This is a genomic window from Virgibacillus proomii (assembly GCF_018916875.1).
Classification (GTDB): domain Bacteria; phylum Bacillota; class Bacilli; order Bacillales; family Amphibacillaceae; genus Virgibacillus; species Virgibacillus proomii_B.
Genome location: NZ_JAHLNO010000019.1, coordinates 461,371 through 519,041, shown reverse-complemented (window position 1 = coordinate 519,041; position 57,671 = coordinate 461,371). Strand labels below are relative to the sequence as shown.

41 protein-coding genes, 1 tRNA gene and 6 pseudogenes (1 of these 48 running past the window's edge) are annotated in these 57,671 nt (G+C 36.2%); 14 read left to right on the top strand and 34 right to left on the bottom strand.

Annotated elements, in window-relative coordinates:
* Positions 1-540, bottom strand: the 5' portion of a protein-coding gene (purU, locus tag KQI21_RS09725; protein WP_216483986.1) for a formyltetrahydrofolate deformylase. It extends 360 nt beyond the left edge of the window; the window shows 540 of its 900 coding nt (coding positions 1-540); the start codon lies at positions 538-540; its stop codon lies beyond the left edge, outside the window.
* Between the two features lie 650 nt (positions 541-1,190).
* Between purU and KQI21_RS09720 the strand changes: the two genes are divergently transcribed.
* Positions 1,191-1,280, top strand: a tRNA-Ser gene (locus KQI21_RS09720).
* 329 nt (positions 1,281-1,609) lie between these two features.
* On the opposite strand, the gene mgtE is transcribed toward KQI21_RS09720, so the two are convergent.
* The 8 genes from mgtE to KQI21_RS09680 all read right to left on the bottom strand — a co-directional run bounded on the left by mgtE (position 1,610) and on the right by KQI21_RS09680 (position 10,484).
* Entirely contained in the window at positions 1,610-2,968 is a 1,359-nt protein-coding gene (gene mgtE / locus KQI21_RS09715) for a magnesium transporter (protein ID WP_216483985.1), read from the bottom strand.
* Positions 2,969-3,784: 816 nt separating this feature from the next.
* Entirely contained in the window at positions 3,785-4,495 is a 711-nt protein-coding gene (locus KQI21_RS09710; RefSeq protein WP_216483984.1) for a gamma-glutamyl-gamma-aminobutyrate hydrolase family protein, read from the bottom strand.
* 262 nt (positions 4,496-4,757) lie between these two features.
* On the bottom strand, positions 4,758-5,093 hold the full coding sequence (locus KQI21_RS09705; protein ID WP_216483983.1) for a hypothetical protein: 336 nt from the start codon (positions 5,091-5,093) through the stop codon (positions 4,758-4,760).
* Between the two features lie 348 nt (positions 5,094-5,441).
* Positions 5,442-6,209 carry a phosphonate ABC transporter, permease protein PhnE gene (gene phnE, locus KQI21_RS09700; protein ID WP_216483982.1) on the bottom strand — a complete coding sequence of 256 codons (768 nt, stop codon included), beginning with the start codon at positions 6,207-6,209 and terminating at the stop codon, positions 5,442-5,444.
* Entirely contained in the window at positions 6,206-7,006 is an 801-nt protein-coding gene (phnE, locus tag KQI21_RS09695; RefSeq protein WP_216483981.1) for a phosphonate ABC transporter, permease protein PhnE, read from the bottom strand. The genes phnE (KQI21_RS09700) and phnE (KQI21_RS09695) overlap by 4 nt, the downstream gene beginning before the upstream one ends.
* Complete coding sequence (gene phnC / locus KQI21_RS09690; RefSeq protein WP_216483980.1) at positions 7,003-7,773, bottom strand: phosphonate ABC transporter ATP-binding protein; 771 nt, start codon at positions 7,771-7,773, stop codon at positions 7,003-7,005. Before phnC ends, phnE (KQI21_RS09695) begins: the two co-directional genes overlap by 4 nt.
* A gap of 188 nt (positions 7,774-7,961) precedes the next feature.
* Complete coding sequence (gene phnD, locus KQI21_RS09685; protein WP_373687658.1) at positions 7,962-8,897, bottom strand: phosphate/phosphite/phosphonate ABC transporter substrate-binding protein; 936 nt, start codon at positions 8,895-8,897, stop codon at positions 7,962-7,964.
* Between the two features lie 54 nt (positions 8,898-8,951).
* Positions 8,952-10,484 carry a motility-associated ABC transporter substrate-binding family protein gene (locus KQI21_RS09680; protein WP_216483978.1) on the bottom strand — a complete coding sequence of 511 codons (1,533 nt, stop codon included), beginning with the start codon at positions 10,482-10,484 and terminating at the stop codon, positions 8,952-8,954.
* Positions 10,485-10,807: 323 nt separating this feature from the next.
* Between KQI21_RS09680 and KQI21_RS09675 the strand changes: the two genes are divergently transcribed.
* From KQI21_RS09675 to KQI21_RS16425, 3 genes are all read left to right on the top strand, one after another.
* Positions 10,808-11,341 (top strand): hypothetical protein, encoded by a 534-nt coding sequence (locus KQI21_RS09675; RefSeq protein WP_216483977.1) that lies wholly within the window; start codon positions 10,808-10,810, stop codon positions 11,339-11,341.
* A gap of 320 nt (positions 11,342-11,661) precedes the next feature.
* Positions 11,662-13,719, top strand: coding sequence for a thioredoxin domain-containing protein (locus KQI21_RS09670; protein WP_216483976.1), 2,058 nt, complete (start codon positions 11,662-11,664; stop codon positions 13,717-13,719).
* A 789-nt stretch (positions 13,720-14,508) separates the two neighbouring features.
* A complete protein-coding gene (locus KQI21_RS16425; RefSeq protein ID WP_301281744.1) occupies positions 14,509-14,643 on the top strand; it encodes a hypothetical protein in 135 nt (44 codons plus the stop codon).
* 282 nt (positions 14,644-14,925) lie between these two features.
* Here KQI21_RS16425 and KQI21_RS09665 read toward each other — a convergent pair.
* From KQI21_RS09665 to KQI21_RS09650, 4 genes and pseudogenes are all read right to left on the bottom strand, one after another.
* A pseudogene (locus KQI21_RS09665) lies at positions 14,926-16,586 on the bottom strand (acyl-CoA dehydrogenase family protein).
* Positions 16,587-17,114: 528 nt separating this feature from the next.
* Positions 17,115-17,519: a MerR family transcriptional regulator gene (locus KQI21_RS09660; RefSeq protein WP_216483975.1), complete on the bottom strand. Its 405-nt coding sequence runs from the start codon at positions 17,517-17,519 to the stop codon at positions 17,115-17,117.
* Positions 17,520-18,266: 747 nt separating this feature from the next.
* Entirely contained in the window at positions 18,267-18,791 is a 525-nt protein-coding gene (locus KQI21_RS09655) for a hypothetical protein (protein WP_216483974.1), read from the bottom strand.
* Positions 18,792-19,146: 355 nt separating this feature from the next.
* Positions 19,147-19,350 carry a hypothetical protein gene (locus KQI21_RS09650; protein ID WP_216483973.1) on the bottom strand — a complete coding sequence of 68 codons (204 nt, stop codon included), beginning with the start codon at positions 19,348-19,350 and terminating at the stop codon, positions 19,147-19,149.
* A 945-nt stretch (positions 19,351-20,295) separates the two neighbouring features.
* On the opposite strand from KQI21_RS09650, the gene KQI21_RS09645 reads away from it, so the two are divergent.
* Positions 20,296-20,925, top strand: coding sequence for a class I SAM-dependent methyltransferase (locus KQI21_RS09645; protein ID WP_216483972.1), 630 nt, complete (start codon positions 20,296-20,298; stop codon positions 20,923-20,925).
* Positions 20,926-21,037: 112 nt separating this feature from the next.
* On the opposite strand, the pseudogene KQI21_RS16145 reads toward KQI21_RS09645, so the two are convergent.
* From KQI21_RS16145 to ytvI, 4 genes and pseudogenes are all read right to left on the bottom strand, one after another.
* A pseudogene (locus KQI21_RS16145) lies at positions 21,038-21,139 on the bottom strand (GNAT family N-acetyltransferase); the annotation flags it as partial.
* Between the two features lie 989 nt (positions 21,140-22,128).
* Positions 22,129-22,359, bottom strand: coding sequence for a type I CRISPR-associated protein Cas7 (locus KQI21_RS09640; RefSeq protein ID WP_216483971.1), 231 nt, complete (start codon positions 22,357-22,359; stop codon positions 22,129-22,131).
* A 26-nt stretch (positions 22,360-22,385) separates the two neighbouring features.
* Positions 22,386-22,619, bottom strand: a complete 234-nt coding sequence (locus KQI21_RS09635; protein WP_216483970.1) for a type I CRISPR-associated protein Cas7 — start codon at positions 22,617-22,619, stop codon at positions 22,386-22,388.
* A gap of 152 nt (positions 22,620-22,771) precedes the next feature.
* Positions 22,772-23,890: a sporulation integral membrane protein YtvI gene (ytvI, locus tag KQI21_RS09630; protein WP_216483969.1), complete on the bottom strand. Its 1,119-nt coding sequence runs from the start codon at positions 23,888-23,890 to the stop codon at positions 22,772-22,774.
* Between the two features lie 1,197 nt (positions 23,891-25,087).
* Between ytvI and KQI21_RS09625 the strand changes: the two are divergent.
* Positions 25,088-25,538 (top strand): annotated as a pseudogene (locus KQI21_RS09625) (DDE-type integrase/transposase/recombinase); the annotation flags it as partial.
* 461 nt (positions 25,539-25,999) lie between these two features.
* On the opposite strand, the gene KQI21_RS09620 reads toward KQI21_RS09625, so the two are convergent.
* From KQI21_RS09620 to KQI21_RS09570, 11 genes and pseudogenes are all read right to left on the bottom strand, one after another.
* Complete coding sequence (locus KQI21_RS09620) at positions 26,000-26,251, bottom strand: hypothetical protein (RefSeq protein WP_216483967.1); 252 nt, start codon at positions 26,249-26,251, stop codon at positions 26,000-26,002.
* Between the two features lie 1,058 nt (positions 26,252-27,309).
* On the bottom strand, positions 27,310-27,645 hold the full coding sequence (locus tag KQI21_RS16815; protein ID WP_216484300.1) for a YxiJ family protein: 336 nt from the start codon (positions 27,643-27,645) through the stop codon (positions 27,310-27,312).
* A 601-nt stretch (positions 27,646-28,246) separates the two neighbouring features.
* Complete coding sequence (locus KQI21_RS09610) at positions 28,247-28,813, bottom strand: hypothetical protein (RefSeq protein WP_216483966.1); 567 nt, start codon at positions 28,811-28,813, stop codon at positions 28,247-28,249.
* Between the two features lie 25 nt (positions 28,814-28,838).
* Positions 28,839-29,541 (bottom strand): annotated as a pseudogene (locus KQI21_RS09605) (RHS repeat domain-containing protein); the annotation flags it as partial.
* Positions 29,542-29,693: 152 nt separating this feature from the next.
* Positions 29,694-30,036 (bottom strand): annotated as a pseudogene (locus KQI21_RS16810) (YxiJ family protein).
* Positions 30,037-30,357: 321 nt separating this feature from the next.
* On the bottom strand, positions 30,358-30,768 hold the full coding sequence (locus KQI21_RS17065; RefSeq protein ID WP_444972192.1) for a WapI family immunity protein: 411 nt from the start codon (positions 30,766-30,768) through the stop codon (positions 30,358-30,360).
* A 248-nt stretch (positions 30,769-31,016) separates the two neighbouring features.
* Positions 31,017-31,415: a hypothetical protein gene (locus KQI21_RS09590; RefSeq protein ID WP_216483963.1), complete on the bottom strand. Its 399-nt coding sequence runs from the start codon at positions 31,413-31,415 to the stop codon at positions 31,017-31,019.
* A gap of 14 nt (positions 31,416-31,429) precedes the next feature.
* On the bottom strand, positions 31,430-31,825 hold the full coding sequence (locus KQI21_RS09585) for a hypothetical protein (protein WP_216483962.1): 396 nt from the start codon (positions 31,823-31,825) through the stop codon (positions 31,430-31,432).
* Positions 31,826-31,839: 14 nt separating this feature from the next.
* Positions 31,840-38,475: a DNRLRE domain-containing protein gene (locus tag KQI21_RS09580; protein ID WP_216483961.1), complete on the bottom strand. Its 6,636-nt coding sequence runs from the start codon at positions 38,473-38,475 to the stop codon at positions 31,840-31,842.
* 661 nt (positions 38,476-39,136) lie between these two features.
* Positions 39,137-39,376: a ferredoxin family protein gene (locus KQI21_RS09575; protein ID WP_077301735.1), complete on the bottom strand. Its 240-nt coding sequence runs from the start codon at positions 39,374-39,376 to the stop codon at positions 39,137-39,139.
* A gap of 261 nt (positions 39,377-39,637) precedes the next feature.
* Positions 39,638-40,858, bottom strand: a complete 1,221-nt coding sequence (locus KQI21_RS09570) for a M20 metallopeptidase family protein (RefSeq protein ID WP_253291378.1) — start codon at positions 40,856-40,858, stop codon at positions 39,638-39,640.
* A gap of 702 nt (positions 40,859-41,560) precedes the next feature.
* Here KQI21_RS09570 and KQI21_RS16805 point away from each other — a divergent pair.
* A complete protein-coding gene (locus tag KQI21_RS16805; protein WP_373687644.1) occupies positions 41,561-41,707 on the top strand; it encodes a hypothetical protein in 147 nt (48 codons plus the stop codon).
* 107 nt (positions 41,708-41,814) lie between these two features.
* Here the strand turns inward: KQI21_RS16805 and KQI21_RS09560 are convergent, their stop codons facing one another.
* Complete coding sequence (locus KQI21_RS09560; RefSeq protein WP_216483960.1) at positions 41,815-43,989, bottom strand: DNA topoisomerase III; 2,175 nt, start codon at positions 43,987-43,989, stop codon at positions 41,815-41,817.
* 790 nt (positions 43,990-44,779) lie between these two features.
* Between KQI21_RS09560 and ytaF the strand changes: the two genes are divergently transcribed.
* Positions 44,780-45,397, top strand: a complete 618-nt coding sequence (gene ytaF / locus KQI21_RS09555) for a sporulation membrane protein YtaF (protein WP_216483959.1) — start codon at positions 44,780-44,782, stop codon at positions 45,395-45,397.
* Positions 45,398-45,767: 370 nt separating this feature from the next.
* On the opposite strand, the gene KQI21_RS09550 is transcribed toward ytaF, so the two are convergent.
* A complete protein-coding gene (locus KQI21_RS09550) occupies positions 45,768-46,559 on the bottom strand; it encodes an SDR family oxidoreductase (RefSeq protein ID WP_216483958.1) in 792 nt (263 codons plus the stop codon).
* Between the two features lie 836 nt (positions 46,560-47,395).
* Here KQI21_RS09550 and KQI21_RS09545 point away from each other — a divergent pair.
* Complete coding sequence (locus KQI21_RS09545; RefSeq protein ID WP_216483957.1) at positions 47,396-48,250, top strand: CvfB family protein; 855 nt, start codon at positions 47,396-47,398, stop codon at positions 48,248-48,250.
* A 189-nt stretch (positions 48,251-48,439) separates the two neighbouring features.
* Entirely contained in the window at positions 48,440-48,922 is a 483-nt protein-coding gene (locus tag KQI21_RS09540; RefSeq protein WP_216483956.1) for a hypothetical protein, read from the top strand.
* Positions 48,923-49,222: 300 nt separating this feature from the next.
* On the opposite strand, the gene KQI21_RS09535 is transcribed toward KQI21_RS09540, so the two are convergent.
* A complete protein-coding gene (locus KQI21_RS09535; protein ID WP_216483955.1) occupies positions 49,223-49,507 on the bottom strand; it encodes a hypothetical protein in 285 nt (94 codons plus the stop codon).
* 673 nt (positions 49,508-50,180) lie between these two features.
* Between KQI21_RS09535 and KQI21_RS09530 the strand changes: the two genes are divergently transcribed.
* On the top strand, positions 50,181-51,875 hold the full coding sequence (locus KQI21_RS09530; RefSeq protein WP_373687642.1) for a M3 family oligoendopeptidase: 1,695 nt from the start codon (positions 50,181-50,183) through the stop codon (positions 51,873-51,875).
* 2,685 nt (positions 51,876-54,560) lie between these two features.
* Here KQI21_RS09530 and KQI21_RS09525 read toward each other — a convergent pair.
* The 3 genes and pseudogenes from KQI21_RS09525 to KQI21_RS16795 form a co-directional block, all read right to left on the bottom strand.
* The gene (locus KQI21_RS09525; RefSeq protein ID WP_253291377.1) at positions 54,561-54,854 is read right to left on the bottom strand and encodes a DL-endopeptidase inhibitor IseA family protein; all 294 of its coding nucleotides are present in this window, start codon (positions 54,852-54,854) and stop codon (positions 54,561-54,563) included.
* Entirely contained in the window at positions 54,836-55,330 is a 495-nt protein-coding gene (locus KQI21_RS09520) for a hypothetical protein (RefSeq protein ID WP_216484328.1), read from the bottom strand. Before KQI21_RS09520 ends, KQI21_RS09525 begins: the two co-directional genes overlap by 19 nt.
* Before the next feature lie 22 nt (positions 55,331-55,352).
* Positions 55,353-55,406, bottom strand: a pseudogene (locus KQI21_RS16795) (hypothetical protein); the annotation flags it as partial.
* 338 nt (positions 55,407-55,744) lie between these two features.
* Between KQI21_RS16795 and KQI21_RS09510 the strand changes: the two are divergent.
* The 3 genes from KQI21_RS09510 to KQI21_RS09500 all read left to right on the top strand — a co-directional run bounded on the left by KQI21_RS09510 (position 55,745) and on the right by KQI21_RS09500 (position 57,639).
* Positions 55,745-56,044 carry a DUF2089 family protein gene (locus tag KQI21_RS09510; RefSeq protein ID WP_216483952.1) on the top strand — a complete coding sequence of 100 codons (300 nt, stop codon included), beginning with the start codon at positions 55,745-55,747 and terminating at the stop codon, positions 56,042-56,044.
* Positions 56,044-56,331 (top strand): hypothetical protein, encoded by a 288-nt coding sequence (locus KQI21_RS09505; protein ID WP_216483951.1) that lies wholly within the window; start codon positions 56,044-56,046, stop codon positions 56,329-56,331. The genes KQI21_RS09510 and KQI21_RS09505 overlap by 1 nt, the downstream gene beginning before the upstream one ends.
* 120 nt (positions 56,332-56,451) lie before the next feature.
* Positions 56,452-57,639, top strand: coding sequence for a DUF418 domain-containing protein (locus tag KQI21_RS09500; protein ID WP_216483950.1), 1,188 nt, complete (start codon positions 56,452-56,454; stop codon positions 57,637-57,639).
* Positions 57,640-57,671 lie beyond the last annotated feature (32 nt).

The window sequence follows — 57,671 nt, the reverse complement described above, 5'->3', positions numbered from 1 at the left end:
TACATTGTGCTCTTTTAATAATTGTATTTGTTTTTCTTCCACCTGTTGGCGAATATCTTTATTAGCAGGAATGTAATAGAACGGAATACCCAATGCCTCCACTGTCTCTCTTGACGTTTCATGATTACTAATGACTAGGGCGATATTAGCCATTAAATCACCACTTTGATACTCCCATACTAACTCTAGAAGACAATGCGGTTCTTTTGATACGAAGATGGCAATATTTTTAAGCTGACTAACATACAATAATTGCCAATCCATAGAAAATTTTTCCGCTATTGGTTGAAATTCTTGTTCCAGTATTTCTGACTTTTCCTTTAAATTTGGACATACAAATTCAATCCGCATAAAAAATTGCCCACCATTAGGGTCAATTGTATGCTGATCAGAAGCGATAATATTTGCTTCATGCTTAAATAAGAAATCAGACACTGCAGCAACGATACCCGGTTGATCTGGACACTTTATTAAAAAACGTGCTTTATTCTCATTTTCTGTTTGAAACTGTTGTATATTTTCTTTCATGTACTGATTCATTTTCGATACCTCAATCATTTTTTTATGTATATTACTTTATTCTATTCTCTAAATTCGGTCAAGGTCTCTTCTGGAAAATAACCTGCATACCATTTTGATATGATCCACATATTGCAATCTAATCATCACATGTCACAAAAAGTGCTGAAATTAAAAACACAATGAAGTTTCTCCATAACTAGATAAAGCGAAACTCTCACTAAATAAAGTGAAACTTCATTCAGTAGGAGTTTTCTTCCATCTCCTACTGAATGTTAGTACCATAAGGGTATGACCTAAAGGCTCTTGAACGAATCGGGCATTTAGGTGCCGTCTTCTCCCACTTAGAACCTTTTGTACCAACTCAGGCTCTTGAAGTGGGAGTCTTACGGCACCTTACATGCGGGATAAATTTTCTTTCCTTATAGACTATTAGTTAAACAAATCGTTTTAATGGATAGTTTTTCTCTCCTTTCCTTTTAGTTTCACACGAATCTTAAGGAAAAGTGTTATTTTTATTTATTGAAAAAAATGCAAATAAATTCTTTTGCCATAAATAAACAAATTGTTTCGAAATATGATAAAGAACCTTAGAAAATTTAAGCTGGATGACTTGTCAAAAAGCTATATTTCATTTACAATATTTTAATGTAGGTTTACTATTTTTATAGGGAGAAGTACCCAAGCCCGGCTGAAGGGGACGCACTCGAAATGCGTTAGGACGTGCAAGCGTCGCGTGGGTTCAAATCCCACCTTCTCCGTTTGAAGCTTCACTGATTTATTATTCACTGGTATAAAATCTTGAGAAGTCTATAATGTTATATATTATTAACAACGTTACCATTAGAAAAACTTGGCTTGTCGCCAAGTCTTTAGCGAAAGCTGTAGTTTTTCTTATACTATAAACCCTAAAATTTTATACTTTCCTATAGTACAAAAAAGAGAAGATTTATTTCTTCTCTTTTTTGTATATGGAAAGATTATTTATTTTAACTGCTATCCACTAATTTATATAGCTGGCTTCCGCAAAGTAGCTATAAAAACCTAAGTAAGTCGAAACTCTCGAATAAATTTTTATTGGGCTTCTTAGCTACATTAATTCTGAAATAAACAAAGTAGCAATTCCAAAGTAAATAAGTAGAGACAAAATATCATTAATTGTTGTAATCAAAGGGCCTGAGGCGATTGCAGGATCAAATTTAAATTTATATAAAATTAAAGGAATAATTGTTCCTGCTAAAGTACCGATAATTAAAGTTATTAATAAAGAACTTCCTACCACTATTCCCAGTGTAAGACTACCTTGCCAGACCAGTGCGATAATGGAAATCAATGTACCACAAATAACACCAATAATAATACCTACCCAAAATTCACGAAGGATGAGTTTTATTACTTGTTTAAAATTTAAGTCCTGAGACACTAGACCCCTGACAACAACAGCAAGAGATTGGGTTCCTGTATTACCAGTCATCCCTGCAATCATGGGCATAAAAAAAGCTAAAGGAACAACTTTTTCCAAGGTTGCGGAGAATCCATCTATAATACTTCCCGAAACAAGACCAATAAATAATAATAAAATAAGCCAAGGCAAGCGTCGTAATGTAGCAGCCAGAGGTTTTGTATTAAAATCAATTGACTTCCCAGAAGCAGATAATTTTCCAATATCTTCATTCGCTTCTTGAATGAAGACATCAATAATATCGTCAACTGTAATGACACCAACTAGAATATCCTCTTCTTCAACAACAGGAATTGATATAAAATCATAACGGCTAATTAATTTAGCCACTTCTTCTTGATCTGTATGTACATTTACTTTGATTACTCTGCTGTACATAATATCTTCAATTTTATCTTGTAAATCCGCTAGTAGTAAGTCCTTGTAGGAGACAACCCCCACCAATTTCTTCTGATCATCAATAACATAAAGATAATTGAGATATTCTGCCAATTCAGCGAAATGTTTTAATTTATCCACTGCTTCTCTGACTGAAAAATGCTTAGGTATCCATACATACCGATTGTTCATGATTCTTCCAGCAGTTTCAGATGAATAGTTCATTAAGTTTTGAACAATTTCAGATTCTTCTTGTTTCATTTCAGATATCAATTCTTCCATTTTATCTGCATCTAAATCAGATAAAAGGTCGGCTAAATCATCATTTTCCATTAAGTCGAGAACCTTGGTTGATTTTTCAATGCCAAGTTTTTGCAAAACATCTAATTGGTAGTCCTTATCTAATTCTCCAATTAATTCTGTTAGCTGCTCAATTGTCATGTATAAAAGAAACTTATTTCGGTGTTTACTTGGTAAATGTTTATATTGCTCTGCCATATCATATGGCTGTAACTCATTTATAATATCCTGAAAAGACTTTTTCTTACCTTCTTTTAAATTTTGAATAATAGCAAGTATTACTTCATCTTCCGTCATAGAAAGCGTCATTGAAATCTCACCTTTCAAAAAGCAAATGAAACCAAATTTACTCTTGTAAATTATTATGTACATATTAAAAAATGATATTATAATTACAATTACCTTTATATATAAATGAAGGAAGGAAAACTAGTGATATTAATTGATATTAACACATTTAATCTATACTGAAAAATAATTTAATAATAGATAAAGAAAGCTGTAACTTTAAATACATTTTAAATTAAGAAAAGACTAATCTCATAAAGGCTATTTTAAATTTTCGTGACAACCCTTTTTGCCTCCACTCAGGTGTTATATTTATCTTTTTCAGAGAAGAAATTTTTAGTCTAGCAGGGCTAACACTGCTAAACTAAAAATGGCATATGACAAATAAACCTAAAGATTTTGCTTTCTTTTCAAGGTTAATCATATAGCATTTATTAAAGTTACCCATGTTAACTAGGTGGCACTTGTTTCATAGATAAAGTTGTCTGATGAACTAAATGCCATCGCATGAATTATATACTTCTTTTCGTGAGTTTTAGAAGTTATTCATTGCCCCTTATCGATTCCATTTTATTATTCATGATCGCAGGCCTTGTATATTAAACTGATTTACATAGGAATATGAAGTCAGTTGGTTTTTTGACACTTAATTAAGCCTTGAGCAACTTCACCTCTTTTACTATTAGAAAAACTTGGCTTGTCGCCAAGTCTTTAGCGAAAGCTGTAGTTTTTCTTATACTATAAACCATAAAATTTTATACTCTCCTATAGTATAAGAAGATACACACACAATATCTTTAATTCTTACTACTTATTGTTAATAGTTACCTAATATTATTAATACTTACACGATTGCACAAAAGCAGCATATATTTTTTTGGATATTGACTCCCCCTTTCTTGCCATATTTTCGGGATGCCATTGTACCCCCAAAACAAATGGGTCATTTTTTCCTTCTATTGCTTCCACAACGCCATCACTAGCCGTTCCACAAATCCAAATACCTTTTCCCGGCTTCCGATTAGCCTGATGATGCCTACTATTAACTTTTATTTTAGATCTTCCAGTAATCTCCCGTAATAAAGTACCGTCAGACACGTATACAAAATGAGATGCATGACTTTGTGGCGCATATTGCTTATGTTGCAATAAATCTCCTTCTTTTTGTGCATAAATATCTTGGTACATATCACCGCCTAACGCTACATTTAAAATTTGGCAACCTCTGCATACCCCAAAGATCGGTTTATTTAAATTTAATATTTTCCTTATAATTTGAACCTCATACTGATCGCGAATCGGATTAATTTCACCTAATTTTGGATGAGGTTCTTCATTAAAAAATGTTGGGTCAATGCTGTTACCTCCCGTTAAATATAATCCATCAATCATCTGGACAATACGATTTAATTGAAGTTCGGATACTACAAATGGTAACACGATCGGTACTCCACCAGCTTCTTTAATTGCCGCTATATGATCTGCACTAACAAAGTGTAGGTTGCTTTCATTTTCAATAGAAGGGGTAACGCCAATAACTGGATTCACTTTATACACGCTCCTTGTATATAGAATTTTTGGTCTATTTAATCTTTATAAAGTATACCTTCTTATAATCCACAAATTGGTACGATCCTAAAACTGGTGTGGATGTTGTAGTCTCCTCTTTCTTTTAAAATATCAGACATTTTAACAGTAATTTTCTGTTTTAAACTTCTCCATTTTTTGCAACATATAAAGTAAGATAAAGAGAAACTTCATTCAGTAGGGCTTTTTCTTCAGCACCTACTGATAAGAAGTAGAACAAAGACTAAAATCGTAACACCCTTGAAAAACCGCGATGCTTATTCAAGAAGCTTTCTCTGTCCTTGAAAAAAAAATACACTTTTTCTGCGTGCGATGTATCGCTGCCGAATCTTTCCTTGTCCTTGAAAAGGAAAGCACTTTTCTGCGTGCGATGCTTATTCAAGAAGCTTTCCTTGTCCTTGAAAAAGAAAACCACTTTTTCTGCGTGCGAAGTATTGCTGTCGTAGCAACTCTGTCCTTGAAAAAAAAAATCACTTTTTCTGCGTGCGAAGTATTGCTGTCGTAGCAACTCTGTCCTTGAAAAAGAAAACCACTTTTTCTGCGTGGGATGCTTATTCAAGAAGCTTTCTCTGTCCTGTCGCCCCAAACAAATCGGGAATTTTAGGTGCCTTTATTCTCCACTTAGACTTCTTTTTCTCTACAATTCTTGAAGCGAATTCTTATGACACTTTAGATACGAATAATAGTAGTATTTCAAGCTAATAAATAAGTTAACTTTTTGTTATATGTTATTCAAACTTCAAGCAAATAGTCCCATTCCATCCGCTTCATAAATTTAAATCTTGTATAAGCGACATATATAACTTTAACAATTCCCGATTAAGCTACAATTTTACACAACTACAAATAAACAGACTTCATCAAATAATTAAAGATAAAGTCTGTTTATATTCATTCCTAACTTTAATTAAATTAACTTAGCTCTTAACTTACCAGAAATAATATCAATTAACGTAACCATAACAATAATCCCTAACAAGATAATTCCAACCCGTTCCCAATCTCTTACACTCAAGGCAAAAATAAGCGGTGTACCTATACCGCCAGCACCGATAACACCCAGAACTGCTGCAGCTCGCACATTGACTTCAAATCGATACAGGATAAATGAAAAAAAGTTTGGCAGCACTTGAGGGACAATCGCAAAAATAAATGTTTTAACCGGATTTGCTCCGGAAGCGATTAAAGCTTCCTTTGCACTCAAATCAACATTATCGACACTTTCCGAAATTAGTTTTCCCAACATACCTACAGCACCAATTCCCAGTGCCAATACACCTGCAAACGCCCCCGGGCCAACTGCTTTAATGAACAATAAAGCTAATACAATGTCAGGAAACACGCGAATAAAACTTAAGATAAACTTACTTGTTCCAACTGCTAAATGAGACTTGACAATGTTTTTTGAAGCTAAAAAGGCAAATGGAATGCAAAGAATTCCTGCAATAAACGTACTTAGTAAAGCAATTGCTAATGTATCAAACAAACCTTGAAGCAAATCCTCACCACCAGGATCATAAACATAGCTCCAATCCGGTTGAAACAGCCCTGAAAAAATAGCAGATACAACTTCAACTGAGGTTTCCTTCCACTCTATTTTCGGTAACCCGGTAAACGCCCATATGTAAATAGCTGAAGTAACAATTAGAATCGTAATAAGACGTATTCGCTTCATGCCAATTTCTCCCTTATTCTCGTAGAAAGATAATCGATAATTAACACAACTGCTAACGTATACATAATAATCGAAGCAGTTTTTCCATAGTCAAGAAAGCCAAGCGTTTGTTCATAATACAATCCAATACCTCCTGCCCCAACTAAGCCCAATACCGCTGCTGCTCGAATGTTTATTTCAAATGTGTATAAAAAGAAAGACATAAACGATGCCATGACTTGTGGAACTACTCCGTAAAAAATCCATTTGATCTTGTTAGCACCAACAGCAGTCATCGCTTCGAGCGGACCTGGATCAATCGCTTCAACGGCTTCGTAAAAAAGCTTAGCAATAATTCCAATGGAAAATAGCATTAAAGCAAAGATTCCTGGAATAGAGCCGATTCCAAAAACAGCTACGAATAGGGCAGCCAATAATAACTCAGGTATGGTGCGAATTAAATTCAAAACAAATCTGGCTGGAACAGTAATCCATGCGGACTGAAAAACATTACGTGCTGCTATAATCGATAGTGGAAATGCTATCAATCCTCCAAGCGTTGTGCCAATGACAGCCATCCGGATTGTTTCTAAAATCGGCGTAGTAATCACCGATAAATAGTCCCAATTTGGCGGTACTAATTGAACGATTAAATCCCACATATTTGGAAATCCCCTTACTAATTCCGTAAATGAAAACTCGATTTGCCAACCGCTCCAAAAAATTGCTGTAGTTACAAGTAAAGTAGTCAAAATTGGCTTTAGCTTTCTAGGAGGAACAGACATCTCAGCCGACTGTTTTAATTGTGCTTCTTTCATTTTGCTACCCCTATCTGATTCATTGTTTGATTATTTTTTCCATAGATGTTTGCAAAAACTTCTCTAGTCGCCTCTTTCGCCGTACCATCAAACACTACTTCCCCGTTTTTTAAACCGATGATCCTACTGGCATACGCTCGAGCAAGATCCACAGAATGTAAATTCACAACCATGGTTATGTTTAATTCTTGATTTATTCTATATAAATCATCCATTACTTGCTTTGTTGTAATAGGGTCTAATGAAGCTACTGGTTCATCCGCTAAAATTACTTTCGCTTCCTGTGCCAGTGCCCGAGCAATGGATACCCGCTGCTGTTGTCCTCCAGATAACTGATCAGCTCGAATATATGCTTTTTCCAATATATTCACTCGTTCTAGCGCATCAATAGCGATTTGCTTATCCTGTTTAGAAAATAAGCCAAACATCATCTTTAGTGTGGAATGATATCCTACACGACCAGACAGGACATTTCTCATGACGGATGAACGTCGTACGAGATTAAAGTTTTGAAAGATCATACCAATATCCCGACGAATGCGGTATAATTCACGCCCTTTGGCTTTTGTTATCGAATTTCCATTAATTAAAATTTCTCCTTCACTTATGTCATGAAGGCGATTGATCGAACGAAGCAAGGTAGATTTTCCCGCTCCTGATAACCCTACAATAACAATAAATTCACCTGCTTCCATTTGTAAATGAATGTTATTTAATCCACGAGTCCCATTTGAATAAACTTTAGAAACATGTTTTAACTCTATCAAGATTTCTCCCTACTTTCTTATTGGAGTAAAAGAAGGCTGCTCGCATTTTGCGACAGCCTGTCTTTTTATTTAATTAATTGGCAATGAATAGTGATTGGCATAAAGCTTCATAAGCCAGTCTTCTGCCAATCATCCATTACGATCTGAATAGTATATGGCTTACCTGCTTATGATCTATTATTCTATAATTATTGTTCGACTTCTTTACTTACTTTTTCTTCATATTCTCTAACCATATCGAAATTACTATCTTTTGATTCTACGTACCCTTCGTGGGAATAAATCTCCTGAATAATTTCACGAGTCTCTTCATCTTTTCCAATTGCAATAAATGCGTCTGTTATTGCCTTTTTCATTTTCTCGTCAATTCCCGGTCGGACAGCGATCGTATCATTTGGAATTGGTTGTGTAAACTCAATAATTCGTGTTTTTTCAAATATATCTTCATAATCTTTAGCTACAACATTACGAGCATCTTGGAAAGTAACAGCCGCATCCACATCCCCATTTAATAGAGAAATAATCGCTTGGTCATGCCCTTTTAATGTTACTGCTTCGACATCCTTTAATGGGTGGATACCTGCTTCTAGCAAAGTAGCTGCCGGCCAAACGAAACCTGCAGATGACGTTACGTTTTGATAGCCAATTTTCTTTCCTTTTAAATCTGCAACTGATTCAATACCAGAACCTTTATTAACAATAAAAATGGACTTATATGAATCAACCAATTCCTCTGTCGGTGAACCATCATCGTTTACACCGTAGCGCTGTGCTTGCAATAATACTTCTGCCGCCCCTTTTTCTTTAGCCAACACATAGGCAGTCGGCGGTAAAAATCCGACATCTATTTGTTCAGAAGCCATTGCTTCAATAATCGTGTTGTAGTCAGTCGATACACTTACCTCGACAGGGATGTCTAATTCATCGCTGAGCAGTTTTTCTAAAGGCTTTGCTTTTGCTTCTAATGTGTCTGCATTTTGCGAAGGCACAAATTGAACAGATAGCTTGTCTAATTTTTCTTTGCCCTTTTCTGCTTTTGCATTTTCCCCTTTATTTCCACAGGCAGAAAGAAGAACAATGAATAATAAAGCCAGCCCTAAAAATTTAATTTTTTTCAAATTAATTCCTCCCGATTAACTTAAAATGCTTCTTGTAGTTATGACAAGAACAATTCAAACTTATTTAACTAAAACCGTAGTTGTATACAATTTACTGCTGTTTTTTCTTAAGCGAAGGTTCACTTTCCCTTGAACTCCTTTTTTTACTTGGATGGTTAATTTTTTGGAAGCTATACCACCCTCGTTTGCAGTCAATGAAAACTCTTCGCTATAGCCATATGATGAAGGCCAATCGCCATTTTTATTTTTTATTTTCGCTACTTGCATTCCGCCGTCAAGATACATCCCTACATTATATCCTGATACTGTTTGTCCTGGAGATAATCCCGAAATGATTAATTCTACTTTAGATGGTTCTGCATTAGAGATAGGTTCTTCCATTTTGAATTGGTAAGAAGGGTCTTTAACAGGATCTGATCTTGATCCATAAGCTCCAGGTGCAAAGGTTAAAGGATCAAACCAATCATATCCGGCAAGTGGCTCTTTCCAAGGTTCTTTTTTTGGCTCAGTAGAATTTATAGGCAACTCTTTTTCAAGCATTGGTGAAACATCATCTAATGGAATTGCCGTATCTGAAAATTGAGCATAGTCTTCATCCTTAGCTAACCAATCAACCATATTTAATAACAACTCTGCGTTATCTGCTTCCTGAAAACCATCATACGTTCTTTTTGGCTTCCCTGTCTCTTCATTACGATATTTTGGTGTTGCGTCTTCAACAGGCGAGGAGTCGCCAATGAAAGCAGCTTTTCCACGCTTTAATTTGGATATAGCAACATATGGACCCTCTTCTTTTCCACCACCGTGATAAATTCCTTCATCTACTGCTGGTCCCCATTTATCACTTTCATCTAAGTTATCTGGTAAATAAACAATTCCCTTCGCAGTATCAGGATTTGTAATTGCCAGTGTAGACCCGGCATGCATAGTAACTTTGCTTATACCTTTAGTAATATTAAAAGAATCCTTAGGAGCTACAACTTGATCAGCTATGATTGTTCCAGGAGCATTATAGCGAAACCGTATCCCAAAATGATTAGATAGCCAGTCAGAGCTTTCTACATTTTGCATTGCTTTAGATTCTCTTTCCTCTTTATCCATTCCTTTTAAAGGATTGTCAAATGCTCCTCGTCGAAAGCCGTTCATAATCTCCGAAGAGTCCCAGCGATTTTTATTACGATCTGCATTATAATGATCTGAAATAAAAAAAACACTTCCCCCATTTTCCACATATTCCACTATTGCTGCTTGTTCCTCTTTCTTAAAAGGTATATTTGCTTCTGGTATTATAAAAACGTCATAAAATGCTAGATCCCCCACATTAATTGGGTCTTTTTGCCGTAGTTCTTTTACTTCATATCCATTGTTAGCGATACCTTCTGCAAAATCTGAAAAAGCTCCATCAATAACCCAATCAGCTTGTCCAGCTGTTTGTCCGTGCGTATTATCAAATAAAACACGTTTGCCATTTGGAAGATCCGGACTAATTTCTGGAGCTGTATCCTCTACTCCCTCTGCTTGAAGACTAATTGGAAAAGCTAATAAAGCTAAGCAAATCGCTAAAAAGAACGCCATAAACTTTTCTCTTACCATGAACTACCTACTCTCCCTCCTTCTTATGCTTATTCTCTATTGTATAAAATGTTTGTTTTGCTAGTATTAACCAAGTGTAAATTTTCTGTAAGTTTATATAAAACATAGAAATTTAAATACATATTTGGTATTTATTCTTTTGAAACAATTAATCTATTAACACATGTTACTATTGGGATCGACTAATATAAGTAAGTTTATGTTTATATATAAAATAGTAAACCTACATGTAATTTGCCCCGTTTTTTTAGAAAAGTTCAAATACAAGCTGAAACTTTTTAAGACTTTATCCGTAGTTACTGATAACAAAGGAGGATTAGGTCATGCGCATATATCACTTAAAAGATGTACTTTATTTTTCCAGAAAAAAATCGCTCCCAATAACTATAGATGGGAATGACATTGGTTATGTACGAAAAACCACTTCAGATAATCTTGAAAAAAGTAGTACCTTCTCATATACAAGCATCGATGAACAGGATGATTTTATCTTAGGAATTAAGAACAATGGCTGGAAACGATTCGTATTAGCTGAATATCAGCTGGTTACCGAATCCAACCGATATGAATTTAAAGATAAAGCAGGAAATAATTTATTTTATTTTTGTGTAGTTGGTAATATGGAAGGTCATGATATTCTAATTGAAGAAAACTGGTCGGGAGATTTAGAGGTGAAATTAAATAAGGTTAAAGTAGCGAAGATTAAAGTGGGAGAATTCAGCCTAAAAACGACATTTCAATTTGATGACACAATAGAAGAAAACAGCCCATTATTTGCACTCACGATTTTGATGTATTTTATGTTTCAAATCTATGAGGACGAAGCGGAAGTGATAGAAAACCTTTTGGATGTGTAAAAAAGTGTACAGATCTTTTTTATGTTTAAAAGTCAGATGAAATGGAGGTTATCACTAGCCTATCTTTTTCCTTCAAGCTTTGAACTTAAAAAATACATACTATATTTCTATTTCACTTTTTTTAATTGCTAAAAACTCAAGATTACTCCTAATTTGTACAAAAAATGGCAAACTTAATCAGTTGACTTTACCATCAAATATTTTGATAAGGTTAAAATACCTTCATTAAATAATGTATTTAAAGGGTATAGTAAATAGTGATTTAAACTTTTTATACGATGTATCAAAAAATTTAGCTATTAAAGGGGTAATTATATAAAATGAATTTAGATAAACAACCTAATCGGTTAATCCATGAGAAAAGCCCTTACTTGCTTCAACATGCATATAATCCAGTAAATTGGTATTCGTGGTCAGAAGAAGCATTCGTTAAAGCAAAACAACAAAATAAACCAATTTTCCTTTCAATTGGTTATAGTACTTGTCATTGGTGTCATGTCATGGCAAGGGAGTCCTTTGAAGATAGAGAGGTTGCTTCCATCCTGAATGATAACTTTATTTCCATTAAAGTCGATCGTGAAGAAAGACCGGATATCGATTCTATCTATATGAAAGTATGTCAAATGATGGCAGGACACGGAGGATGGCCACTTTCTATCTTTATGACACCAGATAAGGTACCATTTTATGCAGGAACATACTTTCCAAAACAACAAAAATACGGTATGCCAAGCTTCGTTGATTTACTTCAGGGGCTTTCTAAAAAGTTCCAACAAGATCCACAGCATATTTTAGAAGTTACAAAAAGTGTGGAAAATGCATTAGATCGAACGCTTACAATAAAAAGTAATCAGCGCCTAACTGAAAAACATGTAGAAGAAGCTTACAATCAATTAGGTAAAAGCTTTGACTTTGAATACGGCGGTTTTGACAAAGCTCCGAAGTTTCCCATGCCGCATAACTTGATGTTTCTTATGCGGCAATTTTATTTTTCGAAAAATACCGCACCTTTAAAAATGGCGGAGCATACGCTGCATTCCATGGCTGCTGGCGGTATTTACGACCAGATTGGCTTTGGCTTTTCCCGTTACAGTACAGATGAAATTTGGCTTGTTCCACACTTTGAAAAAATGCTCTACGATAACGCACTGCTATTAATTGCCTATACAGAAGCATTTCAAATCACACACCGTCCATTTTACCGGAAAATTAGTGAAGAAATGATTGAATTTATCTCTAGGGAAATGACTTCTGCTGATGGTGCATTTTATTCGGCTATTGATGCTGATTCGGAAGGGGTTGAAGGAAAGTACTATGTTTGGGATTACGAAGAAATCATCACTATCTTAGGCGATGAACTTGGAAACTTATATGCAACATTTTACGATATTACTCCGGAGGGAAACTTCTCAGGATCAAATATTCCTAACCGGATTGAGAGCAATAAAGTTTCCATGACTGAACAAAGCGAAACGTTTGAGAAAACGATAGAAGATAAACTTGAATCAGCCCGAAAGAAATTGCTCCAAGAACGTGAAAAGCGAGTTTACCCACATGTAGACGATAAAGTTCTAACAAGCTGGAATGGACTGATGATCGCTGGATTAGCCAAAGCAGGAAAAGTGTTTCAAAATAAAACGTATATTACCATGGCACAACAAGCAATGCAGTTTATCGAGAACCATTTAGTACAGAACGGTCGATTAATGGCGAGATATCGTGATAACGAAACAAAATACTTAAGTTATTTAGACGATTACGCGTTTCTATTATGGGGATATAGCGAATTATATGATGCAACCTTTCATCTAACTTATTTGCAAAAAGCAAAACAACTACTGGATCAAATGCTGGAATTGTTTTGGGATCATGAACATGGAGGGTTTTATTTCTCCGGAAAAGATAGTGAAGCGCTGATCGCCAAAGACAAAGAAGTATATGATGGCGCTCTTCCCTCGGGAAATAGTGTTGCGGCAGTAATGTTTGTCCGCATGGGGTATCTAACTGGAGAAACACGTTATCTGGATTATGCAGAAGAAATGTTTTACAGCTTTTATGACGACTTAAAAGTTCAGGCTTCAGCAAGCCCGTTTTTCATGCAAAGTCTACAGCTAATGGAATTTCCCTCAAAAGAAGTCGTTGTCATTGGTTCAAACGCTGATCCAAAAAAGCAAGCTTTTTTACAACAGCTTCAAGAAATGTTTTTGCCAAATGTAACGATATTATCGCTTGAAGATAGTGATCAAGTTAATGACATTGCTCCATTTGCAAGTGCCTATCGAGCTATTAATGGAGAAACAACCATTTATGTTTGTGAAAACTTCTCTTGTAAGCAACCAACTACAAATATTGCAGAAGCGCTTAGCTATATAGAGTAAAACTTCTTCAGTGGGGATTTTCATCATCCCTACTGACAAGAAGTAGAATTAAAGCTATAATTCCTTGAAAAAACGGATGTATTGCTATTGTCCAATTGCAACGCCTTTGTGATTGACGTCCGAAAACGTTACTGAAGCTTTCCTTGTCCTTGAAAATCGCGATGTATCACCGCCGAAGCTTTCCTTGTCCTTGAAAATCGCGATGTATCGCTGCCGAAGCTTTCCTTGTCCTTGAAAATCGCGATGTATCGCTGCCGAAGCTTTCCTTGTCCTTGAAAAAAGGACACTTTTTCTATGTGGAACGTCTATTTAAGAAGTCTTTCTTGTGGCCTATTCAAGAAATCTTACTGATCCTGCCCACCGAACGCATCGGATTTTTGGTGTATTATCTCCCGCTTAGACTTCTTCTTACTCTAAGTAAGAGCATGCGGACATCATAGATGTGGTAACTATTTTAATACATTGGCTGCTTTTGATCATCTGTTTCATGTTATAATAAAGTTATTCTGTAGGGGACTTTCTTTCACTCCCTACAGATAAAAGCGTTCAGGATGCCAATGAATGTAAACAGTATTTTCCATCCATTTTTCTATGTTAAGATGTTTTACGGTCAATATCATGGAAAAAATGGAGCTATCTTGTGATACTGATTCAAGTGATATTCTATCTGTTGATTTGAATTCCTCAGGCTGTTTGATACAACAGCTTCTTAGTATAAGCACAAGATATGAAGTTTTTTCCAGCACCTTATAGTCGATAATCGGATTCTTGTTAAAAGGAGTAATTGAAATGAAAGTAAAAATGAATGTCCAAACTGCCTATCATGGTGACCTACTGCGTGCCGGAAAAGTATATGAAGTGGACGAAGAAACAGCAAAACGTTGGATTGCAAGTAAGCTAGCTGAAAAAGTAGAAGAAGAATAAAAAATTTTATAAAGTGAAACTTCATTTCTTGGAGCTTTTACCAAGAAATGTTAGTACCACAAGGGTATGACCTAAAGGCCCTTGAACGAATCGGGCATTTAGGTGCCGTTTTCTTCAATTTTAACTTCCCCGAATTCTCGTAAGTTGTAATTTTACGGTACCTTACATGCGGGATAACGTGAAGCTGCCATCTATGGGGCTTTATATCCCCCATAGACGGTTATGTTTTATTTAATTATAGCAGCTTGATAAAATCATCCGAAAATACTGGTAAATTTTATTCTAATATTCTACGATCTTGGAAAAGTGCTTTAATGGAGCTGGCTGATCATTTATCCCCTTATCATTCCAGCTATGATGGAAAAATACTTCAGCGACAGCAACCTGTCTTTCTTCATGTGTAACCGTTTCCTCAACTGCTATGACACTTGTCAAAATCCGCGTCATTTTATCACTGAGACGTTTACTATAATATGTTTGTAAATCTGGGTTTAACACTTTCCATTGATTAATTTCCGTTTTTAATTGATCTATTCCTTGCTTGACGAAATGAATTATTTTTTCATCTAATGGTGACTCTTTTTTTGCTGTTTGCAGGCGTTTTGTCATGTCATTTATAAATAATTCTTCTGCTTGATACTTACTGATCAGCCGAATGACTTCTAGTCCAAGTATGTTTGCTGTCCCCTCCCAAACGGTTAAAACTTGAGCATCCCTCAGCAGACGCGGGGTAACAAAATCTTCAATATATCCATTTCCGCCATGCATTTCAATTGCATCATGTGCAAAATGGATCGCTTGTTCGGCTGTTTCCTTCTTCATGATGGCGACATAAAGACGAAATAAAATTTGTTCTTTGAACGAAGCTCGTTGTTTACCTCCCATTACCTTATCCATTAATTTAATAACCATAAACATGGTGCTTAAGCCAATCTCTTGTATTGCTCCCATCGTACTGAGTGTTTCACGAACCATTGGGAAATCAGTAAGCTGCTTGCCAAAAGCCTTTCTATTATTTGCATATGCTTTTGCCTCCGTATAGGCACGACGCATAATTCCCATAGAGGCAACAGCGTTTGCAACACGCGATAGATTTAACGCTTCTATCATATAGGAAAATCCTTGATGCAATTCACCAACTAAATAACCTTTTGCCTGAAAAATTCAACCTCTACTGATGGCACAGCACGTACCCCTAATTTATCTTTTAAACGACGTATACGCAGCTTACCGTTTACTCTGTTTTCCTCCCAGGGGACAGCAAATAAGCTGAGCCCCTTTGTTCCAGGAGCTCCTCCTGCTGTCCTTGCCAACACCATAGCTACGCCACAAGTACCAGCATTACTAGCAAAATACTTTTCTCCCGTTAATTGATAATAGCTGCCCGCGAGTTCTGCTTTTACCTCATTCGCACCAACATCAGATCCCCCTTGCCGTTCCGTTAAAAATGTCGCTCCTTCATATAATTCGTCTTCTCCCGTTGCGAGTACATGTGGAAGGAATCGCTGTTTAATTGCTTCCGTTGCATATCGATCAAGTAAATAAGCAGTTGCCTTCGTTAAGGTTACTGGACAATAAAAACCAGCTTCAGCCTGTGATAGCAGATAACCTTGCGTAAAAGCATATACATAATTTCCTTTATGTCCTAATTCCGGTATATCCTTATGAATATAGCCGACAATTCCTGTATCATATGTTTCCTGAACTGTTTTTTGATACCCCTCATTTACCCATACTTTAGATATCTCATTTCCAAATTTATCATACTTAATAAGTCGAGGTTCTCCGTCTCTATCCGTATGAACTGCTCGTTCACTAATTGCACCGGCACAATGTGCTCCAAAATCATCCAATTGCTTATTCGCCCACGTAAAAAAATCTGGTGGCAAATAACGTTTGACTAATCGTTGCAGTTGTTGATCTTCTAAATAAAAATTATTCACGTATTAACCTTTCCTCTCTCTGATTATTTGCGTAGTTGATTTTTTAATAGTTTTCCAGCTGCATTTATAGGAAGCGCTTCCATTACTTTGTACAGTTTAGAAATTTTATAACTTGCTAAGTAGTTCTTCAAAGGAATACCGACCTTCTACAGGTTTACCAATTTTAATACAAATTAATAAACCCCTATTTTACAGCTTCCTTACCTGAGGAAAAACAAGCTCATGTGTGCTAAAAGCTTTTGCATCACAATGCTTTACAATTATAGGAAGCTTATTGTTAAACCATCTTTGCATTAATCGCAACAATGATTCCTCCTAAACATTGATCAGCAAATAACGTGATGAGAAACTCTTTGATATTTGACATGTGTTAAAACAACTTCATCCTCCAACTAATTCCTAATGCCGATAAACTACTTGTTAATCGGTGAACTTCTGTATCCCATTCCAAATAGGTTAATCTTTTTTGTGCAGTGATAATAGCTTCAGATTTGAAGCTTCCTTGCCTGATGAGCAAGTAAATTTGAACTATTTAATACCATTTCCCTCTAGTTCTGCTAGCTTTTTTTGAAAAGTAATGATATATTTTTCCATTTCCGCACGAACTTCTTCTAATTCGTTTATTCTTTCTGCTACTTCTTCAACCTTTCTATATCCATATTCGATCGTTCTTTTCAACTGTTGCTTGCCAGTTGGGTCTTCATCAAACAGACGAATCATTTCCCTAATTTCTTCTAATGAAAAGCCAAATTTTTTACCGCGAAAGATAAGCTGCAGTTGTGCTATTTCTTTTTTAGTAAAAACCCGTTGCCCGCCATTTGTTCTCCTAGGCTGTAAGATGCCAATTTCCTCATAATAACGAATCGTTCTTGTAGTGACTCCAAAACGTTCTGCTATTTCTTGAATCGCAAATGTAATCTCTGTTTTTCTCATGGCATCCTCCTGATTAAATTTTCTGGCAATTATAGTTTACCATTTACGTTAACGTAAAGTTCAATCTTTTTATCCCGCATATAACTGGCAGTAAGACCTGCCCTTCCATGCTGCGAGGTGAAACCTAGGAGGATAGGCGTACGATCAACTGTAAGTCAAACGCCCGATTCTGTTCATTCTGTAATTTACATAAGATTCTGGACATTTTTTGATTTTTTTGTTTAATATCATTTTTAGAAATTTAATATACCCTTTATAGAATTTATATGTCCTTTAAATTCCATACGCAAGCGGACCATATCTGCCATCCGATTCTACAAAATTTACCGGTTACGTATGCCCTGTTACGTTAATATATCGTCATCATCAACGGGATCCAGATCTAATAATAAGAAAACACCATGTTGGTGATAGTATCTTGCCATTAAATAATAAAGACCGGTTTTCCTCATCCTATTGATAGCCTAATAACGGAATAAATTTTCCATCACCATCCAATTCTAACGGATACCCAAGCTGTTATATTCTTAGTTAGCAACGATATTTCCTAGTATCACATCGCCACGCAAGTTGTAATGATAACAATAGGTATCCGATACTTCATTCCCGTTGTGCTTGTTCACCAAACTAATTAAATACGAATTCTCCATCGGAAAACATATGGGGATTATTTGACGCTTAGCTAAGAGAAAGGGTATTTATTTGAGCTATAACTTACCTGATTTATCTTTAGATAAACACTATTACTCACATATAGTTTGATCTTAGTATCTTTATATTTTCGTCTTTTTTACCTTTTACTTTTTTATCTTGTATAAGCTCTATAATGTCTTCATTCAAAGAAACCCAATCATAAAAATCATTAGTAATTAGCCTGCTAAATAAAGCGCTAATATCCCAAGACCTTTCAGCCCATATCCCCCAATTTGCAGATGAAGAAAACCAGATTACTTTTTCGGATTCTACGATAATTCCTTTTTCATCAAGTATATTTATATAATCATTTGCATTCATTGAGATGGGAATAGAAAATATTTTACACTTTCTTTTAGTTTTCCATAACCTTTTTTTAAATTGGGATATATCGGCTATTCGTATATTAGTATCTCCGTTCATCTTTGCCAAATACTGTAACTGCGGCCAAACCTCTTCATCCAGCATAAGATAGAAGTCATTAAATAAAATTTGACCTCTCTTTCTAAAAACCTTCATTGGGAAGCTTTTTTGTATATAAAACAACTCTTCAGCTTTTTCATTAATATCTCTTTCCATTATCCATGTCCTCTCATTTATTTTAATCTTATTTTCAGCGTTGATTTACCTTTTCCTTTTGGGAAGTATTCGGCAGTGGCTCCTCTTGACTTAGAGTATAAAATGTATATCTTTTCCTCATCACAGTGATACTGCATAGCGGGATGGGTTCTCTAATCCTATTCCGGTTCGCTTGGACTCTCCAGGATTACTCCATTATCATATTCGTAGCATCAGGAAGCGAAATCAATATTCTTATTCAATAATAATTAAACCTGTTCCGTCATAATCAAAGGTTATATATGATTTAGCGAGTTTAGTATTCACTATAGATTGTTGTGTTTTCGAGTTAAAGAAACATTCATCTAGTATTGGCTCAATTACCAGAAACAAATAATTGTTTATTTCTGCGGAAAGAAATAAAAACTTCGATTAAGCTCTCATTATGAAGCAAGCTATTTTTTTCAAAGTATGATTCTACATAGTATTCTTTTTTATTTATCTTTTTAACAGTTGATATTCTAACATTTCCTAATTCCTCCAAATCTTCTTTTTCACTTTTACTTAAAATTATTCCCATACAAATTTGCTTACACTCTATCATCACTAAAAAGTTACGGAAGTCATCTTTATTTTCGATATCACCATAAAATATTTGTTGAAAATGAACCAGAGAAAAATTATCCAGCCTGTCTATGTTAGTACTTCTTCACTACTTAACTTATCCATTTTAAGCATATTAACTACTCCTATTGTTTTCTATAAAATCATAACAGATAAAAAGAAAGCAAGATCTTCTAGATTAATAAATTTAGGAACTCTCTTTTTACGAAAATAGCAACCATTGATCAATCAACATTGGGGATAGATAAAAAAACTATTCCCTATTTACCAAAACTAAAAAATGAAACAGTGAGCAGAGAAAGTCAAGTACTGTTTCAATTTATAAGTTTTTAGTTAGAGCCAGTTCACTTTCGTTAAAAATTGCACTTTACCACTGTTTCAGAGATATTTTATGTAAAGGGAATAGCCCATATAAAAATTAGTTCAATTGTTTATGTATTACTAGGATGTATATTTTCGTTGGATTTACAAACCGAAATACGTATCATTCTACTGTTTAAAACAGTCCGCATCGCTCTATTCCCTCTCAACTTTCTTCATATTGACAAGCATGTTACATTACATTTTTTCACAAGGTTTTTTAATAACAATAGCTGCCATCATAAATTGAAACATCAATCAGTGGGGTTTTCTTCATCTCCCACTGATTGTTAGTTGAATGAATCGGGCTTTTACTGGCTGTTAATCCCCCACTTATAATTCTTGGCTTCTCCTCGAAATCTTGAAGTGGGGGTCTTAAAGCCAATTAACCTGCGATAATGGTTAATTTAATGCAATGCATAAAAGCTTCTATGGAAGGCACACCGTCCTCGTATATAAGATATCCCTATGCTAAAATTATTATATGAATCCGATTATAATTGAAAGATTTCAAATTCGTTCATACAACAAGAGGTGAAGCATGAACAATCGTTGGAATGAAATTATTTATAAACTTTGGTCACCTATTTACGATAAGTTCTTTAATACAGGAAAATTTCTTGCAGCCCGTAAGAGAATATTTCACGAAGAACCATTTTCCCATCATCAACAAATACTATTTATCGGGGTCGGAACTGGCGCAGATTTAGAGCTAGTCCAACATCAAGAATTAACAATTACCGCAATTGATTATTCAACCGAAATGCTTAACAAGGCGAAAGATAAATTCAAAGATTCTTCCATCCATTTTTTAAAGATGGATGCTCAGCATATGCAATTTCAAGACAATCAATTTGATGTAGTTGTAGGAAGTCTTATTTTATCAGTTGTCCCTGATGCCGATAAATGTTTGAAAGAAATGGTTCGAGTGGTCAAACCAGAGGGTAAAATTATTATTTTCGATAAATTTACACCTAAAGGCAAAGAGCTTTCTACATTTAAAAAAATCATCAGACCGTTCATTCAGTTATTAGGTACTGATATTGGTATTAACTTTGAAAAATTACAAGATACAAACAAAGAAACGCTACTTGTAAAAGAAGATACATCTATTATGTTGAATGGGATGTATCGGAAAATCGTGATTCAAAAACGAACCCTGAAAGCGTGATGTAATCGTTTTTCTTAAAAGTCATCCATTCCCCGCCATTCGCTAATCGTATGGCGGGGAACGGTTTCGCTTGCTTTCTTCATTATAGTCTCAAAGATGCCAGTTGTTCGCCTCAAGAAGCGAATTCAGTCTCTTTAAATCCAGCCTTTTGATAAACAAATTTCGCTACAAGATTTTCAGGATGATAACCAATCATCACGTATGAAATGTTTGCTTGTTCTATCGCAACTCTTCACTGCACAGCTTCTTCCCAATTACTTTTGTCAATAGGTTTTAATGTTAAATGATGCAAGTCTATACCACCTCTGTTTAAAATTCAAGGGGAACCACGCAGTTGATCGGCTAGTTAAACGCTATCCCCTCATCTATCCGCTCATATAATTTTACATCCTTTCTCATGAACAACACCTCCTTAAAAGTTGCCTGCTTACCTCTTGTGTAAAGCAAACAATGCCCAAGTAATTAACATCCGCACTGTAAACATAAGAACATAGAACTTGATCTTTGGCATTTGTTTCATACAAGACATTCAGGCTATCCCCGTCATAGATATCGTGCCTTTCACTTTCTTTTAGATTCTTCTGCCGTCGTCATCATATTTGTATTCTGAAAAAGGGTTACTTTCTCCTCTTTTCGTGACATCTACAAGCTGATCGGCTACATTCCACTGATACGTATACGTCCATCTTCTATTCGGTTCCCATTTTGATCATATTTGAGGGTTTCTTTTCCGTAGGCTGTTAGCGATTCTGTATATTGTAAGTAGATGTAACAGCTTCCGATTAATTTCTTCATCTGGTCATACGCAAATGTCTCTTTCTTTCCGTTATAGGAAAAAACCTCGTTACGCACCCTATGTAGGATGCGACTGTGAAAACATACCTTTCTCACCCTAATTTATGGATATTACTACAAATTTAACGGTCAAATATATTTATAAATACCATATTGGCATAATTATTCATATTTTCAGGTAATTACAGCTAAAAATATTGCGCGAACTCTCCAGGATTTTCATATCCGCTTCAGACTCGCGCAATTTTAAGCTTCTTTAGAAAGCAACATTATTCCAATTAAGCACAGTATATAATTAAATTTTAACAAAGGTTATAAAATGATAGATTAGGTGGTTAACACACTTTCTAAACATAGCCATCCCCAAAAAAGTAAATTTTATCCTTTTCAGTTAATGATTTTCCATCTTTACAACCCAACAACCTGATGTAACTTTATTCCTTCTATTTTTACATCCTCTATATTTACGTTGTAATCAGCTGCACTTCTCGGGACTTCAACATCTTCTTTTCTTTCAATCTGAATAGCTTTAAATAGCATATGAGAAGGAGCATTACCAAACTCACTTTCATGTTCAAACACATATAAACCTCGAGTAGCCATCTGCCCTCTTGACGCCGAACGATCTAAATCCCACATGTTAACAAGAGCTTCCTAAAATAATTCTAAATCTTTTCTGTCACACCTGTTTGTTTACCAAATGCATGAATATAATAACCTTGTGCCACATATAATCCATATGGAACATACGCTTTTCTACCAATTTGTCCATGTCTTGCCTCTACCTCATCTTCCTTTGCACTTTTTTGTGCATCGTCTGCATTTGTTAGAGCGACACGGGTAATAGTCATGTCATAAGGTGTAATCGGATCAATTGAACGAGCTAACGTAAGCTGCAAAGCACCTCTCACTTGACCTGCATTATACTTCTTACCTGACAACTGAAACGGAATGATACAGGTGTAAGAGATTCGAATGCCTGTATCATTCCCATGGTACTAATACCGCATCAAAGTCAAATAATCTAAATTTATATATACTACTATATCTTTCAGTTTGAGGCAATTTTTCCTGTCATAATATAGCTCCATAAATCATGGAAGACACCCACTTTCTGAAGTGTTGTCAGGACAACAAGGGATAGAATACCGATAAAGATTCCGACAACTCCGAATAACTTTAAACCCGCAAACAAAAATATCAGCAGCAGCAGCGGATTCAACCCGATACTAGAGCTGTATACCTTCGGTTCTAATGCATGCCGAGTGACAAGTATAATTGGCCACAGTATCAATAATCCAGTGCCTAATAAGTTATTCCCTTCGAAAAAAGCATATACTACCCAAGGAACGATAATCGCTGGTATGCCAACAACCGGAATAAGATCAACAATTCCCCCAATAATCGCAATTGTAAAGGCGTAAGGAGCACCAATAATAAGCAAGCCAATAAAAAATACAAACGCAGTAATACTCGATAAAATGAGATGCCCTTTTAAATAGCCAAAGACAGCATGCTGCAAATCACGGGCAACGGTACAGATTGAACTGCGAATCCGATTTGGTATAACAGATTTTAGTTTAGCCGCAATTGTGTTCCATTGTTTGCTAATAAAAAATGCAGCAACCGTAATGATAATGCTATTCAATGCAAGTTTAGGAAAAAACAGAAAGAAAGATTTTAAAAATGTAAACAAATAGGCGACAATGGTTGGCCCAGCACTTCCGATAGTACTAGTAATTTGGGATAAGGAAGACTCAACATCTAACGAGTCAAGTACCGTACTGATCTCCAAAAACAATTGTTGAAAAGAATCAGAGAGAAAATAATCGTTTAGCCAATTCATCCATACCGCCATTTTTTCTTGCAGTAGTTCTATAATATGGGAAGATTCAGAAATGATCTTTGTCGCAAAGACAAAAATGATCAAAGAGATAATTATTACAATGAAAAGCAGGGCTATCAAAACTGCTAATCCGCGTGGTAATCGGCCTTTCTTCTCAAGAAATCGAACCAATGGATTCATGATATATGCCAGCAGCCACGCTATAAGAAATGGATATATAATCGAAAATCCATAATAAAATAATGCGAAAATTGTTGCAATGATGAAGGCGATCCATAAAGCTCGAAAAATGCGATGAACTAGGATAGCGTTAAATATGCGCATGGCGTTCTTCCTTTCAAGGGTTACTTTTCTTGTAAACCGACTGTTCGATTTCATTGTAGTTAAACGTAAGCCAATGCCTACTTGTCCATTTACTATTCTTTTTTATCGTTCACTGCCTGTTTTAAGATATCTTTTAGCCCCATTTAGCAGGTATCCTTATTTTACGGCAATTCGGATAATGTTCATATGGCTTAAAATATCAGGGTACATGCTAAAACAAGTCAACACCTTCCATTTTATCATAAATTTAACAGAACTGAACATTGGCAAAGTAGGGGAACTTCTTCCGAGGCTACCCCCTTAGTGTGGAATGTTATCGAAAATCCTTTGATATCACAGTCATAGATGTAATTGTATCCTTCTCGATGTTCCATGTGATAATTTGTAAAGCACGTTTCGCCTCTCGATTTGGTCGATACCCACAAGACCAATGGAAGATATGGTCTTCGAATTTTGGCTCGAATACATTTACAACTGCTTGTTAGACGATATAGTCTTCCATATTAGGGATGCCTAACGGACGTTTCTTTCCGTTTTTTTCTTCGGAATGTATACTCTTCGAACAGGTGATGGTTTGTATTCTTTCTTTCGTAGTTTCTCTAAAAGGGCATCAAGGTTTTCTTTCTCTTTACACTCATAACTTTTGATGGTTACTTCGTCAATTCCCCCCGTCCCCACCTTTAGGCTTTAACTTTTAGCTCACGATTCTTTCCGTTTACGAGTTAAACAAGATTTGTCCATAAATACTATGCCATTTCATTTTCAACTCTTTATTCAAGCCTATTCCACACTTTTCACTGTGTACTTCCAGTTCGTTTTTACCAAAGTAACGTTTTATGTTTCCATTACACATCTTTACAGATGCAGATCCACAGGGTCGTTCCACTTCCGTTCAGAATCTGTTTGGTGGACAGGTTACACTCGACTAGACAAAAAAATTAAGATGAAGTAGACTAGACGGAACACAATAATATTCCAACGATGTAAAAGGAAATTAACCATACAAAGTGCCTTTACGCGGAGAGGGGGCATGATACCCTTTTTTTTTAAGAGCCAAGTGTTTTAGTACGTGGCTTCTTGGCGTATCACTCATGCCCACAGAGGCTCTGGGTCAAGGCCGGTGCAAGCAGTCATTTCAACCGTCTACGTTTACTTACTTATAAAAAAGGAGTGTAACCCATTATGACAAGAGCTAGAAGAACCTTCTCAACGGAATTCAAGTCACAAATGGTACAACCACTTCACGTTCTCGTAAGTGATTTGACGTATGTACGTGTAGCTGAAAAGTGGAACTATATCTGCTTATTTGTTGACCTTTTTAATCGTGAAATGATGGGATACAGTGCAGGAGCAAACAAAGATCATCAGTTAGTCATGAGAGCTTTAGCCAGTTTCCAGCAAACCTGCAAGAAGTCTCTATTTTTCACACAGATCGTGGCAAAGAGAATTCGATAACCAGATAATTGATGAAGCATTAGCAGCATTTCAAATCGAACGTTCTCTTAGCACAAAAGGATGTCCTTACGATAACGCTGTAGCGGAATCGACATTTAAATCATTCAAAACGGGAGTTTGTGAGTGATAAAAACTTCGATAGTTTAAACAATTAAAACTGAAGTTAGCTGATTATGTGCATATTTACAGATGGTCGTCAACCTATCCCGCGCCTCTGTAGTTCACTATTCGTTTGGATCTGCTTATCCGCCTACAGTCCTCTAGGGTTCCTGCATCTCCTTTAGACAACACCTCACAATGATGCCCTAGATTTGGCTTCTTGGGTTGTACCAGCACTCCCTCCTTCGAGACATGAATCTTCTGGGATTCGGGAGTCGTTTTTACATACGTAACGTACTCCAACCTTTAACAATTCATTTGTATAGCAAAGTTATACAAGGTGCGATTGCCCGTCCACATAAAAAGGGGTAGCAATGGCCACCCCTTTTTATTTAATTATGTAGCCACTAAAAGTTGTTACTTTCTCTTTCCAAAAACGCTCAGTCGTCTGGTCAACTTCCCGATCATAAACTTCATAGCTTTATCAGCAAGGAGAAAACTAAGGATGAGAAGATCATTGAAAAACGACTCTAATAAGGTGCTTTTGAATTTTTATTAATCTTCCTCAAATACCTCAGGTTCAGAAGTGATTGTAATTGTTCTTGTATCGATTTTTACTTTGAAGGCTACTTCCCAAGTAACATGTTTGAAGTCCACTTCAGTGTTATCAATAGTAAAATTTAGAACCATGGAGTTATCTGAGTCAACTACAACATAACTATTTTCATTTGAGTATACCTTATAATCAGGATGTGCTATAAGTGTCCAATTTGTTGCTAATTTATGTTCTATTGTTTCTATAATCATCACCCCATTTTATATCATACCAAGGACTTTGCATCTATTCAATTTAAATTCGTTCTATATAAATTTTTTATTAGCATTATAAAACTTTACCTCTCTTATGACTTCATGTAAGGGGGCCTAAATGTTGAAAATAAATTAATTCATAAGGAGCCTCCCTGATTACTTTCTTTACAAATAATAGCTTTTGTATTTACATCTTTAACAGTTAAATAAATATTAGCATGCTGCATCTCATGTTCACATGTTACTTCTGTTACTAACTTTCTGTCTGAACTCATCTTTTTTGTATGAACAAAATGGTTAACAAAATTCTGTTTATAAACATATTTTAAAGCTTTTCAATTGGGGTGATGTCCCACCTTTTTCTTCTGCTAGCCTTTCTGTAGCTTTCATCAAGACACGAAGAATTATTTCTTTTTTTCGTTTCACTTTCTATTTCAAAATATGTTTTGGGATTAAAAATCACTGGAACTTGAATAAACCTTCCATCTGAATGAATTTGAAAATCAGAAAAATCTTTTTTATTCGTTCTTCCTTCTGCAATTAGACGTGATCCCAGATTGTTTTTAAAGGCTTTAAAACCTCGTTCAAATAAATTTAAAACACATCTGGACTCGTTAAAAACCGTGAAAGTGTCAACATCTTTGTCTAAACATTCAATATAAAACTCCTTTAAAACAGGCAGTATTTCCTCCTTCAACTAAAATTATTAGGATTTCTTATCATTTTCTGGGTCTAGGTCTGAAATGTCGGCTTAAAGTATGTCCTTTTATTGACCTTTGCTCTTTCCTACTGAAGAGCACGAGAACAGCCCCGGATATTTTTTTAACAACTTTAGCCCTATATCTAGTTGAATTACCATTCCATTTCCTTACTTGAGAATGCTCTCTTTGAAGATCCATTTTTATTTAACTTTCCACCACTAATTCCAACCTTAACAATATTGTTTTTATTATAAGTGTCGACAATGATATAACCATACCAAATATAACTCTGGATAAAAGAAACCTGTAAATCTTAATCATTATAACTAAAAATTTGCAGATGATTTTACAGGATTATAGTTGTATTAATATTTGACGTGCTAACTCATGCCTTTCCAATTCTCTTTTAAAATCATTATATTTATTAATTTCTTTTTTCAAAAAAGAATAAAAAGGATGACTCTCAAAAAAATCCTTATTCAATAATCTTTTTTGGTATTTTGGTATTTTTTTACCTTCAATCGCGTAACTAACACTTCCTGCTATAATTAAACAAAAACCATTAAAATCCTCGATTAGTGATGTATCACTAGGAAGATTACTTAGTTCTTTTGCATACGTATCCTCAATTAAGTTTAAATCTTCATAAGGAAAGCCATTTTGTAGATCTAATTTTTTTAGACACTTTATTAAGTCTTGTTTCTTTTCAAAGAGGGCATATTGATTTAACTAATCCTTCCGCAAAAAATATTGCATAATTTAACACACATTGTGTACTCCTTGTAGATTTTCTTTCAACTCTTTTCCTCTCCAAACTGGTGTCATTAAATTCTCCCTTTGAGCAGGTACAGAAAGAGTGTTGCAGAAAATAGTCCACAACACTCTTTGAAATATACTTTTTAAATAATTCACTATCAGCCTAAGTAGCTAAAATTTTATATCTCTTGTTTAAGGAAGGTACGAACTACTTTGCACGTTACTTAAGTTCTCTTTTAAATCATTATAGAACTGTTGAAGGGAATTTCTAGTAGTCTGAACACTAAAATTATATGTTTCATTTTGTTTAAAATAATGTAACATTTTTTCTTTGTATAATTTTAAGAGTAAAAAGTTGTTCTACCGTTTCTAATATGAAATTTTTTGTTCTATTACTTAATAACAAGTCTAATTTATAAATAATATTTTGTTTGTAGTAACTGGTAATGTGGGACTTTTTCATTTTTTATTTTTGTTAATTAGCCGAATCTTGTTTCTTAATTTCCTTTTACCGCTTTAGACTTTCAATACAAACTCAGTCGTTTATTTTATAGTTATATAGTAACTTTAAAGTTTTTTCCTCTACTGTATCACAGTTCAACTTATTAACATCGTCTAAAAAGAAACTGGATTCTCCATCACATAATCCTTCAGAAGAAATTCGTGAAATTACTACTTCTTCAGTAGTTATATCTTTAACAAAACCAACAATGTCGTCTCCTTCATCCATGCATATAGAAACAATCAAATCTTTATTCTTTGCAGAAATGAACGTTTCCTTGAATAAATTTAAATCTTTCTTCGTTTGTTCTTCAAAAAGACTTTCATGTTTTTGTTGTTGAAGTGTATATAATAAAACTATTCTTTTTTCATACTCTCCATTAAAGTCAATTCTAAAAATATCGTCCAGTCTTCTAACTATATAACCATCACTTAATCCTTCCGGTGTTATATGTTTCATAATAAATTGCTCAGTGGATAAAGTATCTACGTATCCCACCGAACATTTTTCAGGCTCGTATTGATTTGAATAAATAGAAACTACTAAACCTCTTTCAATTGAACGTTTTAAAATTGAAATAAAATGTGCTGCTTGATTCATATAAACACTCCTTTCTTTTTCTTTGTTATTTTCTTTTTCTCTTATTAGGATTGCTTTTCCATTTTTTATTGTACTTTTTCTTTTCATTTGCTCTACCAGGTCTAGGCTTTGTATGTTTATTCCAATTGCTTTTCCGCTTATTTTTGGTATGTTCTTTAAAAAATCTATATGTTCTTTTGGCTCTCTTAAATGCTTTATAAGCTTTATATCCTCTATAAGCCGCAAAACCTGCATTAACAGCGACCCACGCCCATTCACCATCCGGATCTACCATCATTACCGGATTGTTATTCGCATACGTATACCCGTTTTGCGTTAGCATATCATCGTCATCACCAGGATCAGGGGTCTAGTGATAAGAAAACACCATGGGTTGGGTGGTAATATCTTGCCATTAAATAGTAAAGGCCTGTTTCTTCATCATAGTGATAGCCTGCATAGCGGAATACATTTTCCAGTGCAATCCGGTTTGCTTTGACTCCTGTGGGTTACCCCAGCTGTCATATTCGTAGCTTTCGACAACATTTCCTGATTGGTCGGTTAAAGCAATCACATCACCACGCGGATTGTAATGATAATAATAGGTATCCGATACTTCATTTCCGTTATGCTTGTTCAGTGCCAGTAATTAAACCGCCCGCACTGTAAACGTAAGAGCGCTGTACTTGATCTTTGGCATTTGTTTCATACAAGACATTCAGGCTGTCCCCCTCATAGATATAGTTGGTATAATTTTAGACAAATGATACATAACCAATAATAATTCCAAATGAATTATATAAAATATCTGTAATAGATATATACACCAAATATAACTCTGGAAAGAAACCTGCAAATCTTAATCAATTATAACTAAAAATTTGCAGGTGATTTTACAGTATTATAGTTGTATTAATATTTGACGTGCTAACTCATGCATTTCCAATTCTCTTTTTAAATCATTATATTTGTTTATTTCTTTTTTCAGAAAAGAATAATAGGGGTAACTCTCAAAAAAATCCTTATTCAATAATCTTTTATGGTATTTTTTTACCTTCAATCGCGTAACTGACACTTCCTGCTATAATTAAACAAAAGTCATTAAAGTCCTCGATTAGTGATGGATCACTAGGAAAATTACTTAGTTCTTTTGCATACGTATCCTCAATTAAGTTTAAATCTTCATAAGGAAAGCCATTTTGGAGATCTAACTTTTTTAGACACTTTATTAAGTCTTGTTTCATAATATCACCTTTAATTTTACTTATTTCCACTTGTTATTCCAATAAGTAACAATTTGTCCTCTTCGAGTATAGTAACCACCTTTTTCCATTTCTTTTATATTTAGATAGTTTCTAAATTACTTACTTTTCAAAAAGGGCATATTGTTTTAACTAATCCTTCCGCAAAAAATAACTCTTTTCCTCCCCAAACTGGTGTCATTAAATTCCCCCTTTGAGCAGGTACAGAAAGAGTGTTGCAGAAAATAGTCCACAACACTCTTTGAAATATACTTTTAAATAATTCACTATCAGCCTAAGTAGCTAGAATTTTATACCTCTTTTTTAAGGAAGGTACGGGCTACTTTGCACGTTACTTAAGTTCTCTTTTAAATCATTATAGAACTGTTGAAGGGAATTTCTAGTAGTCTGAACACTAATATTATATATTTCATTTTGTTTAAAAATAATGTTAAATTTATAACTATCATTTTTTCCTTGTATAATTTTAAGAGTAAAAAGTTGTTCTACCGTTTCTAATATGAATTTTTTTGTTCTATTACTTAATAACAAGTCTAATTTATAAATAATTTCATCGTATTCGGACTTAAGAAGCAACGGCGAATACAAATTGATAATTGGTTTATTGTTTATCGTTATTCGAAATATAGTAAATATAAAGGGGTCTTCTATATCCTCCTCATATTTTCTAGGAAACAATTCAAATTCTGTTGATTTATCCTTGATGATTGCCATGGTATTCCCCTCTTATCTTTTGCTCTATTTCACCTATATATGATTTTTTTTGCTTAAAACCTAAACTGGCTGCCTGAATCAAAAACATGGCACAAAAATTTCATCCTTAAATACGTAATGCCAAGGCAAGCACAACAGAATCTTAGAGGCGGGTCTGTCAGAATCGGAGATAATTCCTTTATAACCTTAAGTAAAAGCCTTATCAGACTCTATTCAACCGCCTTCAACAATAGTTGAAATTAATCCATTCAATTATAACAGTCAATAAATTTTTGAAGTTTCTTTTTAAAACTGATAAATTCATCTTTTTCAAATTGCATTTTTATACAAATTAATTCATCATAATCGATTTCGGAATAAATAAAATTCATTGTGAAATGTTTATTTTTTTTATTGGTAACAATCTCAAATCTTCCATCCAAAGAAACTAATTCTTCCACATTTGGGTCACTATCACATAAAGCAAGCCATTCTAAGTAAAATCTAAGATTTAATTCAATTTCTTTGATTTTCAGATAAAAGTTTTCCCCTTGTATGATTAACTCACTTATAAAATAAAAGCCCCCATCAAATTCATCGGATGGACTAGTTGTTAAATTTCTAAATTCCAATTGTATCGACTTATCTTTTATCGTAAAACTGTCCAAACTTACTCCCACCTTTAAAAAACAGAAAGAAATTCTTTTATTTCCATTTTTATTGAATTTATTAAAAAATAATCAGCTTTTTGTTCAAATTCTACAACATGCCGAATACATCCTATTTTACCGTTCAAAATTATACTAAAATAACTGCCTTTGTTTCGAATCATAATATTAGAAATGTAACAGTTATCTATTAAACTACATTCAATTATGACCCCTTTTAATACCTTTTCCAGATTTATAGAAAATTCTTGCAAATCATATTTTGTATAAGATACATTATTCAACATGAAATCTTTATTCAGCGAATTATATATAAGCTCACAGGTAAACGTAGTATTCTCGTCTTCTTTAAAATCTATCAGATTAGCTGAGAATTCATATGGATGAGTTGAAACTGAAAATAGTTTCAATATTAATGCCCTCCTTATCTCTTATATTTTTCGTAATGAAAGTGTCTTACTCGTTTTTTTCTTTTATTGTAAACAACCTTCAATCTATACTTTTTCCTGTTTTTATACATAATTGAATGGTAAGCACTATACCCCTTAGCACCGTCACGCGTCTTTTTCCCGTATACAACCGTAGTTGCTAAATGATGCCTTGGTACATATCTTTTTTTATTCGAAGCATGTTTAGCCGCAGTAGAATCATATTTAAGCCTCTTGGCTATTTTTCTGGTTTTTTTCATTTTATATACATTTCTTATGCTTCTATAAGCTCTATTGACAATTTTTAATTTTCGACCACCTATTGCCCCAAAAGCTGCTCCTCCAACAGTGGCACCAACTAACTTCCATCCTCTTTTTCCTTTTCTCTTAGCTGCTTTATAAGCAGAGACTCCCCCAATAACGCCTCCAACTGCAGCCCACGCCCATTCACCATCCGGATCTACCATCATTACCGGATTGTTATTCGCATACGTATACCCGTTTTGCGTTAGCATATCATCATCATCACCAGGATCAGGGTCTAGTGATAAGAAAACACCGTGGGTTGGGTGATAGTATCTTGCCATTAAATAATAGAGGCCTGTTTCTTCATCATAGTGATAGCCTGCATAGCGGAATGGATTCTCCAGTGCAATCCCGGTTCGTTTTGACTCCAATGGGTTACCCCAGCTGTCATATTCGTAGCTTGCAACAACATTTCCTGATTGGTCGGTTAAAGCAATCACATCACCACGCGGGTTGTAATGGTAGTAATAGGTATCCGATACTTTATTACCGTTATGTTTGTTCAGTGCCAGTAATTGACCTTCCGCACTGTAAACATAAGAGCGCTGTACTTGATCTTTGGCATTTGTTTCATACAAGACATTTAGGCTGTCGCCGTCATAGATGTAGTTGGTGATGGCACCTTTTACTTTCTTTTGGATTCTTCTGCCGTCGTCATCATATTTATATTCTGCAAACGGAGTACTTTCTCCTTTTTTCGTGACAGCTACGAGTTGATCGGCAGCATTCCACTTATACGTATACGTACCATCTTCTATTCGGTTCCCATTTTGATCATATTTGATGGTTTCTTTCCCATAGGCTGTTAGCTGATTTTGTATATTGTAAGTGGATGTAACAGCTTCCTTGTTGCCCATCTTTTGATAGATTCGATTGCCAAATCCATCATACTTATATTCGTTGACGGAGCCATCCTTCTTTGTCTCCCGGACTAATTGATCCATCTGGTCATACGCGAATGTCTCTTTCTTTCCGTTACGGGAAAGAACCTCGGTACGATTACCGTTTGCATCATAGGTGTAGATTTCATCGATAATGGTTGTTATTTCTCCGGTAGATTCCGCTTTGTTTGTTGACATGGAAACAACTTGTCCAACTCGATCATATACATAGGTAGTTCCAACACCATTGGCTGGTGAATAGGTTGTGACATTACCTAACTCATCATAATCCAATCGGAATGTACGATGGTTGTTTTTAACGACGGTGTTTTGTTCTAATTTATTATACGCATAACTGGTCGTTTGTTCTGTTCCACCATGTGAAAATTTCGTTGATTCCAGCTTATCGGAATCATTTGGGTATTTCCAGGTTACCGTTCCGATGGTATCATTATTTTTCTTCATGACTTGACTGGTCATGCGGTTTTTCGCATCAAATACTTGTTCTTTTTTCAGCTGGTTGAGTTTATCAACAATGACTGTTTCATTATCATTTTTATCTTTGACAAATTCAAATGCAAGGTCATTATTATAATAGATTTTATCGATGCGATCTGCCTGATCATACGTATTTTTAATGACTTGTCCATTCGGTAAAATTGTTTCTACTAAATTATCATTGTCATCATACGCATAACTGGTCTTATGATGCAATGGATCGACGACTGATGTGACTTTATTATCTTCATCATATGCGTAAGAAAATATTTGCTTTTTCTCACTGGCACCAATGGTTTTCTTTGTATTGTTTCCATTTTTATCATAATCATAAGAAACCGTGGTCGCATTTGGCAGGTCTACCTTTTTCAACTCATCATTGGCATCATACGTATAGGTTTTCTTATGGCCTTTCGCATCAGTTTCTTGGATAAGATTTCCTACTTCATCGTATTTACTCTGTGTTTTACGATTTAAGACATCTGTTACTGTTTCTGCATAGTTTTTCTTCTCATCATACACTGTCGAAGAAAGGATATTTCCTTCAATCAACCGAATCGAATCAAACCATACTGTCCCAGCATTATTTCCTTTAAACGTCGGGGAAATTTCAACAGATTGTACAGCCTTTGTAGGATGGATATAGACAGCTGCACGGTTCCACTCCTGTGTGCCGAGAGGAAACATGGCTTGTTTGTCTTCTGACGTTCCATCGGCATATAAAACTTTTACCCAAATGGCGTAATCTTTGTTGGGTGCATTTTCTGCCTTGTTTGTTACTTTACTGCTTCTTGACATTGCTGTAACCGTGAATGGCTTCGGTGAATCGCTGGCTTGATGGATATGAAATACTTGTTTATATTGTATTCCATCTTGAGCGGCCGTTCTAGCCATTTTAAGGGATGCTTTTCCATCATAAGCATTGGTTTGATCGATCGTTGCTGTTCCAGTCGTTTTCGCCCAATTGGTTAAACCATTCTCAAACCCGCTGTTTACGATCGGATTATATGATGACGACACATCTGCTTTCTCTAATTGGATGCGATCAAACCATGCTTCACCAGATGTCGTCGAATGGTTATGGTCAATCTCTAAATATAACCTGACTTTATTTACATTCGATGCTGTCTTAAAAGTTACCTGTCGTTTCGTCCACGGTTGTGTACCCTTTAGTGCAGAGTATCTGTTATCATTCCACTGAATTCGAGTATTGTCATTTAATTGTTGCACGTTTAAAAAAGCTTTGGCATTTTTAAGATTCCGTGTTTTTATATCTGCACTGAACGTATATGTTTGATTAGGCTCAACCGGGATGTCCTGCGTAATGGCTGCATATCCCAATTCGTTGCCTTTTGTTGTAGAATTGGACGTTAGCTTGACTGCTCGTTTTCCGCCGAGCGCTTGATATTCTTTTTCCGGAAGTGTCACAACGGATGCTGTGCCGCTATCTTTAGACAGCCTAACTGTCCAATTATTATGATTTCCTTCAAAACTTGAATTTGAAATCAAATTATTGGTTGCAGACAACGCTGCACTGGATTGAATTTCATTTCCATATTGGTCGTATGATGATACAGAAGATACATTTCCTGCCTCATCCGTTTCCGAAATCGGATTCAGTCCATCATAGGCAACGGTTGTTTTTTCTCCTTCTGTATCTACAAATTCGGTTACATCATTATTTTTATTGTATTGGTAGGTTTCTTTTCCATAACTGTCTGTTGCCGTTAACACATTTCCATTTTTATCATACGTATATGCTTCTGTAGCTGTTTTGCCGATATCTTTTGGATCCCATGCTTTAACGAGATTATTTCCTTCATATTCGTATCTGGATTCCAAGTTGTCATTAGGGCCCGCTTTCCCTGGTGCATAGGCGTCGATCTGTTTGACAGGATTAGCCTGTGCATTATACTGATAGAACGTTTTATTCCCTCTTGGATAAGTGACAATAAGTGTTCGTTTAGGCAAATCATACGTAAAGGTTGTCGTCTTTCCTTTCGGGTTCGTTATCTTGTGAACGCGTTGTTCGGAAGCGTCATACTCGTATATTGTTTGTACCGGCTTTTCCTTTGTACTTATTGGATCAACCAACTTTGATAATTGTTTGTTTCCATTGTATGCATAGGTTGTCGTTTCTTTATTAGCATTCGTGACAGAGATTAATAGATCATTTTGATACGAAAAAGTAGTCGTTCTCCCTTTAGGATCGCTGATTTTAGATACCAATCCGTCGGTATATTCCAATTTCAACTTTCTTCCTGATGTGTCTGTTATCGCAGTTAATTGATTGTTAGTATACGTATAGGTCGTTTTATTGCTTGCTTTTTGCGCATCACGAATCTCTTTAATTCTGCCGGTTGTTTTATCAAAATATATTTTCGTTTGATCTTTATCTGTGATTATATAGTCCGTCTTTGTTTCTTCCAGTTCCAAATAGACACCGGTTGGAGCTTCAAATTTTCCATCCGATTTCTTTAAAAAGTTGTGAATCGTGCCATCTTCATCCGTAAATTTCACATAGGATTCTTCTGATTTTACATTCATTTCCGCATCGCTATGCCAGCTATATCCAAAGATCCCTTTGTTGGCGGATAGGCTATTATACGTTCTGCCAATACTTAGCCCTGGTCCACGCCCACCAATTTCGTAATCTGTCTCATCGATAATTAAATTTCCTGTAGCAGCATTGACGGTGCCATTTGGTACATCGATTCCCGTCCAATAGTCTTCCATTCCCAAGAAATCTTCAGCACTTGGAATCGTCGGTGTAAACGCTCCTGACCAGTTACTTTCTGCATGACCAGTTTTACTGTAAGCTTTAACCCGAAACCAGTAATTTTTACGGTTAGGATAAGCTCCCTTGGAATTTCGGTAAACCGGTGACGGATCAACTGCAAGCTCAGCTCCTCCGCCTTTCACGTTTAATTTATATTCTCCTGCAGCAATTTGTGCCTTTGTTGGCCATAATCCTTTGTTTTGGGTTGACCACGATAAGGTGTCCTTTCCAACCGTGGCGACTTCCTGATACTCTTTTCCGTTGTATAGCCCAATTTTGTAACCGTCTGCTCCATCAACAGGTTCCCAATTCAATTTGACATAACCTGACTTCTCATTCATTGTATTTGCATAAGGACGCCCAGCTGGAGCTTTAGGAACTTCCATCGGCATATAACTTCTTGTAGCGGCTGATTGTGGACTATCCCCACCCGGATATACAGCTACAATTCTAACCCAATAGTTGCGAGCGTTCGGATAAGTTCCTCCATCCGCTGCAGCATTCTTGTAAACTGGATTTGGATTAAACGCCAATTCAGTGCCAGTTTTATTTGTCTTTAATGCATACGCTCCGTTAGCAATCTGAGCTTTCGTAGGCCATATTTTCTTCCCTTTTGTCGACCAGTTCGTCACATTCCCGACATGAAAAGCTTGATAATTCTTGCCATTAAATAGTAATACTTTGTATCCTGTAGCTCCGGGAACTTTATTCCAATTTATATTTAAATGCCCGGTGCCAGTTCCTGTTCCGTTTGATACTGCAGTAACTTTAGGAGCAGGCGGAGCTTCATAATGATACGTAACGGACAAGTACGGTTTTAGTGTCGAATTATCGGAAGAAACAATCTTTTTCCAATGGGTCTTTCCATTTCCATTCGCATGAAGCTTAAAACCATAATTTGTTTTTTTCCCGGACGCCCATGCTTTTACAGTATGTAATACATTAAATCGTACCCATTCATCTCTCCCTGCATTCACATTTCCGATATTTTTAGAACCAGGTTTATTATTCCATGTCAAAGACGAACTAGACCAATTGCCTGTGACTTCATCTAGCCATAGACCATTCTTCTTGGAACCGTAGTAAGCATGAGTAACATATACATTCAATGTAGCGGAATCGATTACTGCTTTGTTAATCTTTGAAATATTCTGTTTTAAAAAAGCATAATTTGTGCCGGTCGTACCATCATATTTACCGATTTTCAATACATATTGTTTTTGACTGGCATCCCATTTCTTTGTCGCTGTTCCATAATTTGTCTTTGGATAAGCGCTCATCACAAACGCATCCGAATTAGTAGTTATTGATGTAGTTGGATCAATATAGACGGGATAGACTCGGCCAGGATCTTTTAACCACTCTTCATCCGCCGTAACCGTCAGGAGATATCCATCTTCCGTCTTTTCTAGATCATAAGTGACATTATCGGAACGTGCTGTTTCCGAAGACAATTCATCGATATTAGAATCGGTCATAAACGGTTCAGGAAGTACGAAAGCCGGCTCGTCTCCTTTTTCCTTATAAAAAGCAATAGAACCATCTGACAACACTTCACCGTTTAATTCCGTTTTTAAGTGAAACGTAAATGTATTGATTCCCGTATAAGAATGTAGAATAATATCCTCTTTGACATTTTCATTAAAGGTCATATTTCGTAAATCAATATCAGGAAAAATCTCTTTATGCGTAATACTATTTTCATCAAAAACAGGATTTACATCGGTTACTTTTACCTTTTGATCTTTCCCCGATGCTTCCAGGATAGAAAAGGTAATCGACGCATTGTCCCGTTCAAAAACGGCATATTCTCCATTTTTCATTTCTTCATAGAACGTAGAAGCCAATAACGTATTCTCTGTTTCAATTACTTTTTCATTTCCAAGTGTTGTCTCTAATAGGTCAGTAGATACTTCCGTTAATGCCCCATTTTCCTCAATATGGACAGGATCAAAATAAATATTCTTGGTAAATGTCCCGTCTCCGTTATCAAAGACTTTTGAATTCTCTGTTCTTTCTTCAACTATCTCTGTTTCTGGTGCAGGACTTTCCATCTCTTCAACATTTTGATTATGATCCTCAATATTTGTTCTTTCCTCCGCTGTGTCTTTTTGCTCACTTGTGTTATTTTCATTTGCAAAAACGTCAAGTGGTACAGATGTGAACACTAACAGAAATGATAGAAGCCAAATGAAGGATCTCTTTAGTACTATCTTCCTAATTTTTTTCACCTCTTTTTCATATTGTTATTAGAAAAACTTGGCTTGTCGCCAAGTCTTTAGCGGAAGCTTTAGTTTTTCTTATACTATAAACCCTAAAATTTTATAGTTCTTATAGTACATAAAATTTACAAATGCAACGTTATTGTAACATCATTTTCCAGAAAATAATAGTCTCTTTTTTCATTTTTTTCGATACTGTGAAATCCTTGTGTTAACAGGCTTCAGAACCAATGAATACATAGATATAGAAAACGATTTGGCCAGTGAATATGAAAAAATGTATTGGTATAGCCATTTTAGTTATATAGTCCAAAAGAACCAATCCTCATTATCGCGCATTTAAAGCTCGTCAATTATCATCAAAAGCGATAGAAAATTGTTAAGCGTGTATGCTAGACAACAAATTGCAAGCGCTCGAGTTTGCTAGCAGCATGAGAGCCTAAACTAGACAACGCTACTTTTCATAAAATCATGTAGAAACGGGTTTCCTGATGTATGAATGATTGTATATAACAAAAAGTCCCATTAACTGTGACTACGCTACAATAAAATGCTAGACAACAAAAAGAGCTTATCTCCATTTGGAAATAAGCCCTTTTTTATTGATTTATCTATTGGCAAAAAATTCTTCTGCTTTTTCTAAGAATACCTCTTGTTCAGCAGTTAAATCATACTCTTCTTCAATTGCATCAACAGGGCAAACTGCTTTGCAAGCCCCACAATCAATACAAACATCTGGGTCAATATAAAATTGGTCTGGTCCTTCTTCTATACAATCAACAGGGCAAACGCTAACACATTCACCTGACTTTTCACCCTGACAAGGATCTAATATTACAAAAGCCATCGATTCTAACCTCCCTTATATCGTTAAACCAAGCCTACTTCTTATTAAATGATACATGAGATGGTAATTGCAAGTAAACAGCTTAAGTAAAATTTATCATGCTTAATTTCCTATTCACTGATAAAGTGAAAGGAAATCAGTGGGGTTTTCTTTTCTCCCCACTGATTGTCAATGAATAGAATCAGGCCTTTGACTTGCAGTTGGATCGCACGCTTTTCCTCCTAGGTTTCACCTCACAGCATGGAAGGGCAGGTCTTACTGCTAGTTACGTGTAGTATAAATAGATGGTTTTTCCCCTTGAGTCAGTTTATTTAATGTATCGATGGCTAGCTGAACGATCAAAGCAGTTCCAATCGAAAGTGCTTGTTCATTCAGTTGAAAATGAGCATCATGAAGCGGTGCTTGTATTTCTGCATCTTCCATTTGCGTTCCTAGCCATATAAATGCACCAGGATAGATTTCCAAAAAGCGACTAAAATCCTCCCCAGCCAAAGACGGGTTTAAATCCGGGGTTGATAACCGAATCTTTCTCGCAGTCTCTCTGGCAACAGCTGCCCATTTAGGAGTATTGATAGTAGCAGGATAGCCGTCCATATATTTGATATCTGCTTGTACTTCAAAGGCTTTAGCAATCTGCTTCGTAATGGCAGAAAATCGTTGTTTCATTTGTTTTCGTATTTCTGGTTGAAAGCTTCTAATAGAACCTTCCATGATAATCTGATTTGGAATTATATTTGCAGCTTCTCCACCGTGAACTTTACTAACGGTCACCACCGATGCCTCAAGAGGGTCCACATTCCGGCTAACAATCGTTTGGAAACCTGTTATCAGATGTGCTGCAGTAACCATTACATCATTTGTTTGATGTGGCATACTTGCATGGCCACCCCTACCAGTAAGAGTGACCTTAAATCGATCAGATGCCCCCATCATTTCCTTATCACGAATTCCCAATTGACCGACAGGAAGGTCTGGCCATACATGTAATCCATAGATAACATCTGGTTCGTGCTTCAAAAATACTCCGTCTTGTAGCATCACTTGAGCACCCCCGATAGGTGCATCCTCCTCTGCCGGCTGAAATACAAGCAAAACCGTACCGTTGATCTTCTCACGTAATTGCTGAAGGACATACCCTGCGCCTAAAAGCATGGCCATATGAGCATCATGACCACAAGCATGCATGATATTTTTATGCTGTGAAGCGAAGGGGAGATCTGTTAATTCTTGAATTGGTAAAGCATCCATGTCCGCTCGTAAAGCCACCGTTTTTCCAGCAGAACCTCCTTTAATGATTCCCAATACCCCATGCTTAGCAAAACCAGCTTGATAAGTAATACCGTATTGTTGTAACTTTGCTTGAATAAATCGAGATGTTTCCTGTTCCTGATTGCTTAATTCAGGGTATTGATGTAAAAACCTTCTCATTTGTAGTACTTCTGGTTTTATTTCATCTACAATAGCTTTCATTTTACACTCCATTTGCCCCTCCAATTTGTAATTTTGTAATCACTCCACCATTATTTTACCAAAGGTTTTTATTTTCTGATAATTAAAACTATTATTTATTAGTTATCCCTTAAAAGATAATCAGTAAATCATCGACAACGTTCTTAACATAATATTTGTACGGTTGCTCAAGCCATTCCTTGCTTTTTCTTTAGTCTGACTACAGATAAAACTGGGAACAACTTAACTACAAGTGCATATTAAAGCTGAAACTTGATTTTTTGAACAACCTCGATAAAGTGAAACTTCATTCAGTAGGAGTTTTCTTCCATCTCCTACTGAATGTTAGTACCACAAGGGTATGACCTAAAGGCTCTTGAACGAATCGGGCATTTAGGTGCCGTTTCTCCCACTTAGACCCTATTGTATCAACTCAGACTCTTGAAGTGGGAGTCTTACGGCATCTTACATGCGGGATAAAGTGAAACTTCATTCCGTGAAACGCTTTTTTCACGGAATGTTAGTTGAACGAATCGGGCATTTAGATGCCGTTTTCTCCCACTTAGACCCTATTGTATCAACTCAGACTCTTGAAGTGGGAGTCTTACGGCATCTTACATGCGGGATAAAAGATTGTAAAGGAATTTTTATTCATGAAAACTTATAGTGTCACACCAAATGTTGATGCAACAGCATGGTTTGTAAAACTTGAAGACGTGGCACCAGAAGAATTGTATGATACATAAAGACGAAGCCATTGCTACAGCAGAGAAAATAGCAGTAGAAAACAGCCCCAGCAAAGTGCAAATATTAGATAAGTTCCACCATATTATTGAAGAAAGCGATTTTAAACCAGCAACCAGCGTTTTTCTAAAAAATTAAGACTTCTCAATATCTTTAAAAGGATAAAAGCTGTAAACGACAACTATAACTAATGTAATAGCCCCCTTTGCACGATTACATGAAGCGCAAAGGGGGCTAAATACTAATCATTTTTTCAATTTTGCCAGCTGCTCTGCTAAAGCATTATTAGCGAATCCATCATCTTGTTTTTTCAAATACTTATTGATTTCTTTTCGGGAGACATTATTTTTCTTTTCACGTTGTTTACGGGCATTAAATGTAGATACTTTCTCACGATGCCCACATTTACATAAAAATAGTTGTCCTTCGCCTTCTCCACGTAATTCAAGACGCTTATGACAGTTAGGGCAGCGAGCATTGGTATATTTAGCAATATTCTTTTTATGTCCGCAAGACCGGTCTTGACAAACAAGCATTCTCCCTTTTTTATTGGATATTTCCAGCATTAACTTGCCACAATGAGGGCATTTGGTCCCAGTCATATTATCATGCTTAAACGTTTCCTGACTTGCCTTTATTTGTTGAACGACCTGCTTTGTATACGTTTTGATCTCTGAAATAAATTGCCGCTGGTTCAGTTTACCTTCTGCAATTTGACTAAGCTTTTGCTCCCACTCTGCTGTTAAAGCTGGTGAACGCAATTCTTCAGGTACCAGATCAAGTAGCTGTCTTCCTGTTGGTGTGATGAAAATGTATTTTCCTTTCATTTCCATATACATACTATTGAATAGCTTTTCAATAATATCAGCACGTGTAGCAACTGTTCCAATACCACCTGTTTTACTTAATGTCTGAGCCAATTTTTTATCCTGACTGTTCATATAGCGAACAGGGTTTTCCATTGCTTGCAGCAAACCGCCTTCTGTAAATCTTTCTGGCGGTTTTGTTTCTCCTTGAGTTAAAACATATGTTACTGTTTTAAGAACGTGACCTTTTTCCAAAGCCGGCAACCGCTGTTCATTATCATCATCTGCTTCTTCGTCAAAACTACGATGGTACAGTTCTTTCCAACCTTGCTTTTTAACTACCTTCCCACTTGCAGTAAATTGTTCTCCGTCTGCTTCTGCCGTTACTGTCGTTTGTTCGAACTCATACGGATCGGACAGTACTGCTAAGAAACGTTTTACTACAAGATCATATATTTTTAGCTCTTTATCATTTAACTCCGTAAGTACAACCGCTTGTTCAGTAGGAATAATCGCATGATGATCTGTTACCTTCGCATTATTAACAACGGATTTAGAAAGTTTTAACTCTTTTTGTAAAATCTTATTAGCCTGGCGAGCATATTGATCTACTCCGCATGCCTTTACTCGATCCTTTAAAGTCGAAACAATATCCGAAGAAATGACTCGTGAATCTGTTCGTGGATAAGTTAAAATCTTATGGTGTTCATATAATTTTTGCATAATCGATAATGTTTGTTTACCCGAAAAGTTAAATATGCGATTTGCATCCCGTTGTAATTCTGTTAAATCATACAATTGCGGTGCAAATTTTTTCTTATATTTTTTGTCTACGTTCACAATCGTTAATGGTTGATTTGCAACCTTCTTTAACATCTTTTCAGCAGTTTGTTTCGAAAACAGCCGTTTATTATGATTGGTATCTTGCCAGGTTAATGTAAAGCCTTTATTTATGTTCGCTTCTAATCCATAAAACGGCTTTGGCTTAAACGATTTTATCTCCTCTTCTCGAGCAGCCACCATTGCCAAGGTAGGTGTCTGCACTCGTCCTGTTGATAGTTGCGCATTGAATTTAGTTGTTAAAGCTCTCGTTGCATTCAAACCAACATACCAATCTGCTTCAGAGCGTGCTACTGCAGAAGCATATAAATTTTCAAATTGCTTACCAGGCTTAAGCTGCTTAAATCCATCGCGTATTGCCTTATCCGTTACAGAAGATATCCATAATCGTTTTATCGGCTTTTTCGTATTTGCTTTTTCCAATATCCAGCGCGCTACCAATTCTCCCTCTCTTCCGGCATCGGTAGCAATGACAATTTCCCGAACATCTTTGCGATTCAGCTGCGTTTTAACGGTTTGAAATTGTTTCCCTGTCTTTTTAATAACACTCAACTTTAAATGAGATGGAAGCATCGGTAAATCCTCTAACTTCCACGTTTTATATTTCTGATCATAAACTTCAGGATCAGCTAATGTAACTAGATGCCCAAGCGCCCATGTTACAATATATTTTGCTCCTTCCATAAAGCCGTTACCTTTTTTATGGCATTGTAAAACGCGGGCTATGTCACGACCAACAGAAGGCTTTTCCGCTAAAACTACTATTTTACTCATATTAAAAAATCCTTTCTTCAACTACCTAAATTTCATGATAACACAAAAGAACCTTTCTGTAATTGTACTAGAATTAACGCACAAAATAGAAGCGTGCTACTTAGTAATAGATAACATGATAAATTAGAAAAACTTAGCTTGTCGCCAAGTCTTTAGTGAAAGCTGTAGTTTTTCTTATACTATAAACTATAAAGTTTTATACTTTCCTATAGTAGAACAAAAGCTAAAAGCGCTCAGTTAGTGACGTACAAACGGCAGAGCTTCTTAAGCGATCAAGTGAAGCTTCATTCAAGGAGTGCTTTTCTCCTTGATTGTTAGTACCGAAAAGATATGACCTAAAGGCCTTTAAACAAATCATGAATTTAGGAGCCGTTTTTCTCATAAAGTTACAAATAATAAGCAGATTTTTGAAATGAGAAAAATACGTCTCCTTACATCCGGGATAAAGGAAATATGCCCTGCAACAGGGGGATCTCGACGCCTGAGCGGCAAGCCCGCTCTTAGTCGACCTTCCTTTTAGATTCGAGCTAATGGTCACTTATCATAGGAAGAAGAGCGAAGTTTGCTACAGCTTAAGTACTTAATCTAGATAAAGATACCTTTTCAAAAAAGTTATCCATCTTGTAGGAATGGATAGATTTTCTTAAACAACTAGATAAACAGTCTAGCAGACAGTTAGCTATTGAAATTTTTTATTTTTTAGGAAAGCGAATTGTCCATAAGTTGGATACGCACAACATATGATGAGCTACATACAATACTTTAGAACAAACGCAAAGGAATTGGTGCTATGTTTTTTTATACAGGTTTAATTCTTTTAGTGATTGCAGTCAGCTTAGATAGCTTTGGTGTGGGAATTATTTATGGGATGCGAAATATAAGAGTGCCTTTAAATGCATTAGTTATCATTATGCTATGTTCGGGGGTTATCGTTTTAGCCTCCATGACGATTGGAAATTTACTTCTTACCATGCTTACTCCAGATACAGCCAGTCTGCTTGGCGGAAGTATATTAATTATATTGGGCAGCTTTGCGTTATATAATAGCCTATTTCCAAGAGCAGCCTCATCGGATAAGAAAAAAAATAATAAACAAAATATTTTAACTGCTGTTTTAAATACACCGGATAAAGCTGACTTAGACTGTTCTGGAACGATTTCATCTGGTGAAGCAATTTTGCTTGGATCAGCGCTAGCTTTAGATGCCTTTGGTGCTGGTATCGGTGCATCTATGCTAGGATATGGACCGATAGTAACTGCTGTATTAACCGCCTGTATGAGTGGTATTTTCTTATTTTGCGGTTTAACAATTGGGAGATTATTGACAAAAAGTAAGCAAATGCAACGCATGAAATTCCTCCCTCCAGTTTTACTGATCTTACTTGGAGTTGTCAGCTTATTACACTAGTTACTGTACAATAACAATAAACCAAAACTAGTTAAGAGAAAAACAACAGTACGAGCACATATGCCCGATACAAAAGCTTGAAGCGCTTGATTAGCGACGTACAAACGGCAGGTCTTCTGAAGTAGTCAAGTGAAACTTCATTCAGTAGGAGTTTTCTTCCATCTCCTACTGAATGTTAGTACCGCAAGGGTATGACCTAAAAGCCCTTGAACGAATCGGGCAATTAAGTGCCGTTTTCTCACACTTAGACCCTTTTGTATCAACTCAGGTCTTGTAGTGGGAGTCTTACGGCACCTTACATGCGGGATAAAAAGGTTCTTTCATTTTTTCCGCTTATGATTTCTATACCATTTACAACTGGTTACTAATTTTAAAGTGCCTTAACAAGTCCACCATCCACTATTAAAGATTGGCCTGTAATATACGTATTTGCTCCTGAGGCTAAAAATACGACAGCTTTGGCAAATTCCTCCGGCTTGCCATAGCGCTTCATTGGGATTTGTTGTTCTGCTTTAGCCATGACTTCCTCTGTCGACATATTTAGTTTTTCTGCTTTTTTCTTATTTAAATCTAAAATTCGTTCCGTCTTAATAGAACCAGGCCCAACAGTATTAATTAAAATATTAGCTTCACTTAATTCTTGCGCTAATGTTTTGGAAAGTCCAACAATTCCAGGACGAAGTGTGTTCGATAGCACTAAATTATCAAGAGCATGCTTGATGGAAGAGGAAGCAATATTGACAATCCGTCCGCTTTGCTGCTGCTTCATATGAGGAACAGCTTCCCGAATCGTTCTTACAAAACTAAGAAGATTTAATTCAAAGGCATGATACCAGTCTGCATCATCTATTTCAAGAAAGCTTCCAGCCGGCGGTCCCCCTGCGTTATTAATGAGGACATCAATCGTTCGACGTTGTGAAACAATGGTAGTAATCATCTGTTTAATTGCATGTGCATCCTTCATGTCACAAACAATATATTCCACATTCGAGTTGCCAGTCTCTTGTTTAATATCTTCTACCGTATGTTGTAAGTTAGTTTCACTGCGACTACTAATAAATACGGCAGCTCCTTCTTTAGCAAATTCCATTGCGATTGCTCTGCCTAATCCTTTACTACCTGCAGTGACAAGGACTGTCTTATCATTTAATTGCATATCCATCCAATCACTCCTTTATAATCTTGCCTAATAAAAGCATGCAGCTCCTTACTAGAGCGTGTTCAAAAAGGGGAGAAAGGTCGGCTAAGGTCTCAACACTTAGAACTTAAAAATCTTTATACGTTCTAAAGTGCAAAGAAATTCGGCATGCCATTTTTTACGTGGTTTTTGAACAACCTCTAAAGGAAAGCACTACATATCCTTTTTAGTATAACGAAAACTTCTGAATTTAGCTTCTTTACCATACTTAAAACAAAGAAAGAATCCAACCGATGACAACAATTAAACCGATTATCATTAAAATTGTACGTATAATCACGATCTCCTTTTTTAAAAAATTTAGTATTACTAAAATACCCATAGAATCCTAACCGCAAACTTTAAAGACGTGTAGCGACCCTTTCATGTTGATCATAACTTCTATTGGATATAAATATAAATAGTTAACCACGGTATTTGACAAATTGGTGATAATATGAGAGTATATGGAAGCTAACAAGCCGAAGTAATCATGAAGTAATCTGGCATTCTACCATGTTTTTAAAGATGCTTATTCACACTGGCGCGACTTCGGGGTCGCAAGGACGTAAGAGCAGGTTGGGTTTACGTTGCTTAAGTTAGAAAACATCCAGTGGAACATATACCGCGGTTAAGTGAAATTCTCACGATAATAAGTGTTATCGTAAATGATTATACATGCTGCATATGAAAATAAGAAAGAAGAATTTCTCATTCGAAGTTATTCGAACGTATAAATAAAAACTTGTGTTACTTTGAAATCAAAGGGGGACTCTAAAGATGAGTGCCCCTTTTCCAATATAAAGAAAGAAGGGAATTAAATGAAACATTTAACAGGAACCATCCAATCCATGACGGTTGATCGAATCATCGATACTGGATACGTACTAACATTTGAAAACAATGAGGTTCTATTGCACCATCAAGAAGCAGACCAAGAGCTGCAACCCAATCAAGAAGTAAGCGTGTTTTTATATTTAGATAAAAAAGGAAAAACCGTTGCAACCACAAAACTTCCCCATGTGCAGATGGATGTATATGGCTGGAGTATTGTAAAACAGGTAATCCCGAATCTTGGCGTGTTTGTAGATATCGGAACAACAAAAGAAATACTTGTATCTAAAGATGATCTACCCCTATATGAGAAAGTGTGGCCACAAACGGACGATAAACTTTTTGTCACACTCGGAAGGGATCGAAAAGGCAGATTGCTTGCAATTCCTGCAACAGAACAAGTGATATTTAGCAGAATAGAACCAGCACCTGAGAGTTTATTAAACGCCTCTATTTTCGGTACCGTTTATCGAACGAATAGAGAAGGTTCTGCCATCATTACTCCAGATCATTATCGTGGTTTTATTCATTATACAGAACGAAAAAAAGAACCGCGTTTAGGAGAATATGTACAAGGAAGAGTCATTGATGTTAAGGATGATGGTACACTAAACGTTTCCTTGCGCCCATTGAAGAGAGAAAGCATACAAGAAGATGCAGACCAAATTCTCGAACACTTAAAAGCAAATGACGGTGTGATACCGTTTGATGATAAAAGTGATCCTGAAGATATTCGAGCAACCTTTCACATAAGTAAAGCCGCCTTCAAGCGGGCAATAGGAAGATTAATAAAGGAAGGGAAAGTTGAGCAGCATAATGGGTATACCCATTTATGCAACTAATGTTTGTTTAAAAGCAAAAGCTAGAAGTGCTCGACTTAGCAACGTACAAACTAGAAAGCTTCTGAACGAGATAAAGGGAAACTTCATAGAAAGAGTTTTTTCCCTTGAAAAACCGCGATGTATCGCTGTCGTGGTTTTTTCTAGTCCTTAAAAAAGAAGAACGCTTTTTCGATCTGTCTCAACTTTGCGGTGTTCTCTCCCAACTTCGCGATGCTCTCTCCCGACTTTGCGATGCTCTCTCCCGACTTCGCGGTGTTCTCTCCCAACTTCGCGATGCTCTCTCCCGACTTTGCGATGCTCTCTCCCGACTTTGCGGTGTTCTCTCCCGACTTTGCGATGCTCTCTCCCGACTTCGCGGTGTTCTTTCCCGACTTCGCGGTGTTCTCTCCCGACTTTGCGGTGCTCTCTCCCGACTTCGCGGTGCTCTCTCCCGACTTTGCGGTGTTCTCTCCCGACTTTGCGGTGCTCTCTCCCGACTTTGCGGTGCTCTCTCCCGACTTTGCGACGCGTGTATCGCTGTCGTTGTCTTTCCTTGTCCTTGAAAAAGAAAAACGCTTTTTCTGCGTGCGATGTATCGCTGTCGTTGTCTTTCCTTGTCCTGCTACCCCAGACCTTAGATACCAACTTATACCGTATTCTTTAACTCTTGAGGTAAGGATTGTGATAACCTAAATACATGACAAATAATAAATTTAAGTTAACTACCAAATTCACTATTTAAGGATATGTTTGAATATCTGCCATGTTTAAAAAGGAATTCAATCCGTGTTAAATTTTTAATTTTACAACAACAAATAATTATATTTCTTTAGAAAGACTTGGCTTGTCGCAAGTCTTTAGCGAAAGCTGTAATTTTTCTTATACTATAAAGCCTAAAGTTTTATACTTTCCTATAGTGCAAAAAACAATATTCACAATAAAAAAACAGATATGTTACCTAATGAAAAAAAGCGGGCAACCCGCTTTTTTTCATTATGCCTTTGCATGTGCATAAGTGTCTGTTAACGCTGTTATAATGAGGCCAATCGCTGCAGAAAATAATGATGCAATGCCCCATCCCCCTAAACCAGCGCCCATGATTTCAATTTTTCCGAATGCAGCAGCTATCGTTAAGAATACTAATCCTGCAAGCCCTACCAAAATACCAGGATAGTAGCCAACATAGCTTTCCTTTGGTGTAGCTTTTAGCAAAATTAAGCTTACTACAACAACTGCAATTACAAGTATTGCACCAATTGTAAGCACCGATTGTAACATATTATTCACCCCATACATAAGTATATGCTTAATATAGTCTACAATTGAAAGGAGCGAAAGTCAATAAACCTAGCCTTTTTTTAAAATGATTTCACCTGTATTATATTTTTTAAATTATTATACATAAGTTTCTATTCATCATTACGTCGGTAGCAGCACATTACACTCTTTCAAGACCGTAGCGATTTTTATTCTCTTTTTGAAAATCCCTCCTATCGATGCTGTATATCTTTTGTACTTTTTTATTAAATGGTAATTTTATATTCCACTAAAGTAACTTAGGAAAATTAAAAAATAAACAGGATTTTAAGTTTGGTATGTCGAATTAAATAAAGTGAATCAGTGGGGGTTTTCCTCCCACTTATTGTTAGAGTGAACAGAATCGGCATTTGACTTGCGATTTGACCCTCCACTTATCCCTCCTAGGTTTCACCTCGGAGCATGGAGGACAGATCTTGCTGCAAGTTACATGTGGGATAAAACATGTATTTAAAACATCATTTTTATTAATGCCATTGGAACAACATTTGGATGCAAAGTAAATTAAAACACCTATCATGATCGAAATTTTTTACATTTTCCATCACAGCTACTATAATGCACAGCTACTATAATGCTATTAAAGTGTGCATGTTCCACCCGTTCATACGGAATCCAAACAAGGAGGGATATCGTGCCAACAACTTTTGAACAATATATATATAAACGGCCAGATTTAGCTAAAGAAAAGGAACAGTTTACTTACCTGTTAAACTCACTTACTAAAGCTTCAACCATCCATGAAGCAAATAAAGCTATTCAAGCTATTAATCAATTTAGAAACAAATTATCCACATTATTTAATTTAGTCTTTATTCGCTCATCCATTGACACAAATAATGAGTTTTATCAGAATGAACGTGATTTCTTTGATCATGCTGAACCGGAAATAAAGGAACTGGATGTTACATTTTATAAAGAACTCATTCAATCCCCATTTAGAAAAGAGCTTGAGCAGCAATGGGGTTCTCAATTATTTCACATCGCAGAATGCAGTGTAAGAACCTTTTCACCAGAAATAATTCCTTTGCTGCAAACAGAAAATAAGCTAACCACTTCGTACGCAAAGCTAATAGCTTCAGCCGAAGTAGAGTTTCAAGGGAAAACATATACCCTTGCTCAGTTAGGTCCCTTTACGGAAGATAAAAACCGGAATATCCGAAAAAAAGCTATTCAAGCAAGAGCAGATTTCTTTGCCGAAAACAAAGCGCAGTTTGATGAGATCTATGACCAGCTTGTCAAAGTTAGACATAAAATCGCAAAAACGCTTGGGTTCCGTAATTTTACCGAAGTAGGTTATCTTCGTATGCAACGCATTGATTACAATCCCGAAATGGTAGCTGTTTTTCGCAAGCAAGTGCGTGATGTTATCGTTCCATTAGCTTCAAAACTTTATAAAAAACACGCTCAACGCATCAATGTAGATACATTGAAATATTATGACGAAATGTTTAAGTATCCAGATGGTAATCCGACTCCTAGAGGAAATGTAGAGTGGGTCATCAATAATGGCAAGAAAATGTATGCAGAACTTTCACATGAAACTAATGAATTCTTTCATTTTATGCTGGATCGTAACTTGATGGATCTAGAAGCAAAAAAGGGAAAAGAAGCAGGAGGCTACTGTACTTTTATAGAAGATTACCAATCACCGTTTATTTTTGCTAACTTTAATGGAACATCTAGTGATATTGACGTTCTGACACACGAAGCAGGTCATGCGTTTCAAACATACTGTAGTAGAACCATTGGAATTCCTGAGTATACCTTCCCTACCTCAGAAGCAGCAGAAATACATTCCATGAGTATGGAGTTCTTTACTTGGCCATGGATGAAGCTTTTCTTTGAAGAAGAAACAGAAAAATATCAATACACACACATAACCGATAGCTTATTATTTATTCCTTACGGTGTAGCGGTTGATGAATTCCAACATTTAGTATATGCTCATCCAGAATGGTCACCAGATGAACGGAATAAGGCTTGGAAACAATTGGAGGCAATCTACCTTCCGCATCGTGACTATGACGGAAATGACTATCTTTTATCTGGCCGTTTTTGGCAAAGACAAGGCCATATTTATGAGGATCCTTTTTACTATATTGACTATACATTAGCCCAACTATGCGCATTTCAGTTTTGGAAACGTTCAAGAGAAGATTTTCAAGCTGCCTGGCAAGACTATGTAAAACTATGTAAGCTAGGAGGTTCTAAGTCTTTTTTAGAACTGGTAAAAGCCGCTAACTTGGCTTCACCTTTTCTTGAGGAAACCGTAGAGTCTGTAGTTCAATCCATTAAAGATTGGCTAGTTAAGCACGATGATTTGTAAGTTCAAATCGATTGAAGGAGCATTTAGCGAAAGAAAACGAGTGATTTTGTACATCCTTTCATTGTTAAAAAGGAAATATGAGATGAAAAACAGATTGGAAGAAATCGTAAAAAACATAGAATAAGTCAGGAAGACTGACTGCAGCTTTAGAGGTAACCAGATAAACAATTGGTTCACAAAATGGAAGAATATAAACCACCTACTGTTTTGGCATTTAAGATTACACGATATTTTGAAATGAGTATTGAAGAAATTTTTATCTATGAGAAGAAAACAAATAATGAAAAATAATTTAGAGTGGTCTTTAGTAATTGTGGGTGTCTTACTTTTATTATCAGGGATTTTTTTTGGATTTGTTGGTGCATAGATTTTAAAAATTCCGTTTATTAGATTGATTTAGTTCCAATAACAGTTGGGTTTTGCGGAATTTTATTATTTGTTATAGGCGGTTCTACGATCATGCACGAAAAATATAAGACAAAAGAACAACATCTTAAGGAAAATGATGAACGTAATTTCACAATTATACAAAAAGCGAAATCTAAAACACTTGACTTGATGACTACTCTATTTTCATTTGATCTCTTAGTTCTAGCAATGCTTGGTTATATGAATAAGGTGTCTCTTTTAGTCCCACGAGCTATTTATAATATGCCAAGTTTACTGTAGCTGTCAATTCCTAATGTATACTAAAAAAATGTAGAGGAGGGTGCTTTTTAACCCTCTTTCCACACTGTACCGATTACCCCTTTCTATTTCTTATACATTAGTGGTAGTAAATTGTTTTCTCAATACATTCACCACTACCGCTATTTCCTGACGATTGATGTTATCCTGCATTAATGACAGCTTTGTCTTTATTCCATCTTCTTATTAAATGAACCTTCTTCCCTTAGTAAATTAAACAATTTTCATAGGTACTTATTCATGCATTAGAAAATGTGATGTGTTTAAGAATGAGAATTCTTTCACTTTTAAACATAAATTACATTTCTTTATGTTGCACATCATCGTTTTGTTGTACAGTTAATCCCTTTCATCAGCACGGATTATCGGCTCAAAGGGTGGTTCTCTAGCTCGCCCCCACGAAAGGAGGTGATGCTTATGACGGTATTTGAAGCTATTTCACTTATGATAGTATTCAGCTCACTAGCTGTACTGTCTCAAGACAGCCAATCGTTTAATCAAAGTTACCTTTTCTATTTCTCTCTCATTTTTATGGTATGGAAGAAGATAATGATTTCATTCCGGATCCATCACCCGCAAAAAGAGCTAAGCACCAAAACCCAATCAAGTTATTGTTTTGGTTGAAGTGTTTGGATGACACCATTCAGAACGGGAATGAAAAAACCAATCAGTTAAGAAGACACTTACTATCCTTGTTGGTTACATGTTGTTGCTACAACTCTTCACACCATTTAGAAGAAGTGATTAAAGTTTACTTAGGTACAAAAAGACCCGCATAATTAAATGTGGATTTTTACTATATATTGGCTTTTACACAGCAAAAACGCCATCACAAGGATGGCGAACTAATAATATAGTTATCCGTTTCCATAATTACCAAAATGGTCTACGTCTAGATCCATCTTTATCTCTAAAGCAACCAGGACGACCTTTTTCAACTATTTTATTAACTTCTCTTTTAAAAACTGGGTGGAAATGTTTATTTTTAATAATGGTTCTATTTACATTAATTACTTCATTGGATGAATATGCTTTCTAACTAGTTCTCTAGTTCTTGTTCTTACAATTTTTTTGGTTGGACAAGTGATTATCTTTTCTCGCCTTTTACCATGGTGATTCGAATACATATAATATATCCCCTTTTTCCGCATTAATTTATGAAAAGGGAAAGTACTTGTACTAGACGACAAGACTAAAATTCAATATTACTCCAAAAATAGACTTTTCTCATTGACAAAACCACCAGTGTGAACTGTTGATTTGCTCTGCAGCTGAAAGCTTTTATTACCGCCCTTGCCCTTAAAGGCCCACCGAATTAGCTCCCCTCTTGCACCACATTCACTCACTGATTCTAAAAGAATTCTTATTCATGTATTGAAAAAAGGCTGGGACATAAGCAAATACGAAATAGCAAAAATCGAACAATTCATTTATAATTGTTCGGTTTGTTTGTGTTTTTAAAAAACTATTATCGCTACGTCAACCTATTTCGCTTTTCGTGGGCACGGCCTCCGCTTCCTCGGAAAGCAAAGATCACTTTCCTGCAGGATCTTCAGCTCAAGCTATTCCCGCAGGAGTCTACATATGTTGACTATACTAAAAACTTGCGTATACACAAGGACGATTTGACGATTGATTGTCCGTTTTTTAATCAGCTGTTTTAGTTATGTCCCAGCCCCCATCGTCATTCGTGTTTTTTCGGACTAAAGCTGCCTGGCCATCAATTCGTAAACCCCTTACGCCCAAAGCAACTATTTTACGCAGATGGGATACTGAGTTAGTTTACACTTAATTAAGCAATATTGGGGCAGGATTGGTCAAATGAGTTGCCAGTACACAACGAATTTTTTGTAGATGAGAAAAGATACAACGATGAGGGCAACGAATCTACCGGGTTAGCGAATCTCTTCCGGTGAATTACTCAAACGCCAGCCTTTCTCTTTGCTGTAAACAAAACTGATTGTTTTGATTCCAAAGCCATCCTCGTCTACTGGCACTTTAAGTGTAGGTAACATTTGTTTGCTCGTTCGGCTTCGTCGAAGAGACGACAGCCGCGTCCTTCCAGAACAATTGACTCCCGGCATCTGCGTCTACTCGTGCTAGTTTACCAGCGGTTTCGATAATCGATTTGCTGTTAAATTTATCCTGAACGAATTTCTCACTTGCTTCTTTTGTGTAGATTTCTTCCAGGTAAGCAAGCAGCTTCTCTTTCGTGTTTAAATCTTCTTCAAAGAAGCGGTAGTTCAACTCGCTGTCTTCCGGTTTGAAGGTACTCACCGGGTCATCCGGCATCCTTCCACCATCAGAGATATGCCAATAACGCTTTTGCGCTTCGGCTGCAGCTTTTGGTTAGGTTTATTAAACGATAGCGGCTGCTCCTTACTGTCGGTTGCGTCTCCATAGTCGGTAATTAGCCACTGGTCATCGAACTTCTTCACGATCACTTTTAACAACCATGGCCCTTCACTGACTTCTGAAGTCGCCATTTGGAAGTTCACAGGGAATTCTGCGGTAGTGGCATTTACTTGCTTTTCACTTTGAATAGCAGCGCTTGACACCCATGGACTGGAAACGCCGATCACCCAGCCGCCCTCTTCGGCAACCCTTTTGTCTCTAATATCCGGTGCGAGAATGGCGTGCAAGAGCGCGCCATTGCGTGTTTTATAGCTAGTGATAAACGACTCTGCGGCTTCTTTTGCAGAGTGGGGAGCAAGTGCTTTCTCCCAGCTGCTCGATCCGCAGCTTTTCCTCTTCCTTCCTGGTATCAATCAATACTGCTTGCCGCTTGGCGTCCCAAATTACCTTCGCTTCTATAATCTCTCCAAGCGATTTGACGGGAACCATTACGTGGTTACGGATATTTTCAGGTGCGCTGCTTGTCTTGATGACCTTCCCGTCGACAATCAATTTGATTGGGCTGTTTACAAAGACAGTTCCCGCCACAACTGATGCGATTACGACTCCGGCTGTAATGCTTTTTCATTTCATTAAAATTAAATTTATATACATAAGACGATTTCATTGATGAAATGTTTCAAGAGGAGCTCGAATTTAACTCTTTGCGATAAATCGCAGAACAATGAGATTTAAATAAAATGAAATTATTATTGAATAAAATGAAATTATTATTGAATAAAATGAAAAAATGTTTTAATATAATTAATTAGAGAGGGGTGAAAAGGATGAATCGTGAAGATGTACCGGCCTGGATTTTAGCCCTGGATAAAGAGTCCATTGAATTTTTAAGGAAATTTGTCATTAATTCCGGATCATTAAAAGAAATCGCAAAAGTTTATGATGTTTCCTATCCGACAGTAAGGGCTAAGCTGGATAAATTGATCAAGAAAATTGAATTGCATAGCAAAACAGAAGATCTGGAGTTCGTAACGATGATTAAAAATTTGGTTATCGATGAACGGCTTAGTTTAGAAACCGCGAAGTTGATTATCGACAAATATAAAAATGAAAGGACGAACGTCTAATGTTTCACGTATATGGATGGTTAATCGCAATTGGAGTGCTGATCGTTCAATTTTTTTTATCTCGAAGAACAAATGTTTACTGGGGGGCTATCTTACCTGTTTTGTACGTGCCTTTTATCATCATATGGCTGCCCGAAAGATATGGGAAGGAAATCACATTCTCCGTTATATTAGCCGCTGTAGGCGGGTTGGTTTTTCTATTAGGAATGTGGATTAACGGAAGAGAGTATCTGAAAAAGAAAAGAAAGAAAGAATTGGAGAAAATGGAGTTGCACGATATCGAGTAAGCCATCGCCGACGTAGACTTTGTGCATGACGTAAAGCATACCATGCAGTTATCGAGAAAAGGTGTGCGGCTTAAGCCTTACGAACTGCTGTACAAAATAACTTTTTACAATTGGGGGAACATGATGACAGATATAAAAGACCAGAGATTACGAATCATTGACGGAATACGAGGATTAAGCCTTGCTGGAATTTTAATGGCAAATATGCTCATCTTTCAATATGGTATGTGGGGAAAAGAGAAAATCCACTTCTATTCTCCATCCCATATGGATTCAATCGCGTATAGTTTTACAAAAATTTTCATCGAAGGCAGCTTCATGCCCGTTTTTTCTTTTTTATTTGGTTTTGGGATGATGAAAATGAAACAAAGCCTGGATAGGAACAATCAAAAGTATAAACGACATTTCTTTCGCAGGTTTTTGTTTCTGGCAGTCGTTGGTTTTCTACACTCGACATTCCTCTGGGAAGGAGACATTTTGTTTTTTTATGGTTTGATGGGCCTGTTTCTTCTCCTATTTGTAGGTCGAAAGAAGAAAACATTAATAACCTCGGGCTGCATATTGCTTCTTCTGTTTTCCCTGTCAGGATACGGGAATAAGCACGATACACTGTCAGATCCTATAGCCATAGAGGCATATGTCAAGAAAACCATTACTGTTTATAGCACTGGTACATATGAAGAAATTAAAGACCATCGCAATCACGCTGATCCTGGCCATTTGCCCGACTATATGTACCTGTTCCTTTTCCTATTTGCTCCTTTCTTTACTGCTCCGATGTTTTTGTTTGGAATGTATGCGGCTAAGGATAACTGGTTTGAGGAACCTGACAAGAAAAGACGGATATACCTGAAGGCAGCTACCTTGCTAACCTTGTCTGGAATACTGCTCAAAAGCGCCCATCACTTTTTTCCGCAACTTTCCTGGACCGGTATTGCCGACTTACTAGGTTCAAGCATATTAGCATTTGGTTATATATTTGCTTTCGCCATTCTTTATACACGATTTGAAAACTCTTTCTGGCTTAAGGCTTATCACTCTGTTGGAAAATTGTCGTTGTCCAATTACTTGTTGCAAACGGTGATCTGTACGACCATATTTTATGGGTACGGTTTTGGGTTATTTGGAAAACTGGGAGTTCTTTCGGGTGTTTTTCTGTCGATTGGGATATTTATATTTCAAACTATTGGTAGCTACTGGTACTTGAAGCGGTTCAAATATGGACCTGTGGAAAAGCTTTTACGAATTTGGACGTACTTTTCCTATTCAGGAACATCGACAAGAAAGAAGGGTTCTGTCGGTACATAGAGCGTAAAGCTTTCCCTGATCCAATTTGGTAA

Coding starts and splice junctions, on each gene's coding strand:
- mgtE (WP_216483985.1), bottom strand. CDS start 2,968: ATGACGCTTTCTATGACGGAAGATGAAGTAATACTTGCTATTATTCAA.
- KQI21_RS09645 (WP_216483972.1), top strand. CDS start 20,296: ATGAACAATCGTTGGAATGAAATTATTTATAAACTTTGGTCACCTATT.
- KQI21_RS09670 (WP_216483976.1), top strand. CDS start 11,662: ATGAATTTAGATAAACAACCTAATCGGTTAATCCATGAGAAAAGCCCT.
- KQI21_RS16425 (WP_301281744.1), top strand. CDS start 14,509: ATGAAAGTAAAAATGAATGTCCAAACTGCCTATCATGGTGACCTACTG.
- KQI21_RS09510 (WP_216483952.1), top strand. CDS start 55,745: ATGAATCGTGAAGATGTACCGGCCTGGATTTTAGCCCTGGATAAAGAG.
- KQI21_RS09675 (WP_216483977.1), top strand. CDS start 10,808: ATGCGCATATATCACTTAAAAGATGTACTTTATTTTTCCAGAAAAAAA.
- KQI21_RS09660 (WP_216483975.1), bottom strand. CDS start 17,519: ATGAGAAAAACAGAGATTACATTTGCGATTCAAGAAATAGCAGAACGT.
- KQI21_RS09545 (WP_216483957.1), top strand. CDS start 47,396: ATGAAACATTTAACAGGAACCATCCAATCCATGACGGTTGATCGAATC.
- KQI21_RS09525 (WP_253291377.1), bottom strand. CDS start 54,854: ATGCCGGATGACCCGGTGAGTACCTTCAAACCGGAAGACAGCGAGTTG.
- ytvI (WP_216483969.1), bottom strand. CDS start 23,890: ATGCGCATATTTAACGCTATCCTAGTTCATCGCATTTTTCGAGCTTTA.
- KQI21_RS09500 (WP_216483950.1), top strand. CDS start 56,452: ATGATGACAGATATAAAAGACCAGAGATTACGAATCATTGACGGAATA.
- KQI21_RS09680 (WP_216483978.1), bottom strand. CDS start 10,484: ATGGTAAGAGAAAAGTTTATGGCGTTCTTTTTAGCGATTTGCTTAGCT.
- KQI21_RS09610 (WP_216483966.1), bottom strand. CDS start 28,813: ATGAATCAAGCAGCACATTTTATTTCAATTTTAAAACGTTCAATTGAA.
- KQI21_RS09620 (WP_216483967.1), bottom strand. CDS start 26,251: ATGATTATAGAAACAATAGAACATAAATTAGCAACAAATTGGACACTT.
- KQI21_RS09655 (WP_216483974.1), bottom strand. CDS start 18,791: ATGGAAAGAGATATTAATGAAAAAGCTGAAGAGTTGTTTTATATACAA.
- KQI21_RS09640 (WP_216483971.1), bottom strand. CDS start 22,359: ATGTGGGATTTAGATCGTTCGGCGTCAAGAGGGCAGATGGCTACTCGA.
- ytaF (WP_216483959.1), top strand. CDS start 44,780: ATGTTTTTTTATACAGGTTTAATTCTTTTAGTGATTGCAGTCAGCTTA.
- KQI21_RS17065 (WP_444972192.1), bottom strand. CDS start 30,768: ATGGCAATCATCAAGGATAAATCAACAGAATTTGAATTGTTTCCTAGA.
- KQI21_RS09560 (WP_216483960.1), bottom strand. CDS start 43,989: ATGAGTAAAATAGTAGTTTTAGCGGAAAAGCCTTCTGTTGGTCGTGAC.
- KQI21_RS09570 (WP_253291378.1), bottom strand. CDS start 40,858: ATGGAGTGTAAAATGAAAGCTATTGTAGATGAAATAAAACCAGAAGTA.
- KQI21_RS09535 (WP_216483955.1), bottom strand. CDS start 49,507: ATGTTACAATCGGTGCTTACAATTGGTGCAATACTTGTAATTGCAGTT.
- KQI21_RS09650 (WP_216483973.1), bottom strand. CDS start 19,350: ATGGGAATAATTTTAAGTAAAAGTGAAAAAGAAGATTTGGAGGAATTA.
- KQI21_RS09575 (WP_077301735.1), bottom strand. CDS start 39,376: ATGGCTTTTGTAATATTAGATCCTTGTCAGGGTGAAAAGTCAGGTGAA.
- KQI21_RS09505 (WP_216483951.1), top strand. CDS start 56,044: ATGTTTCACGTATATGGATGGTTAATCGCAATTGGAGTGCTGATCGTT.
- phnE (WP_216483981.1), bottom strand. CDS start 7,006: ATGAAAGAAGCACAATTAAAACAGTCGGCTGAGATGTCTGTTCCTCCT.
- phnE (WP_216483982.1), bottom strand. CDS start 6,209: ATGAAGCGAATACGTCTTATTACGATTCTAATTGTTACTTCAGCTATT.
- KQI21_RS16805 (WP_373687644.1), top strand. CDS start 41,561: ATGATACATAAAGACGAAGCCATTGCTACAGCAGAGAAAATAGCAGTA.
- KQI21_RS09550 (WP_216483958.1), bottom strand. CDS start 46,559: ATGGATATGCAATTAAATGATAAGACAGTCCTTGTCACTGCAGGTAGT.